Source organism: Paenibacillus sp. OK060 (assembly GCF_900101205.1).
In the GTDB taxonomy this organism is placed as follows: Bacteria; Bacillota; Bacilli; order Paenibacillales; family Paenibacillaceae; genus Paenibacillus; species Paenibacillus marchantiae.
The window spans coordinates 57,672-115,342 of sequence record NZ_FNFR01000012.1 but is presented as its reverse complement, the minus strand read 5'-3'; the positions used below and the strand labels follow the sequence as shown (position 1 = coordinate 115,342).

The following is a 57,671-nucleotide window of genomic DNA, read 5'->3' as shown; positions in this document are numbered from 1 at the left end:
GAAAAAGAACAATGTATATATTGTTCGGATTCCAACCATGGTACAGGTGATTTTAAAAGATCTGTACATTGTTTCCGAAGGATTTCTGTTTACTCCTGGGATCAGTGGAGAGCTGTTCAAAAATAACTGCTGTAAACGTGCTTATCTTCGAGGAGCATTTATGGCAGGAGGCTCAGTCAACAATCCTGAAGGTTCATCCTACCACCTGGAGATTGCATCCATGTACGAGGAGCACTGTCAGGCCCTGGTGGACCTGGCGAATGAATTTCATCTCAATGCCCGGTGTATAGAACGCAAAAAAGGATTCATCCTATACATTAAGGAAGGCGAGAAAATCATTGAACTGCTCAGTATCATTGGTGCACATCAGGCCCTTTTCAAGTTCGAGGATGTGCGTATCATGCGAGATATGCGTAATTCCGTCAACCGAATCGTCAATTGTGAGACGGCGAACCTGAACAAAACGATTGGAGCAGCCGTCAGACAGATCGATAACATCAGATTGTTGCAAAAGGAAGTTGGTCTGGAGTCGTTGCCCGAAAAGCTTCGTGAAGTGGCTGAAGTCAGACTTGCCCATCCGGATATCAACTTGAAGGAAGTAGGCGAACTGCTTAAGGGTACAGTAAGTAAGTCCGGGGTGAATCACCGGCTTCGCAAGATTGATGAGTTGGCAGAGAAGGTTCGTACCGAGCGTTATGGTTAAATGAAGGGTAGGGCTGCTAGCAAAACTGACTGCTTTGGTTTTCGCCTAAAGGTCAACTTAAAGTCAGCCTGTAAAGATCTTGGAGAGCTGCTCAGGTGTAATGAGGTGATGTAAAAAGGCTAAAATGGGTCATAATAATGACATCCAATCACCCTGAGTTTTTTCTTCTAGTGTCCTGCTCTGGTTATATGGTATAATGTTATAAATATAATTGTGTATTTAATGTCCAGATTTCATAATAGGGGGTAAGTTTCCATGACAAAGCACCCGGTAGTTGTCCGTTTGAAAACGGGTCTCCATGCCAGACCTGCGGCACTGTTCGTTCAAGAAGCGAATAAGTACTCATCTGAAGTGTTCGTCGAGAAGGACGACAAAAAAGTAAATGCAAAAAGTATCATGGGGATCATGAGCCTTGCAATCAGTACTGGTACGGAAATCCAGATTAGTGCAGAAGGCGCGGATGCCGAACAGGCTGTAAACGCTTTAGTTAGTCTGGTAAGCAAGGAAGAGCTTGAGAACCAATAAGATATGATTTGAACTCAATGAAGAAGTCCCGAAAGGGGCTTTTTTGCGTTTTATGACTGTCAAGTGCAACATTATGGAATTAAGCCCGTCTGTTAGGTATCAAATCGATTTGAGTTTGAGATGTTAAAACTTAAGGAGGCTAACGTGATGGGTAAATTATGGATGAAACCGCTGGGCGCGGTGATGGTCGCAGGTACATTGCTAGTAGGAGGTACTGCGTGGGTGGCACCAAGTAACTACGCATATGCTGCTGAGGTACAGGGGGTACAGCAAAACGTGATTAACGTTGTGGGTACAGGTGAGATTCAGGTGAAGCCTGACATCGCTTATCTTTCCATTGGAGTGAACAGTACGGCAGATACCGCAGCCTCTGCGCAAAAAGCGAATGCAGCGAAAATTCAAAAGGTTAGCAATCTGCTGAAAAGTACGTGGAAAATCAGTGCGGATGATATTCAAACCAGCCAGTTCTACGTACAGCCTGACTACACGTATAGTGAAAAAGACGGACAGAAGATCAAAGGGTACACAGCTCATCACACATTGACTGTAACTTACCGGGAGATGGACAAGATTGGTGAACTCCTGGATGCTGCATCCCAAGCTGGTGCCAACAATATTGAAAATGTACGTTTTACGGTAGAAAAACCAGAGAGCTTTGAAGCTCAAGTGATTGAAAAAGCTGTTGCCAATGCTGATGTGAAAGCTGGAGCTATTGCAAAAGCGGTTAAACGTCAACTGGGTGCTGTTCTGTCTGTGAGCCAAGGTGACGCGAATGTACCTGTATTCTATGCAAGTGAGGCTTTGATGTCCAAGTCGTTAGCTGATTCTGCTGGTAGCACACAAATTGAAACAGGACAGGTTAAAGTAAGTACTACGTTGAATATTACTTATGAAATGAAATAAGTGAAATAAATAAGGCTGGATGTCCGTTAAAGATATGCTTGAGCGGGCGAAAGGCAATAATGACAAAGACGTTGTCCATCGGACAGCGTCTTTTTTGTTATAAAGGCGCACTTTGATGAAGTTTGGAAAGAAGAGGTGAAATATGACGAAATGAATTGCTGGTTTTTGGTATCTTTTTTGTCCATTTGTTCGTAACAAAACCTTCATTATAGACATCTGGATCGAACAACATTGTAACTGGAGCTGTAAACCTTTCCGCAATTGGGTTAATTATAATAAAGAGGTGAGCGTATGAGGCATACGATCAAATCAGGATACATACGCAATGACACTCAAATTTGAATTCGAGAGAGGAGTTTTATATATGACATCATGGAAAAAATGGACTAGTGCACTACTGGCGGCAGGAATTATTGTGGGGAGCGGGGCTGTATGGCAGGATAGTTCTGTACAGGCAGCTTCAGTATCCACGAAAGTGACAACACCTACTGAGGTAACTCTGAAGTCGGGAGGCAAAACTCTTACTCAAAAAGGGCTCCTTCAAGGTGGCTCCACTTGGGTATCGCTTACCGCAGTGAAAGATGTTGCAGGTGGAAGCTTGAAATATGATGCAAAGGCTAAGGAGTACTCCTTAACGGCAGCTAATAATACGATGACCATCAGCCTGATTGATGGGGCACCGAGTGTTAGAATTAATAACTACTATCCACAAGTGGAAGCGAAGCTGATCAATGGCCGATTGTATATTCCGTTTTCTGCAATGAGAGATTATTTGGGTGTTCAGGGCAACTGGGATGGCAAAGCCAAGACACTGACGCTGAGCAAAGTGAAGCAAAATAGCGTGACAGTCAAAGCGGCAACAGTGAAAGTCAGCATCAAGAACGCTGAAGTCGATATTCAATATCCTCAGGTTAGCGGACTGGCTAACGATAAAGCAGAAGCAGCTATCAACAAGGTGCTGAAAGATGAAGTCGATGCTTTTGTAGCAGATTTCAAAAAACAAACTAAGGAATTTGGTGACGCAGCAGCGAACCGTCCATATGCATTTGAGAGTTCTTATGTCGTGACATACAACGAAAATGGTGTGCTTGGACTCATTACGCAAAGTTATCAGGACTATGCAGGTGCACATGGCATGACGTTCCGTTCAGGTCACACCTTTGCTCTGGATTCCGGCAAGGAATTGAGTCTGGATGATGTAATTCAAAATAACAAAACTGTGCGTCAGACAGTAAGCAAAAAAGTTGGAGATCAGCTTAAAGCTAGCGGTGGTTACCTTGAAGGCTATAAAGGTCTGAATAAAGATCAGGATTTCTATGTAACACCAACAGGTGTAGTTGTATTCTTCCAGTTGTATGAGTATACAGCTTATGCGGAAGGCTTCCCAGAATTCCCGTTCACATACAAAGAGTTGCTTCCTAAAGGCACAGAGCCGTTCAGTGGCTTAACAGCAGACAAGTAAAGTATTAGAATTTCATTTCGTTGAAATGATGGCTAATAGCGTATGCGTAGCTCGGTTCGTAAATGTAACTTTAGTATTAGTCTTGGGCTTATTGCAAACGTAACGCTAAGAGAGTTAAAGTGAATCAATTAAATATGTATCATGCACTTTTAAATTATCTTCAAAAAAAGGACGCCCTCGTCATATTGACGAGAGCGTCCTTTTTTCATATAGCCCACTCAACTGGGCGTTGCCGTTTGAGTGGGCTATATGGTATATCCGTTTAATTGGCGATTCGCCTCGGCTTAGATGCCTTGGGAACCTACGTTTTCAATAACTTTATCGATGATACCGTAATCGGCAGCTTCAGCAGCGCTCATAAAGTAGTCACGATCTGTATCTTTCTCAATACGCTCCAGCGGTTGGCCTGAGCGCTCAGCGATGATGCGGTTCAACGTATCACGCATTTTCAGGATGCGGCGGGCACGAATTTCGATGTCCGAAGCTTGACCTTGCGCACCACCAAGTGGTTGGTGAATCATGATTTCGCTGTTAGGCAATGCAAAACGTTTACCTTTGGCACCTGCATTCAACAGGAATGCACCCATCGAAGCCGCCATACCTACACAGATGGTAGATACATCCGGTTTGATGAATTGCATAGTATCGTAAATCGCCATACCGGCTGTAATGGAGCCGCCGGGGCTATTGATGTATAAGTGAATGTCTTTCTCCGGATCTTCCGCAGTAAGGAACAACATCTGTGCCATGATGGAATTCGCCACAACGTCATTTACATCACTGCCAAGGAAGATGATACGATCCTTCAGCAATCTGGAATAGATGTCATAGGCGCGCTCACCGCGGTTGCTCTGTTCAACGACCATTGGAATATAACTCACGTGAAAAACCTCCTCAGAAATGTAAATGTTAATTGGTGTTATATATAAACTGTTACCGTATTACCCACATCATAAACAATTCCAAACAAAAAGTCAAAGAAAGTCAAACTAAGTTTGAAAAAAAAGAAACCTATTCGGTTTCATTGGTTAAGAGTGTTATGAGCTAATAATTAAGAATGGCGCGCCCGCCAAGAATCGAACTTGGATCTCAGGCTTCGGAGGCCTACGTCATATCCATTGGACCACGGGCGCACATTGATTATTGCTGCAAACATAGTTGCATAAAAGCAGTTTTGTAATAGAAGCTTCAAATATGTGACAGCAATAATGATTATAGCTCATGAGTAATTTAATTGCAAGCTGATGTTCGCTGTTTTGGTTTGGAATACCCTGAAATTGATCATGATGAAAATAAGTGGATAAAGAGCGCAAATAGGTAAATGCTAAAAGAGGTTTTGGACATGCCATATGAAAAACCATAGCAAGCAATATGTAGATGAGAATTTTACTTTGCTTCTATATATGGTGTCGAACAGGTTGTTCTCGATCATAGTAGATTGACATTGTGAAAATAGGCGCGTACAAACGCCTGAAACGTGTCGATTTAACGCTTCGAAACACTTGCATGTCACGTCAGTTTTAGGTAGAATAGACGTGGGACTTAAAAAGTTAACCCGGGACGTTTTGGGGCCATGAAAGAAAGCTTGGAACGAGAAGCTTGCGGGAGTGGAAAGCATGCGAACGATTTTAGAAGTGCAAAAGCAGCTTCTGCCTGATCTCATGGATGTCTTGAAGAAGAGGTATACGATTCTGCACCAGATCATGTTATCGGATGTGATCGGACGAAGAACGTTAGCTAATTCCATGCAGATGACCGAGCGGGTTCTGAGGGCTGAGACCGATTTGTTAAAGGCTCAGGGACTTATTGAAATTGACAGTGCAGGCATGAAGATCAGTGAGGCAGGGCATGAATTGCTGCAGCAGTTGGAACCCGTCGCCAAAGAGCTGTTCGGATTATCCGAACTGGAAGAGCGCATCAAGCAAGCCTACGGTCTGCAAAAGGTAGTTGTGGTTCCTGGTGATTCGGACATTTCTCCATTTGCCAAACGGGAACTGGGTAGAGCCGGAGCGAAGGCTCTGGGTAATATTATGACTGATAACGATGTTGTCGCCGTAACTGGCGGTTCAACAACGGCTGGAGTCGCAGAGCAACTGACTCCGCCAACATCGCTGAAAGGTGTCTGGTTTGTACCGGCACGCGGTGGGCTGGGAGAAAGCCTTGAAATTCAGGCCAATACGATTGCATCCACGATGGCAAAACGGGTAGGGGCCCAATACAAACTCCTGCATGTACCGGATTTGCTTAGTGATCATGCTTACGAATCACTAATCCAGGACCCAAGTGTTCAGGAGATTCTGCAGCTGATTCGAAAATCGCGGATCGTCATTCATGGAATCGGTGATGCCGTAGAGATGGCACGGCGCCGTAAACTTGCGACAGAGATCATAGATGAACTTCAGGCGCAAGGGGCCGTATCTGAATCCTTCGGTTATTACTTTAATGATCAGGGTGAGGTGGTACACACCATGCTTACGCTGGGCATGCGACTCCAGGATATTGAACGAACCGATGTCGTGATCGGAATTGCAGGTGGCAAAAGCAAAGCTGCTGCTATTCACTCCGTGCTGCGATTTGGCCAGGAAGATATTCTGATTATTGACGAGGCTGCTGCCGAAGTCATCGTTGCCGAAATGGAATAAGAGTTTACTTTTCACCACAACCATTGTTGTCTTGACGGACTTCACGGTCTGTCTTGAATATATAAGTTTCATAAAAAAAATTAATCAAAACTTGGGAGGAACTTACTCATGATTAAAGTAGGTATTAACGGTTTTGGACGTATTGGACGCTTGGCATTCCGCCGTATTCAAAATGTAGAGGGCATTGAAGTAGTAGCAATCAACGACTTGACTGATGCTAAAATGCTGGCTCATTTGCTCAAATATGATACAACTCAAGGTCGCTTCGATGGCGATGTTGAAGTACACGATGGCTTCTTCAAAGTGAACGGTAAAGAAGTTAAAGTATTGGCTAACCGTAACCCAGAAGAACTTCCTTGGGGCGACCTGGGCGTAGATATCGTTCTGGAATGTACTGGTTTCTTCACAACTAAAGAAGCAGCTGAGAAACACCTGAAAGGTGGAGCTAAGAAAGTTGTTATCTCCGCACCAGCTACTGGCGACATGAAAACCATCGTTTACAACGTAAACCATGAAATCCTCGACGGTACTGAAACTGTAATCTCCGGCGCATCTTGCACAACAAACTGCCTGGCACCTATGGCAAAAACACTGCAAGACAAATTCGGAATCGTTCAAGGTTTGATGACTACAATTCACGCTTACACTGGCGACCAAAACACTTTGGATGCTCCACACCCTAAAGGTGACTTCCGTCGTGCTCGCGCAGCAGCTGAAAACATCATCCCTAACACAACTGGTGCTGCTAAAGCAATCGGTCTGGTTATTCCAGAACTGCAAGGTATCCTCGACGGTGCAGCTCAACGTGTGCCAGTAGCTACTGGTTCCCTGACTGAGCTCGTAACTGTTTTGAACAAAAAAGTAACTGCTGAAGAAGTTAACGCAGCTATGAAAGAAGCTTCCGATCCACAAACTTTCGGATACACTGAAGACGAAATCGTATCTTCCGATATCCAAGGTATCACTTTCGGTTCCCTGTTTGATGCAACTCAAACTAAAGTTCTGACTGTTGGCGACCAACAATTGGTTAAAACTGTAGCTTGGTATGACAATGAAATGTCCTACACTGCTCAACTGGTTCGCACTTTGGAGCACTTTGCAAAAATGATTAAGTAATATCTGCAATAACATAGAGCGGAAACAGATGCTATTGTTTCCGCTCTTTATATATCAACATTTTGCAAATTTCTCAAAAACACCAGGATTGACAAGGGATTTCAGCTCTTGATTGGTCCACCAAATACATGGGTGCGGAGGAAATACAGATGAACAAAAAAAGTGTACGCGATATCGAATTGACAGGAAAACGGGCTTTTGTCCGTGTAGATTTTAATGTGCCGCTCGAAGATGGTAAAATTACAGATGACAAACGTATTCGTGCCACGCTTCCTACGATCAACTACTTGATCGAAAAAGGCGCTAAAGTTATTTTGGCAAGCCACATGGGCCGTCCAAAAGGCGAAGTGGTTGAATCCATGCGTTTGACTCCAGCTGCTGAGCGTTTGTCCGAATTGCTCGGTAAAAAAGTCGTTAAAGCGGATGATTCCGTTGGCGAAACAGTAAAAGCTCAAATCGCTGAACTGAACAATGGCGACGTATTGTTGCTTGAGAACGTTCGTTTCCACGCAGGCGAAGAGAAAAACGATCCTGAATTGGCAAAACAATTTGCTGAACTGGCTGACGTATTCGTTAACGATGCATTCGGCGCAGCTCACAGAGCACACGCTTCGACAGAAGGTATCGCTCATTTGTTGCCAGCAGTATCCGGTCTATTGATGGAGAAAGAACTTGAAGTGTTGGGCAAAGCAATCTCCAACCCTGAGCGTCCTTTCACAGCAATCATCGGTGGTTCCAAAGTTAAAGACAAAATCGATGTGATCGACAACCTGTTGAACATTGCAGACAACGTAATCATCGGTGGCGGCCTGACTTACACGTTCTTCAAAGCACAAGGACATGAAATCGGACAATCTCTGTTGGATGATTCCAAACTGGACGTTGCTCTTGGTTTCATTGAAAAAGCGAAAAAATTGGGCAAAAACTTCTACCTGCCGGTAGATATCGTTGTATCTGACGACTTCAGTGCAAGTGCAAACACACAAATCGTTGGTATCGACGGCATCCCTGCAGACTGGGAAGGCGTGGACATCGGACCGAAAACTCGTGCAATCTATGCTGAAGTGATCAAAAACTCCAAGCTGGTTGTATGGAACGGACCAATGGGCGTATTCGAAATTGAGCCTTTCTCTAACGGTACACGTGAGGTTGCCGAAGCTTGTGCAGAGACAGAAGCATACACCATCATTGGTGGTGGTGACTCCGCAGCAGCAGCTGAGAAGTTCAAATTGGCTGACAAAATGGACCACATCTCTACAGGTGGCGGTGCATCGCTCGAGTTCATGGAAGGCAAAGTGCTTCCTGGCGTAGTTGCATTGAACGACAAGTAAGCTTTAAGCTATAGCATGAAGGAGTTGAAAACCATGAGAACACCGATTATCGCAGGTAACTGGAAAATGTTCAAAACGGTTTCCGAATCCAATGACTTCATTCAGGAAGTTAAAGGAAAAGCGGAAGTTGAAGGCGTAGAGACTGTTATTTGCGCACCGTTTACGAATCTGCCATCCCTGGTAGAAGCCGTTAAAGGCACAAACATCAAAATTGGTGCACAAAATCTTCATTTTGAAGACAACGGTGCATTCACAGGTGAAATCAGCGGCGTGATGCTGAAAGACCTGGGTGTGGATTACGTCATTATTGGTCACTCGGAGCGCCGTCAATATTTTGCGGAAACCGATGAGACTGTCAATAAAAAGTTGCATGCAGCATTCCGTCACGGATTGACTCCAATCTTTTGTCTTGGTGAGACGCTTGAAGAGCGCGAAGCTGATCAAACGAAAGACGTGTGCAAAGTGCAAACGGAAGCTGCTTTTGCAGGTCTGTCCGCAGATCAGGCAGCACAAGTGGTTATCGCTTATGAGCCAATCTGGGCGATTGGTACAGGCAAATCCTCCACTTCCCAAGATGCGAATGAAGTTATTGCTTACATTCGTACGCTGGTGAAGGATCTGTACGACCAAAAGGTAGCAGATGCAGTTCGTATTCAATACGGCGGCAGTGTTAAACCTGAGAACGTAACAGAATACCTCGGACAAAGCGACATCGACGGCGCGCTTGTTGGCGGTGCCAGCTTGCAGCCGGCTTCGTTCATCGCGCTTGTTGAGGGGGCGAAGTAATGACAGCTCCAAAACCTGTAGCACTGATCATTATGGACGGCTTTGGTCTTCGTAACACGGTGGAAGGCAACGCGGTAGCGCAAGCCAAGAAACCGAACTATGACCGTTTTATGAGCCAATTCCCACACACAACTCTCACTGCTTGCGGTGAAGCGGTAGGTTTGCCTGAAGGGCAAATGGGGAACTCCGAGGTAGGTCACCTGAATATTGGTGCCGGCCGGATCGTATACCAGGATTTGACTCGTATCTCCAAATCGATTCGTGACGGTGAATTTTACGACAATGAGACACTCGTTAAAGCTGTTCGCGAAGCGAAACAAAGCGGTAAAAAGCTTCACTTGTATGGTTTGTTGTCCGATGGCGGCGTACATAGTCACATCGACCACTTGTTCGCTATGCTGGATCTCGCCAAAAAAGAAGGAATGAATGACGTATACATTCATGCTTTCATGGATGGCCGTGATGTTATGCCAGATAGCGGTAAAGAGTTCATGCAGAAGCTGATTGCCAAAATCGAGGAAGTCGGTGTAGGACAAATCGCAACGGTTCAAGGTCGCTACTATGCGATGGACCGTGACAAACGTTGGGAACGTGTTGAGAAATCATATCGTGCCATCGTTTATGGTGATGGACCAAAATACACTGATCCACTCAAAGCAGTTGAAGAATCGTATGAAAAATCCGTATTTGACGAATTCGTTGAACCAACGGTTATCGTTAAAGCGGATGGCCAGCCGGTAGGTTTGGTGGAGAGCGGCGATTCCGTCATTTTCCTCAACTTCCGTCCTGACCGTGCGATCCAACTGTCGCAAGTATTCACGAACCAGGATTTCCGTGGTTTCGACCGCGGTCCGAAGTTCCCTGTGGGCTTGCACTTCGTGTGCCTGACCTTGTTCAGCGAGACCGTTGAAGGTTACGTGGCTTACTCGCCTAAAAACCTCGACAACACGCTGGGTGAAGTTCTGGTACAGAACAACAAGAAACAATTGCGTATTGCAGAAACCGAGAAATACCCGCACGTAACCTTCTTCTTCAGCGGCGGCCGTGATGTTGAGCTTCCGGGCGAAACACGCGTGCTGATCAACTCACCAAAAGTTGCAACGTACGACTTGCAGCCGGAGATGAGCGCGTATGAAGTAGCTGACGCATGTGTTCGTGAGATTGAAGCAGACAAACATGACGCCATCATTCTGAACTTCGCTAACCCTGATATGGTTGGACACTCCGGCATGCTGGAGCCTACCATTAAGGCAGTAGAAGTAACAGACGAATGCATGGGCCGTGTTGTGGATGCAGTTCTCGCTAAAGGCGGCGTTGTGCTGATTACTGCGGATCATGGTAACGCGGATATGGTGTTCGATGAGCAAGGACGTCCGTTCACTGCTCACACAACGAACCCGGTTCCACTCATCGTTACAGATGCTAACGTTACCCTGCGTGAAGGCGGAATCCTCGCGGATATCGCTCCAACGATTCTTGACCTGATGCAATTGCCTAAACCGGCTGAAATGACTGGTACATCTGTCATCGCTACCCGTAAATAATATAATTTTAATAGGTTATTGAATAAGGCCTAAGTTGAACCTTAACGAAGCGGGCAGAACCGATCTGTAGAAGCGAAGCGTTCGCCTTTATCACATGATTTCAACTTATAAAAACAAGTTCAAAGAAATCAGGGGATAACAGCGATCGGAAGACGGTACTGCATGCGGAGTGGCCTGGTGAAACTCAACTATTCTGAACGTATTAAAATAAAATTCCAAATTAAAAGGAGATTATCACTCATGACTATTATTTCTGACGTGTACGCTCGCGAAGTCCTTGACTCCCGCGGTAACCCTACAGTTGAAGTTGAAGTATACCTGGAGTCCGGCGCAATCGGACGCGCAATCGTTCCATCTGGTGCATCTACTGGTGCCCACGAAGCTGTTGAGCTTCGCGATGGCGACAAATCCCGTTACCTGGGTAAAGGCGTTCTGCAAGCTGTTAAGAACGTAAACGAAACAATCGCTCCAGAAGTAATCGGTATGGATGCATTGGATCAACTGGGTATCGACAAATTGATGATTACTTTGGATGGTACGCCAAACAAAGGTAAACTGGGTGCTAACGCAATCCTGGCTGTATCCATGGCTGTAGCTCGCGCAGCTGCTGACGCTTTGGATCTGCCATTGTACGTTTACCTGGGCGGATTCAACGCTAAAGTACTGCCAGTACCAATGATGAACATCATCAACGGTGGTGAGCATGCTGACAACAACATCGACGTTCAAGAGTTCATGGTTCTTCCAGTTGGAGCACCAAGCTTCAAAGAAGCTCTTCGCGTAGGAGCGGAAATCTTCCACAACCTGAAATCCGTACTGAGCTCCAAAGGTCTGAACACAGCTGTAGGTGACGAAGGCGGCTTCGCACCGAACCTTGGTTCGAACGAAGAAGCAATCACTACAATCATTGAAGCTATTGAAAAAGCAGGTTACAAACCAGGCGTTGACGTATTCCTGGGTATGGACGTAGCTTCCACTGAGTTCTACAAAGATGGTAAGTACACACTTGCTGGCGAAGGTAAATCTTACACTTCCGCTGAGTATGTTGACCTTTTGGCTTCATGGGTTGAGAAATACCCAATCATCACAATCGAAGACGGTATGTCCGAAGATGACTGGGATGGTTGGAAATTGCTCACTGAGAAATTGGGAGACAAAGTACAACTCGTTGGTGATGACCTGTTCGTAACGAACACAGAGCGTCTGGGTAGAGGTATCGAACAAGGTATCGGTAACTCCATCCTGATCAAAGTTAACCAAATCGGTACATTGACTGAAACATTCGATGCAATCGAAATGGCTAAACGTGCAGGATACACTGCTGTAATCTCCCACCGTTCCGGTGAGTCCGAAGACAGCACAATCGCTGACATCGCTGTTGCAACAAACGCGGGTCAAATTAAAACGGGTGCTCCTTCCCGTACAGACCGTATCGCGAAGTACAACCAATTGCTCCGCATCGAGGATCAACTGGGCGAACTGGCTCAATACAATGGTCTCAAAGGTTTCTACAACCTCAAAAAATAAGTTGTCTTACGACAACTCATGGGCAAGCCGGGTAACCGGCTTGTCTTTTTTATTAAGTTGATTTTAATTACTAAAGAAGATTAAAAGGGTTGAAAATGTTGGCTATATCTCAGTAATTGAGGAAATGCCACTACTTGTATCACGTTAATAGCTGTGTTACAATTAAAGTAACTGTTTTTATGGTGAGATGTTATGCCCACATGGGTAGGAGGTGGAAAGAATGGATATTGCTTTGAAATTGCTGCTCGTGGTGTTTTCGATCGGTCTAATCACTGTAGTATTGCTGCAGCACGGGAAAAGCGCTGGTTTGGCGGGTGCCATCTCCGGTGGTGCGGAACATCTTTTCGGTAAAACGAAAGCGCGCGGACTGGATCTTTTCCTGCAACGTGCAACAGTTGTACTGGGTGCAGGATTCTTCATTTTGTCTATCATCGTTACGGTTGTCTCCAAGTAAGAGTTGGAGTGCCTTATGTAACGCGATAGTTTCGAGCAGGAACGCTTGAATGATTAACCTTCGTTTCGAGAAGAAACGGAGGTTTTTTAATAAATTCATTCATGACCAGTCTTTTCCAATGAACTACATGATTCTGATCTTCGATTTCTTCTCACTTCCGTTCGGTAACCTTCCTACATATTCGCCCTGTTCTGGGCCGATTCTTTTCTGTCTTTTCGAGAGCAAAACACATGTAGCATAAATGCTGTTATGATGCATGAAAGCGCGGTTATGCAAGGGGCCATGCATGCTTGGTTTATTTTGCAGGGTACGGATGCGCCGGATTGAATTCGTGTATACTAGGGTATGAGATAGTGAGGCCTGAGTTAATTGGTTTTTCTATTTGTAAGGTTTCTGATACATAGAGAGATGAGACAAGATTACACTTTTATGTTTCCCGAGGTGAATATTAATGATAACAGAACAACAATTGCTCGACTTTATGCGGGATACCGCTTATAAACCGATGACTTATCAGGAACTGGAACAGCACTTCGAGATTGAAGACGCGGCTGATTTCAAAGCCTTTTTAATTATGCTTAATACGTTGGAGGAATCCGGCAAAGTCTTGCTGACTCGCAATAACCGCTACGGCATGCCAGAACGTATGGATTTGGTGCGCGGACGTTTGCAGGCTCATGCGAAGGGGTTTGCTTTCCTCATCCCTGAGGATCGGGAACACCCGGATGTGTACATCCATGCCAATGATATGAAAAGCGCGATGAACGGAGATACGGTATTTGTTAAAGTGACTTCTCAAGGTCCTTCCGGTGGGCGTTTGGAGGGCGAGATTGTCCGTATTGTTACCCGTGCGGTCACGCAAGTGGTCGGTGTATTCCAAAGCCACGAGGTTTATGGCTTCGTCATTCCGGACGATAAGCGGATTAACCGGGATATCTTCATCCCACGGACGAACTTTAATGGAGCTGTTGATGGGCAAAAAGTTGTTGCGAAAATCGTCAGCTATCCAGAGGGCCGGGCAGCAGCAGAAGGTGAAGTGATCGAGATTCTCGGTCATAAGGATGAACCGGGCATTGATATTTTGTCAGTGATCCGTAAACATCAGCTGCCTGAAGCTTTCCCGGATGAAGTGGTGGAAGAATCCGAAAAAGCACCGGATGCCATTACGGAAGAAGAAATTATCCAGCAAGGTCGCCGCGATCTGCGTGGGTTGAATATCGTTACGATTGATGGCGAAGACGCGAAGGATCTCGATGACGCTGTCAATGTGGAGAAACTACCTAACGGTAACTATCGTCTGGGCGTTCATATTGCCGATGTAGGCTATTATGTGCAGGAGAACTCCAAGCTGGACCAGGAAGCGTACAATCGGGGATGCAGCGTGTATCTGGTGGACCGTGTTATTCCGATGCTTCCGCAACGGTTGTCCAACGGGATCTGTAGTTTGAACCCGCAGGTAGACCGCTTGACCCTGTCTTGTGAGATGGAGTTCAACGACCAGATGAAGGTTGTGAAACACGACATTTTCACAAGTGTTATCAAGACCAAAGAGCGGATGACGTATTCCAACGTTCGTAAAATTCTTGAAGGTGAAGAGCCTGAATTGTTGGAGCGTTACAAGGACCTAGTGGATGATTTCCACTTGATGAAAGAGATTGCTTTGAAGCTTCGTGCGATGCGTATGCGCCGCGGTGCGGTTGACTTTGATTTTGAAGAATCCAAAATCATCGTGGATGAAGAATGCAAACCAGTCGATATCGTGAAACGGGAGCGTTCGATTGCGGAGCAAATCATTGAGGAATTCATGCTGGCAGCCAATGAAACGGTAGCAGAGCATTTCCACTGGTTGAAGGTTCCGTTCATTTATCGTGTGCATGAAGATCCAGATCAGGAAAAACTGCAAAATTTTCTCGCCTTTGCGGCGAATTTCGGACACCACGTCAAAGGACGTGGCAACGCGATTCATCCACGGGCTCTTCAATCCCTGCTTGAGGATATTAATGGAACGAAGGAACAAACGGTTATCAGTACAATGATGCTGCGTTCCATGAAACAGGCCAAGTATGATTCCGAGATGTCCGGTCACTTTGGTCTGGCAGCAGAGTTCTACAGTCACTTCACATCACCGATCCGTCGTTATCCCGACCTCGTCATTCACCGTGTTATTCGGGAAGTGATTGAGAACAATGGGGCTTTGCCTGAGAACCGTCAGGAGTATTTGGCGGGACGTATGGCAGATATTGCTCAACAGTCTTCGGAACGTGAGCGTGTGGCGGTTGAAGCTGAGCGCGATACAGAGAAAATGAAGAAAGCAGAGTACATGCTCGATAAAGTCGGCGAAGAGTTCGAAGGCATGATCAGCAGTGTAACCAGCTTCGGTATGTTCATTGAACTGGAAAATACGGTAGAGGGTCTGATTCGCCTGAGTGCGCTCACAGACGACTATTACCATTTTGACGACCAACATATGGCTCTGATTGGCGAACGCACCTCCAAGGTCTTCCGCATCGGTGATGAGGTGAAGATTCGTGTAGCGCGTGTGAGCATGGAAGAGTACACGATTGACTTTGAAATGGTTGACATGAAACCTCGCGGCGAACGTCCAGGTGGCTTCAGCGGTGGACGTGGCGGTAAAGGTGGACGTCCTGCTGGTGGCGGAGCACGCGGCGGCGCGAAGAGTGGTTCTGGTGGATTCAGTGGCTCGCGTGGTGGTAAAGGCGCGCCAATCGGTGCTGGAGGCAGCCGTGGCGGCAGATCAGCCGATGAAAGCAGCAAAGGCGGACGTGGCGGTCGTAGCGGAGCTTCGAACACAGTAGGAAGCTCGGGTGGCAAAGGTGGCGGCAAACCGAGAGGTGAGCGTCGTGCTGGAGATGCCGGCGGATCAGCAGGCCGGAGTAAGGGGGCGGTAAGCTTTGGTTTTGGTTCGGGCAAAGGTGGTTATAGCTCTACCGCAGGTGGCCAGGAAGGCACTTCAGCTAGTGGACAAGGGAATGCTCTGAACAGCGGCAGCAGTCGTGGTGAAGGAAGCTTCAAATCCGGTAAAGGCGGAGGTAAAGGTGGCAAAGGCGGTAGTGGACGCAAAAACACCTCACCTAGCGGTGTGTTTATCGGAGAAGGAGCTACACCGGGCGGTGTTCAGGAAGGCGGAGCACCACGCCGTAAGCGCAAGAAGAGTAAAGGCGCACCAGCCAACGGAACGGCGGCTTTTGTACGGAAGAAGAAAAAGTAATCGCGTTTCGCTGAGCATGAAATGAGTGTAATGGGAAGGGGCGGCGCAGACCGCCTCTTTCTTGATTTTAACAGCGGTCCTTGCTACAATTAAGGTCTGGCATGTGGTACCTGAGGAAATGTATGGTGCGCTGCTGTAGAGCATAGGTACCGGCTTATTTTACGGAGAAGGAGTGAGGACATGGGCAAGAATGATGGACAGAGTAAAGTGCTTGCACAGAATAAAAAGGCTTCCCATGACTACTTCATTGAAGATACGTATGAAGCGGGCATGGTGCTTACCGGAACGGAGATTAAATCTCTTCGTAACGGCCGTGCGAATATTGGAGATGCATTTGCCACGATTCGGAACGGTGAGATTCATATTCACAATATGCATATTAGTCCTTTTGAACAAGGGAACCGTCATAATCCAATTGATCCAACACGTACACGCAAACTGCTGATGCATAAAGTGCAGATTCACAAGCTGCTTGGGCTGTCGAAGCAGGATGGATACAGCATTGTACCGCTGAAGATCTATATTCGTAACGGGTATGCGAAGCTATTGCTCGGACTGGGTAAAGGTAAGAAGCAGTATGATAAACGGGAGTCTGCTGCAAAACGCGATGCACAACGTGATATTCAACGGGTACTGCGCGAGAAGCAGAAAGTTGCTCGTTGATTGGGTTGCTATGTGTTGAATGACGCATGGTAAGTTAGTTAGTGATAAGCAGGTTATGCTAGAAATTAGGATCTCAGGTTTTACCCGTAGTTGGGTAGAGCTTGGGATTTTTGTTTTGATTAGAGGTCCCAGTTACGGTGGTCTGTCAGATTTTTGTGCCAGGTCTGATAGGAGATACAACACTTTGCCATGTAACCTGTCTATTAAGATGTTAGGTTAGTAAAAGTTAAAACTGTATGGTTTATTGGCAAGGTTGATGGAGTAAGTTTGCAGATGGCTGCGTAGTTTGTTCGGATCGTGGGTAAGATAGTTAAGTGGAACTGTTTGTGAATCGTTGGCATTCGGTACTCAACTTTACTTCCCTTGAGGGACGCGGTATAATATGTAGACGCTTGAGCATCATATGTGTGTTGGTTAAACTTGCACAGTTGCTCAGTCTGCTGGAACGTCTTCCAGCACTCTGTACTATATCGGTGATTGTTCCTGTGTTATGATGTTCTTGTAGCAGACAGGAATGCCGAGTTTGAAAGAAGCATCTTTTTACCTTGGAGGAAAAAGATGTGCAGCACCTTTGCTCCGTATTCACGGATTAATCCTGGAGCCCTTCTTATATGAGGGGGCGTTTATGGATTCGACGGGGATAGTTCGAGCATGGGTAGCGGGTAGTGGGGACGCGTCCGCTTCATCAACGCTAAAGCCTATTAAACGGCAAACAACAAACAAACTACGCTTTCGCAGCCTAAGAAACTGTGTGCGTGCTTCTAACCTGCATCGCCCATGTGACAGGATTAGGGGCTAACAAGTAGTGGGATACGCTGTCACATCTCCGCCTGGGGTGTGCTGAAGAAGACAATCAGGCTGACCCAACGTATAGCCGGTTACAGGGCGATACTCGGGTGACATCAAAACTGTGACTACACCCGTAGAAGCTTATGTGTCGTTATCTTCGGACAGGGGTTCGACTCCCCTCGCCTCCATTAGAGTCAAGTCAAAAGCCATCAACCAGTGTTCTGGTTGGTGGTTTTTCTGTTTATGATATAATAAGCATAAATTTAAATTGGTTTTTTTAAATAAATTTATAGTACATACCTACGCAAAGAGATGGATGATAAAGTCATATCAATCGGGTTAATTCTGATGGGATTCTATAAGAAGTTAATTTTATTGAAGGGAATGTTAAATAAGTGAAAAAAAAGTTTTAGTCATTACTGGCACCATTATATTGTTTATATCACTTATTATTGGAGTATCTATTGCTTGGAAAAGTAATATGGATTTAAAATTTGAAGAGGAAAATGAAATTACTGAAATCAGTCCTAATACATCTAAGGAAACACAAACACTAACTTGGGATTTGATGGGTGATCAAGTAGACCCTGTGAAAGATTATTTTGTTTCAATAGGGTATCCACACATTAAACTTAATGTAAAAAATACAGGAGTACACTCTTTTAGAGTAGAGGTAAAGCACAACATTAAGAATACAGTTATTTTTGATGAGAACGTTACAGCAGGAGCAACAGTAGAATTAGTAAATAATGATCATATGCCGCTCGTTCCTTCAGGTGCCTATACAGTAACTATTTATGGTGGATTAGGATTACCCAAAGGACAAGTTCTTCTTACACAATCAAAGGAACCACTCTAAAAGATTGTGATCCTGTATTTTTAACATACAGATTAATATGTGGATATCCTATCTGTATTGTCCAATCACCATTAGGGTCAGCAGTAGTGTTTTTTAATAAATCCAATTCGAAGTTTTTATTTTGGATTGCATAAGGAGTAAATACATTATCCTCAGTCCCTACCTCAGATAATGCATTTTCATTTGCTGTTTGATGGCATTAGCTTTAAAAGTTCTGTATCTAATGGATATAACCTTGTATTGTTTGATGCTAATGTTTGTAAATATACAAGTGAAGAATCAGATGTTTTGTTATGTGAAGAGGTGAAGTACAGTATTCGCGGAATTAATGAGGATGTGGTATTTGACGAACAAGATTTTGAGGAGTATTAATTGTATTACGGGGCGATACTCGGGTGACATCAAAACTGTGACTACACCCGTAGAAGCTTATGTGTGTCGTTATCTTCGGACAGGGGTTCGACTCCCCTCGCCTCCATTAGAGTAAGTAAAAACCATCAACCAGTTGTTCTGGTTGGTGGTTTTTCAGTTTTTAATATAATAACCTTAACAATAATAAAAACGGAGGTGGTCAAGACGTTTGGAGATCGAAAACAGCTCCAGGAAATTTTAAAAAAAGTAAATCAACATGCACGAAGCAAACCAAAGGTGCTATCACTAGATTCTAGTATTTTTTAAGTGCGTCAATCATTAGTTTCCAAAAACCGTCTACATCAAGTTCTAAACCAAACTTAGCATTAACTTTTCTACCAGTAACCCCGTGCAGATCAACTAGGGTTGTTCCCGCGGTATACTCACCTTTCGTTTCCACGACAATATTCACATCTTTAGTCTTGAACAATTCTGGTGCCACACAATAGGCCACAGTTAAGACATCGTGTACCGGTGCCCCATCAAAATCGAACATTTCTTTATAGGTCGATGCAAAAAATACTAGTAGTTCGCCCACTATTTTAGCGACATGGTTATCGATTTTATTTACTTCGTCGATGACTTCTTTGGTCGCCAAGGCTTGATGTGTAATATCCAGTCCCATTACTACGGTTGGAATACCGCTATCAAAAACTTTTTTTGCGGCTTCTGGATCAGCCCAAATATTAAACTCAGCAGTTGGTGTCCAGTTGCCGATAGTTCCGCCGCCCATGAGTACAATTTCATCAATATTGCTTTTTATTTCCGGTGCTTTTGTTAATGCTAACGCAATATTGGTTAACGGTCCTGTTGGAAGAAGGGTAACTGGCTCTGTCGACTCTTTTACAAGTCTAATAATGGTATCAACGCCATGTTCTTCGCTCCAGCTGCGGGAAGGTTCAGGAAACTTAGGACCATCCAAGCCTGACTCCCCATGAATGCCAGGAGCATTTTCACGTAATCGGACCAAAGGCTCACTGGCACCTTTTGAAACCACAACATCATTTAACGAAATCAAATCACAAATTTGTAAAGCATTTTGAGTCGTTTTTTCAATTTCTGCATTTCCGGAAACTGTTGTAATCGCTAGAATTTCCAATTCCGGTTGTGCAGCAGCTAAAATAATCGCAATGGCGTCATCATGTCCTGGATCACAATCCATAATCACTTTTCTTGTTGTCATTATATTTCACCTCTACATTTTATTTACATGACAAGTCCCATCATTGTGCCTGAAATAACAGATGCTAATGTTGAACCTAACAGCAATTTAAGAGCAAACTTCGCAACATGGTCTCCTTGCTTGTCGCTGATCGATTTGATTGATCCGGAGATGATGCCTAGCGTTCCGAAATTTGCGAAACTAACTAAATAAACAGATATAATAGCGACCGTTTTCGAGGAGAATTGGTTCGACATATCACCAAAGCTCAACATAGCAACAAATTCATTCGTAATCAGTTTGGTAGCCATAATTCCGCCTGCTTGTACAGCTTCTGTCCACGGAACTCCCATTAAGAAGGCGATTGGCGCAAAAATATAACCAATTACCGTAACGAATGAAACGTGTAATGCGCTTTGGAAAATCACATTGACCAGCTCCATCAGGGAGATAAATCCGAGCAGCATGGCACCAACAATAATGGCGATTTTAAAACCATCGATTACGCTTTCCCCAACCATTCGGAAGAATGGTAGCCGTTCTTTTTCCTCAATTTCAACTAAGTCCTCATCCTCATCCAGATCATATGGATTAATTATATTGGCAACGATAAGAGCGCTGAAAATATTCAATACAACAGCCGTTACAACAAACTTGGGCTCCAGCATATTGGCGTATGCTCCAACCATCGCCATGCTTATTGCACTCATTGCAGATGTACAAATCGTATATAATCTTTCTTTGGACAGATGAGGGATTTGTTTGAGAATGGTTAAAAATACTTCCGGTTGTCCAAGTGCAGATGTAGATATGGCAAAATAACTTTCAAGTCTGCCCATTCCCGTTATTTTGCTTAGAAACAGACCTAAATATTTAATGAGGAAAGGCAATACTTTGATATAATTCAGAATTCCAATTAATACAGACATGAATACAAGAGGCATTAACACGCCAAGGAAAAACGGGACTTGACCTTCATTCGCCAAGCCGCCAAATACAAACTGTATTCCCGCATTGGCAATCCCCATTAGCTTTTCAAACAACAAGCCCACTTTTGTAATCGCAATGATCCCTATACTCGTGTTCATCATAGAGTAAACCAAAAGGATCTGTATGACCAACATGATCAGAACACGGTTGTATTTTATTTTTTTGCGATTGTTGCTTACTGCAAAACCAATAATAAAAACAAGAAGAAGGCCAGTTAGTAAGAAAACAAAATTCATGTATATCTCCTCCATGTTAATGCCAATGTCTCATGCAAGATTGACTTGTCTGTCCACAAGATAATTAACAGCCAATGTACACCTCCTAATAGTTATAAACAAGTGTTTATATATAAAACATATGTTTAGTATACGCTTTCATATTATTGTGTCAATACACAAAATTAAATCATGATGCTAGAGATCCATAACAATCCATAACAAATGGCTAAATTTCGCATGGCACGACTGCATGAATTCATTTGAAGGTAATTTTAGTTGTATAATGAATACGACAGACAAACACGCGGTTGTATTGAGGAATATAAGAAGAAATGAGGTTACTTCGTGGATAAAGAAAAACAAATTTTAGACTATATAAAAATGAATCCTTATATATCTCAACAAGAGTTATCCGCTAAGGTTGGTTTATCCCGTCCGACGGTTGCCAATTATATTGCCAGCTTGACCAGACGCGGTGAAATCAAGGGACGGGCTTATATTTTACGGGAAGACTCGTCGGTTGTTTGTATTGGAGGGGCCAACATAGACAAGAAAGCGCGATCCAATCAGATGATCAGTTATTCTTCATCCAATCCGGTAAAAATCAATGAATCCTGCGGCGGCGCAGCACGCAACGTTGCTGAAAATTTAAGCCGGCTCAATTGTAATACTTCCATTATGACTTGTGTTGGAGACGATAAAGAAGGCGACTGGATCCTAAATGAAATAAAGAGCCAAGGTGTTGATGTTAGTCAAGTTTGGGTGTTGCCAACTGAGCGGACTGGGATTTTCATCACTCTTCTGGATCCAACCGGTGAGAGCGTGGTCTCGATGGATGATATGCAAATATATGAAAAAATGACGACGTCCATGTTTGAGGAGAAGTGGTCCTACATCGTTTCCTCGCAAGCCGTTTTTATGGATACGAATATTCCTAAGGAATGTATCAGCTATATCATTAAACGTTGTGCCGATGAACATATTCCTTTGTACATAGATCCTACATCTGCAGCCAAGGCGCAAAAACTTCCATTTCGTCTCGACGGAGTAGAACTGTTGCTCCCCAACCGAGTTGAAGCAGAGGTGCTTGCCGACATGAGAATTGACTCAATTGAGGATTGCCAGATCGCGTGTGAAAAAATTAGAGAACGTGGCGTTAAACAAGTAATGATTACGCTTGGCGATCAGGGGGCGTATTATTCTTCCTCGGAGGAATCTGGACATTTACCTGCTATCCAGACGGATATTGTGGATACCACAGGGGTTGGTGACGCGTTTTCTTCTTGTGCCATATATGGAATCATGAACAATGAATCGCTTCATAGCGCGTGCCAGCTGGGACTTGCCGGTGCTGTTCTTACCCTTCAAACGGAAGAATCGATTTGCACATCTTTAAAACCTGAAAAAATACATGAAGTCGTACAGGTATATTCACGATAACATTTACTTGTTCGCTACATTAAATGCGCGATGTCTATGGCGAGTCAAATAGGACCATGCTTTTAACCATAACTATGTAGGCGATCCCCATGCCTCCACCAAACTTTGAAAAAAGCGACCGTATTAGGTCGCTTTTTTGCTTTTCCGTAATCTGTCGGGGATGGTGAAATCGTGTGGTTGAGGCAACATCAAATAAACTGGCATCTATAAGGTCAAAAAAGGGCGCATCCAAAGTGACCTCTTGCACAGGTATGAGGTGAACGAGTGCGGCAGTGCAATCTACGCAACGATTACATCGTCAATAACAGTGAATCTTTTAATTCATATTAATTATTGAAAAGTGGCTCCGTGCGAAGCAAATAGTTACCCCTTACCTCTGCGGCCCAATAAGCAAATACTTCTCTCCATTGGACACTGTTAAAGAAATCGTCTACGGATTGGTTGTCGGAATCCCAGTCAACAAATATGTTGAGAGGTGTGATTCCTCCGGCCCAAATTCCATTACTGACGTCCGTTCCTTTCTCCCTCACTAATAAGATTGGAATGCCGAATTGAAAGGCCATGGCAGGCTCAATTTGAGAAAAGGTCGATCCTTCCCAGAACGGAGTGGTCGTTGGTGGCTCCCCTACATTGGATTCAAGAATTTGAACAAAAAATCTGCGGAAGTTGATTGCGAGCAATCCATAGCTTGAAAAAACCAGGCGCCGTATATTCGTTAGAATGTTTTCCGGGTATTGTTCACTAACGGGTAATGTGCGGGGAAAGAGCAATGCATCTTCGATTTCCCTAATCAGACGGTTCAAAAATTGCTCTTGCGGGCCATTTACCGTGTTGGTTGTACTCAAAAATATAGGAATACGAAAAGCACGGTCTACACATGCATCGATAGCGGATGTTGTGTCCTTTTCATTATGAATGGCCTTATTTGGATTTGAGGAAGAGGTTCTTAAATTACCGCGTACGGGTGGAAGCTCCGTTACCATGCTTACGGGGGAAAGCTTTTTCATGGCAATAGGCTGAGTCTTAGCTTTATTTTTTGGATTACTCAAGGTTCACATCTCCAATGCAAGAGTCTGGTTTATATTTAGCCCAGTCTATGCACATTAGCCCATTTATGTGACGTGATACTCATGAGAGGAGCTTACCCTTTACCCCATCAACCGATTACTGTATTATTTTGAAATTTTACTTCGTACTAGAATGTAATTTATAATAATAAGTTAATATAAACCGCGTCAGGAGGATACAATGGACTTTATCAAAAATCAACTAGACGGAACTGGCATGAGTGAACAAACCATTGGATATCTTTCGAATTTGATCATGGTGGTATTTATAGCTGTGGTCTCAATACTGGCCAATTTTATAGCCAAAAAAATCGTACTGAAGATTATTATCCAAATCATCAACAACAATCGGTACACGTGGGATAAAATCATTGTGGAGAAAAAAGTGTTCCACAACCTCTCGCATCTGGTACCGGCTATTATCATTTATTATTCTGCGTATGTCTTCCCGTCCTATCAAGCTTTGATTGAAAAAGCAGCTTTAACTTATATGATCGTCATAACCATCACGGTATTAAATGCGCTGCTTAATGCCTTTGATACCATATATCGTTCCTATGAAGTCTCCAAGATCAGACCCATTAAGGGATACATTCAGGTAGCCAAGATTATTCTTTTCATCATTGGAGGCATTATCGTCATCTCGAGCCTCATTGGTCAGAATCCGTTGATTATTCTCAGTGGACTCGGCGCTTTATCTGCTGTTCTGATGCTCGTCTTCAAGGATTCCATATTGGGACTGGTGGCAGGCGTGCAATTATCATCGAATGACATGGTGCGTGTTGGTGACTGGATTGAAATGCCCAAATATAATGCCGACGGCGACGTCATCGATATTACATTAAACACGGTAAAGGTTATGAATTTCGATAAAACGATCACCATGATTCCGAGCTACGCGCTCATCTCGGATTCTTTCAAAAATTGGAGAGGCATGCAGGTATCCGGTGGCAGAAGGATTAAACGAAGCGTCTATATCGATACAAGCAGCATAAGCTTCTGCACCAAGGAAATGATTGGGGAATTTCAGAAGATCCACTATCTTACGGACTATCTCGAGACAAAATTAAATGAAATTAACGAATACAATATGGAACATCAAATTAATACGGAAAGTATTGTGAATGGTAGACAGCTTACGAATGTGGGTGTATTCAGAGAATATATCCATCAATATCTGAGGAATCATCCGAAAATTCATAAGGACATGACGTTGATTGTGAGACAGTTAGCACCGGGAGATAACGGACTACCACTTGAAATCTATGCATTCAGCAATGATATTACCTGGGGTGTGTATGAATCGGTTCAAGCGGATATTTTTGACCACATCTTCGCCGTTGCGCCGACCTTTGGCCTTCGTGCTTTCCAAAATCCAACAGGACATGATATCGTGCAACTAAAAGAAAGCCCCCAATATTCGAGAGGATATTGAGATCTGTTATTTACCTGATCCAAAATGAATATGAACAGAGAGAGCACCGTAAAGGTGCTTTTTTTGTTCAAAAAGTGACATATACACTATTTACAAAATTGGAAATAATTAATAGTATATTCATATGGGCATGATTTCCACATTTTATTTTACACGTATCGTATCTTGAAGCTAGAAATAAAATGTCCCGCTTTGACGATTGGAAAATTTAATGGAGGTGAATTTCGTGGCACGTGTATTAGTTGTAATGATGCCTGCAGAAGGGCATATCAATCCGACGCTCGGAATAATCAAGGAACTGATAGAGAACGGAGATGAAGTCGTCTACTGTTGTACGGAAAAATATCGGACGAAGATTGAAGCGTTAGGCGCACAATTTAAAGCATACTCCTTCAACGAGGCAAGCCTGCTCAACAACCCAGATATGAAGCCATTTGAAATCAAGCACCCTTACCAATTTTTATATATGGTTTTGAAAAAAATTATTCAGCGGTTTATTCCGGATGTTCTGAATCTGATCGAAAATGAAACCTACGATTATTTGATTTTTGACTCCATAATAGGCTGGGGAGGGCAAATTTTAGGCGAAAAGCTGGGTATTCCAGCGGTATGCTCAACCACCACTTTTGTTTTTGTGGAGCCTCTCGGATCAGGTAATCAAAATCAACTGAAGGATGACGATGAGGAGGTTAAGGAGCTATATAACAGCATCATCGAGATGTCCCAGCAATTAGCTTCTCAGTTCAATGTAGCTGTTCCTTCTCTAGCGGAACTTTCAGGGCATCCAGGACAACTGAAGATTGTTTATACAAGCCGTTATTTTCAACCCATGGGGGACAAGCTGGACGATAGCTTTGTATTCACTGGCCCATCTATTACACCCCGCAAGGATGCGCCATCCTTTGCCAAGGAATCTCTGCATGCCCTTTATAAACAGGCAGTTTATATTTCGATGGGAACCATTTTGAATAAGAATCTTGATTTTTATAAGCTGTGCTTTACAGCTTTCCGTGATTTGCCTGTACAGTTTATACTGTCTTCAGGGAAGGATACCGATTTGGAGCCGATTGCTGATCTCATTCCTGACAACTTCATCATCAGACCCTATCTTCCTCAACTGGAAGTTTTGCAGGGTGTAGATGCTTTTCTGACACATGCAGGCATGAACAGTGCAAGTGAAGCTTTGTATTATAATGTACCGTTGGTCATGCTTCCGTTAACCTCGGATCAGCCACGTGTAGCAGGTCGGGTGCAGGAGCTCGGAGCAGGTGTCATCGTGGATAAAAATAACCTTACACCCGACGTACTGAGAACCGCGGTACTAGAAGTGCTCGGTAATGCCTCCTACAAGGAACATGCTGAGGTTATTGGGAAAACGTTACGCGATGCTGGTGGGTACAAGCAGGCTGCTAGCGCCATTCAGAACTTTATGGGCAAGCGGTCGTTATCGGCCACGCCCATCTCTTCGCTTGAATAAAGAGGCGACTTGACTCTATTAAAATTAGACGAGAAAGCCACCACCCTGTTAACGGGGTGGTGGCTTATATTTGATTCATCCGCGTATGGAGGGGTAGAATAAACGGAGAGGGCATATCACCTTTTCCATATCGTTTTAATATATCTTTCGCAAAGGAGAGTTTACAGATGAATCATACAATTCCGGAATATACGTTGAATGATGGCTTAAAAGTACCTGCCATTGGCTTTGGTACCTATAGCTTAAAAGGAGAAAAAGGCGTTAAATCCATAGCGTCCGCGATGGATGCAGGTTACCGACTAATTGATACAGCGTATAACTATGAGAACGAGGCGACTGTTGGGAAGGCCATTAAACAGAGCTCCGTTTCCCGAGAAGACTTGCTCATTTCATCTAAACTGCCAGGGCGTTACCATGCTTTTGAAAAGGCGATTGTAGCCATCCAAGAATCTCTATACAGAGCAGATCTTGATTATTATGATCTGTATCTGATTCACTGGCCAAATCCCAAGCAGGATATGTATGTGGAAGCGTGGCAAGCACTCATTGAGGCGAAGAAACGCGGATATATCCGTTCCATCGGAGTTAGCAATTTCCTTCCGGAACACAATGAACGCCTGATTAAGGAGACCGGAGTAGCGCCAAGTCTGAATCAAATTGAGCTGCATCCCTTCTTTGACCAAGCGGATCAGCGGGAGAAGGATTCGCAGCATGGCATTGTTAACGAATCGTGGAGTCCGATTGGTCGTGGCAATGATGCTGTACAAGATATCGTAAAAGATGAGCAGATCCTTCGTATTGCCGAGGCTCATGGCAAAACGGGTACGCAGGTTATTTTGCGCTGGCATACCCAGCTTGGTTCAATTCCTATCCCTAAAGCAGGCTCGCTTCAACACCAGCAAGAGAATATCAATATTTTCGATTTCGAGCTGAGCGAGAAGGAAATGGAAGTCATTTCTTCTTACAATCGTAAAGATGGACGGTTGTGGAATCAGGACCCGAGTGAATACGAAGAATTTTAAATGCTTATTATAAAAAGTTCGGTTCACCTTACGGTGAGTTGAATGGTTATAAAATAAATATAGCCTCCTAACCTACAGAGATGTAGACTAGGAGGCTTTTTGATGTATGTTTTTACAAACGTTCATCACTTATTTACTCACCGTTCAATCTGGATATATGATCTTGATCTCTTGCATTCATGTGCAAATCCTGCGCTGCGCATGGAAATATCAAATTTTGGATATGTCGGCAAGAATGGAGGATAGCCAATATAGCGGGCAAACGGTAACTTTATGGAGAGAGATGACAGGGCTGCTTATCCACGATACAAATTCAATGGGGGGACGTGAAGTGATGAAAAGGTCATGGAGAAAACGACTGACAATTGGAATTTGCCTAATGATGAGCATTGCTGCTCTTGGGGGCTGTTCAGGAGACAACGGAAGTGCAGGTGAAGCAGGAGGAGATGGACCTACCCCCATTTCAATCTGGATGTCGATGAATACCAATGCTTCCATCACACTCAAAAGCATGAATGAAATCACGGCTATTAAGGAATGGGAGAAGAAAACCAATACCAAAATCGAATTCCAGCATCCCGCTGTGGGTGCCGAGACTGAACAGTTCAATGTCATGATTGCCTCGAATCAGCTGCCTGATGCCATGTTTGTCAATGGAGATTACGCCAAGCTATTCAATGATGGTATCATCATTCGACTTAACGATCTCATTGATGAATACGCTCCCAATTTGAAAAAGATCCTGGACGAGAATCCCGAGGTTGCCAAACAGTTAAAAGCCGACAACGGAGATATCTATGCGATACCGCATCTGCGGCTGGGGGAATACAAAACCTTCGGCGGTACGTTCATCCGTCAGGATTGGTTGGATGAGCTGAAGCTGGAGAAACCGGAAACGATTGAGGAATGGGAGACGGTACTCAAGGCCTTCAAGGAGAAAAAAGGTGTAGCAGCGCCCCTGTTGTTTGGTGCACCACCCAAAATGAGCACGATGGGACCAGCCGCACCGACATATCTGGAGGCTTACGGCATCACTAATAATACGTTTATGAAAGATGGCAAGGTGGTCTATGGACCAATCGAGCCGGGATATAAGGAATTTCTAACGATGTTCCATCGCTGGTATCAGGAGGGATTGATTGATTCCGATTTTGCTACCAATGATCAGAAAACATACGACGCCAAAATTTTGAGCAGTCAAGCTGGTGCGTTTTTCACCTTCATCGGTGGAGGTGTAGGCCGCTACCTGCCCGCTCTGCAGGAAACCGATCCGAACGCCAACCTGACAGCCACTCAATATCCAGTGCTGAATAAGGGTGATGAACCACTGTTTACCGGACGTTCCTGGGAGTGGAGCAGTAGCGGCGTTGTGCTCACCAATAGCAACAAACATCCGGAGGAAACGGTCAAAGCACTCGATTATTTCTTCAGTGAAGAAGGACATATGCTGAAAAATTTCGGTATGGAGGGCCTCACCTATACGATGAAGGACGGTTACCCGACCTATACTGATGAGATTTTGAAAAATCCAGACGGTCTGTCGGTTGCTCAGGCCATGGCCAAACATTTTATTGCGAACTATCCCTTCGTGGGGGAGGATGACGATCGGTACAACGAGCAATATTATCAGCTCCAACAGCAGAAGGATGCGGCGGTTCTGTTCTCCAAATACAGCGAGAATACACTGAAGGTGGGCCTTCCTCCAACCAGTCTGACAACAGAAGAATCTACGGAGTACAGCAAGATCATGAGTGATATTGGAACCTACCGGGACGAGATGTTCGTCAAATTTGTCATTGGGGTTGAGCCGATTGAGAACTTTGACAAGTTTGTGGATCAGATCAACAAGTTTAACGTGAAACGGGCTATTGAAATTCAGCAAGCTGCCCTGGACCGTTATAAAGCCAGATAAGGAAGAGATGTCCACGGTGGTGTAGCCGTTTTACGACTTTGCTGCCGTGGATGCCCTCTTTGGAATGAAAAAGGAAGGGGATGAAGGAGTTGTCGCACAAGTTTTCCTTGTTATGGCTCAATTACAAAAAGAATAAAGCCATCTATTGGATGGCTCTCCCCGTCGTTTTATATTTTCTCGTCTTCAAATACCTGCCGATGTACGGAGCCATCATTGCGTTCAAAGACTACTCGGTGGGCAAAGGCATATGGGGCAGTGATTGGGTCGGATTGCAGCATTTTCGTGATTTCTTTCAGAGCTATTATTTCTGGCGAATTCTGAAGAATACTCTTTTGCTAAGCTTTTATCAGCTGTTGTTCGGTTTTCCGGCTCCCATTCTTCTTGCTCTTCTGCTTAACGAGCTCAGACATGAAATCTTCAAACGTACGGTGCAGACGATCTCGTATATTCCTCACTTTATTTCCATTGTTGTCATCTGTGGCATGATTGTTGATTTCTCATCTCGTGATGGACTGTTTAACACCATCATTGGCTATTTTGGCGGTCAGAGCAGCGCGCTTCTCAGCGATCCGGCCAATTTCCGTACCATTTATACCGCCTCATCGATCTGGCAGGAGCTCGGCTTCTCCAGCATCATTTATTTGGCTGCGCTTAGCGGCATTAACCCCGAGCTCTACGATGCTGCCAACGTGGACGGAGCGAGTCGGCTTCGCCAGGTGTGGCATATCACGCTTCCCGGCATCATTCCGATGATTATGATTCTCCTCATACTCCGCATTGGAGGATTGATGGAGATTGGGTTCGAGAAAATTATTCTGCTCTATAATCCGAATGTGTATGATACAGCAGATGTAATCTCGACGTTTGTCTACCGCAAAGGGATTAGTGAAAGTGCTGAATTCAGCTATACAACCGCGGTGGGTCTCTTCCAGTCGGTCATTAACTTTGCGCTGCTAATCGGTGCCAATCGCCTGTCCAAGGCGATATCCAATACCAAGCTGTTCTAGCCAAGAACGAGGTGAAGGGAGGGAGTTTCTTTGCGAATGAAAAGGTCCATGGGAGAGCGTCTGTTTGGCGGTGCCAACGCGATTCTGATGACAGGGCTAATTATCGTAACCTTGTATCCACTGCTGCATGTGCTAAATGCATCGCTTAGCGACTCAGGTCAACTCATGGCCCATAGAGGCCTGCTGCTTTTCCCCAAAGGGATTACGATGGAGAGCTACAAGCTGGTACTGAGCAACCCCAACATCCTATCCGGATACAGGAATACGATATTCATTGTGTTGGTGGGCACGGCGCTTAATCTGCTGTTTACTATTCTGGGGGCGTACACATTGTCCCGCAAAAGCTTTATGCTCCGCAATCCGATTATGTTGGCGATTGTATTTACGATGTTTTTTAACGGCGGAATCATACCATCTTATCTGTTGATCAATAACACGCTTCATATGGGCAACAGCCTCTGGGCTCTGATTGTACCCGGTCTGATCAGCAGCTATAATCTGATTATTATGCGAACTTCCTTTGCGGAAATCTCGGAAAGTTTACTAGAGTCGGCCCGTATAGACGGGGCAGGAGAGATGCTCATTCTGTGGCGGATCGTCGTACCATTGTCTATGCCCGTTATTGCGGTGATGATTCTCTTTTACGGCGTCGGTCACTGGAATTCATGGTTCAGTGCGATCCTGTATATTCGGGACCGTAACCTGTTTCCACTTCAACTGGTGCTGCGAGAAATTCTGATTCAGAACAGTACAGACTCGATGACGACAGGAGCGACCGCTATGGACAAAGAGGCCATCGGGGAAAGTGTAAAATACGCAACCGTTATGGTAGCCACCCTTCCTATATTATTCATCTATCCGTTTCTGCAGAAATACTTTGTTAAAGGTGTTATGATCGGAGCAATCAAAGAATAGAGTTGCCTTATCATGCCATACCAAATAACAAACGGTGAGGAGGAGACGCATGAAGAGAAAAAGCATCCTGTTATCCTGGGGCATTTCTTACATGGTCATTCTGCTCATACCGATTGTGATCGGTGCTGCTGTTTTTGCCGAGTCTCGGATGTTGCTTGAGGAAGAAGTTAATCGTTCCAACATGGTGCTGTTATCTCAGGTACAGGAAACCATTGATAACCAGATTGGTGATATTGGCAGCATTAGCAATCAATTAATGGCTGACTCTCAACTCATGAGCTTCATTAATCATGCATCTGAACAGGATGCCCGCTGGAGAGTCATGGGGATTGATCTGATCAAAAACCTGAAATCTACACGCGTCGGAAACGGCTTGATTAGTGAACTATACATTTATATCAAACAACCCGATATCGCGTTGTCCTCGTCTTCACTTATTCAAAAAAATTATCTATACGACATGTTCTATCAGGGCACCAATGTAACCGAGGAAGCTTGGACCCGGCTTATGCATGATTCCGGTAAGAGCATGTACCGAAAGATGGAGGTTCGGAGTGAAGATCGACGGATTGAAGACACGCTTGTCTATATTCAGCCGTTTCCTATTCAGAATGGCGCTGACAGCCCTGCGACCTTCGTTGTTAGCCTGGACCCTAACCGATTCCAGCAAGCCATTGATAACGTACGTTTGGAAAAAGAGAGCACCGTGTTCATTCTGGATCACGACGGTCAAACGTTATTTTCTACCGGATCACTTGAAACCCCTTACATAAGTGGGGAAGGTCTTAACCTTTTCAATGATGCTGGGAAAAGAACGGAAACGATCGATTGGAACGGAGAATCCGTGACCATATCGCAGATTTCTTCTAAGATCCAGGACTGGAAGTATGTATCCATCATACCTACCCGAATCTATGCCAAGAAGCTGACGGTTATCCGCGATATTACGCTTGGAGGCGTTGCTGCAGGGCTTATCCTTGGCGGGGTGGCAGCCTGGTGGTTCACTAGACGGAATTACCGTCCGCTGGGACGGATCATGAACATTATCTCGGATAAGGTCAAATGGAAACTGGAACAGCCGGACGATGAATATGGTATTTTGCAATCTGTTCTGATGCAAGCCTGGGAAGAGCAGGATCAATTTGCCAACAGGCTTAAGGATCAGCAAAGCGTTATACGGAGCAGTCTGCTCTCCAAGTTGATGAAGGGTAGGGTACAGGTGGGTGAGGAGTTTGCTTCGACCTTGGAACGTTCAGGTATTCGATTCGAGACGGAGTCGTTTGCTGTATTGCTCCTGCACATTGAGGATGTTGAAGGGCTGTTCCGTTCCAGAGTACGTGAGCAGGACCAGGAGGAGAAGCATCAATTTGTGCATCTGATTCTGACCAATGTGCTGGAGGAGATGATCGGCTCAATCGGTCATGTATACTCTGCGGACATTGATGGAAGAATTGCGTTCCTGATCAATATTCGGGAGTGTGAGGAGGATACCAGTCATCGGTTAATTCGTGCAGTCGAAGAAGCCCAGCGTTTCATCGGCTCCCGATTCTGCGTGTACTTCACTGTTGGCGTTAGCCATGTTCATCACCGTATTGGGGAAATCGCGGATTGTTTCCGGGAATCGGAAGAAGCGCTGGAATACAGGCTGATTCTGGGGATCGGTCAAATTATTGATCCGAACCGGATTCGTAGGCCTAAGGAGGAGCTGTATTACCCTCTTGATCTGGAGAGACAGCTCATCAATTATATTGCTACTGGAAATTATGCCCGTTCCACGGAAGTGATGAATGAGATTCTCATGACTAATTTTGCGGGAGAGCCCTTGTCTGTTGAACTGGCTCGCTGTCTGATGTTTGAGTTGATCGGTACCTTTCTGAAAGCTACGGAGCAGATCAAGACGGACGACCAGAACGAGATGACGCAGCGCAACGACCTGATTCGGCAATTGTTTGCATGTGAGACATTTGAGGAGATCGAGTCCGAATTGCTGCGGATACTGGAGACGGTATGCCAGACGGTGCATGAGCGCAAGCGGTCCCGCAGTGAGGAATTGAGGGATCAACTGGTGGAATTCATTCATGAGAGTTATGCAGATGTCAATCTGGGCTTGACCCATTTATCGGAGCGCTTTCGTTTTCATCCAACCTATGTCTCCAAGTACTTCAAGGAACAGACTGGAGTCAACGTGATCGATTACATCAACCAATATCGAATTGAGCAATCCAAGAAAATTCTACAGGCAGAGGAACTGACGATCCAGGACGTATCCGAGCGGGTGGGTTTCCTGAACAGCAATTCGTTCATTCGTGTTTTCAAGAAATATGAGGGGATCACTCCCGGTCAATATAAGCAAAATAGCAGACTTGTCCAGCAAGAGGCTTGAAGAATATGACTTGTCTAGAGGAGGAACTGTTCCATGTGGAAAAAAGCTATTGAAGATGCACTCCATGTCACTCGGCATAATATAGATCGATTCGAAGGACGCTTTCCCCATGTTAGTAATGGGGATGAGCATTATGTGCTTAACGATAATACGGAGTGGACGGCAGGGTTCTGGTCAGGCATCCTGTGGTTATGCACGGAGTATACTCAGGACCCGAGGTTTCGTGAGGCTGCCGTGAATAGCGTCGATAACTTCCGTCGGCGAATGGAACAGAAAATTATTTTCGATCATCATGATATTGGCTTCCTTTATTCGTTGTCTTCTAAGGCACAATGGATTGTGGAGCATGACGTCGCTGCAAGGGAACTCACGCTGGAGGCAGCCGATATGCTGATGAAACGCTGGCGGGAGGATGCTGGACTGATTCAGGCCTGGGGGCGGAAAGGTGATGTGAATAACGGAGGGCGAATTATTATCGATTGCCTGCTCAATCTTCCACTGCTGTTCTGGGCGTATGAGCAGACCAATAACGAGGAGTATCGCCGCGTTGCCGAACTGCATGCACTGAAAAGCCGCCGCTTCCTCGTTCGTGGAGACGACTCAAGTTATCATACCTTTTATTTTGACCAGGCTACCGGAGAGGCTATTCGAGGCGGTACGCATCAAGGCTACAATGATGGCTCTACCTGGACTCGCGGACAGGCATGGGGAATATACGGATTTGCACTGTGCAGCCGCTATCTGCAAAGTACAGAGATGCTGGAGACAGCCAAACGTCTTGCCCGTTATTTCCTTGCCCATCTTCCGGAGGACGAAGTAGCGTATTGGGATTTTGATGCCCCGCAGACGCCTGAACCGAAACGGGACAGTTCTGCATCGGCTATTGTTGCCTGTGGTCTGCTAGAAATTGCCGGACGGCTTGATGAAGCTGATCCTGAGCGGGAGGCTTTTCGGAAAGCAGCGGAATCGTCCATGAAATCCTTATTTAATCATTATTCCACGCAGGGCTCGGATACAGCGGAGGGTCTGCTGAAGCATGGTTCTTACTCCGTAAGAGGTGGAGATTCACCTGATGATTACACGATCTGGGGCGATTATTTTTATCTTGAGGCGCTGATGCGTCTGGAAAGAGGTATTCCTGGATATTGGTACGATCGATAAGGTGACCCCTTATATACATTAGTTTTTTTGTTGTATCAACTTGTGAAGTAAGATTAAGGGTCAGTATAATGTTATCTATTGAGAGTATTGGGCCAAACATTTATATTCTGGTGGGTTTCATCGTCCATGCTCCAGAAGGGGGATGTTTTCTTGAAAGTTCTTGAAACAGATCGGTTAAACCTTCGTTGGCTGTCACCGGATGATGGGGAGTTTATGCTTGAGCTTTTGAATGATCCTTCCTGGCTGGAGTTCATTGGCGACAGAGGTGTGAGAACCGTGGAAGGCGCACGTGAATATATCCTGAATGGCCCAGTCGAGATGTACAACCGCTTAGGGTTCGGGCTGTTCTTGACGGAGCGGAAAGCGGATGGTGTTCCGGTCGGGATTTGTGGGCTGATCAAACGAGATTCTTTGGAAGATGTGGACATCGGGTATGCTTTTCTTCCACAGTTCTGGGGGAATGGATATGCGTACGAGTCCGCTGCGGCAACATTGGACCATGGAAGAACGGTGCTGGGCTTCGATCGGATCGTGGCGATCACTTCATCAAATAATCAAAAATCTGCAAAGCTTCTTGAAAAACTGGGATTAAAATTTGAAAAAATGATCCGGTTTTCGGATGATGCAGAAGAGCTAAGATTGTATGGTTCAGATAAATAAAGAAATTGGGCTTGGATGATGAGTCTTCATTTCAATATAAATATACAAAGGGGATGTCCCATAAGTCATGAACATGACGAGGACATCCTTTTTAGCTTATTACTATTTAACGAACCGAGCACATGTTAATAGCTGCAATTTCCATAAGTCTACGATTTGGTTTAACGAATTATAGGGATGTTATTTCTCCAAATCTCTATATCGTAGATTGATGAGGATACAAACGTTTTTGTTTCCGTTGTTCCTCCAGAAGTTGCATCATCCATTGCTGAATGTTCATCGTCTGCGGAGTGGCATAGGCAGAATGGGCCAGATTGCAGGTCTCCAGCGGGTCGCCCGTCAAGTTGTACAATTCATATTCATCAGGTACCGGCTGTGTTTTCGTTAACGTTACACATTCTCCTGATGCGGGCTTTCCAACGGGCTGTGTGATGACATCTATTACCCCAGGCTGACTCCAAAATTGAGTATTGTCAAAGTACCGGGAAAACTTCCAGATTTCCGGTTTGTTGTTTTTATAAAGGGTGGTAATTACGGTTTCGATATGGTTGGGTTGTACAACAGACGAATAGGATATGCCTAATGGATTGGTTTGGTGCTGACCACGTGTGACATCATCGTCCGTCATAAAATAGACGGGTTGCTGTGTCAGAGCCGGATTATCCTCTCCATAAATTAGAGGTGTGAGATTCCGTCCTACCAAATGGCGGGCTTCACTGAAATTCTTTTGCAATCGTCCATGGATTTCGGAAACGTTAATATTGGCCAGACCTAGCAAAGTTGGCAGCAGATCGACATGACTTGTCAGGCTATGCACATGTTGTTGCTCGGGAAACAGTTGTTTATTGTGAATCAAAAAAGGAACATGAAGGTATTCCTCATAGGCACAGTACCATTTTTGATGAAGATTGCCGTGAGCGCCCAACAGATCGCCATGATCCGATGTGAAAATAACAATGGTATTGTCATAGAAGGAGGAGCGCGTAAGAGCTTCATACACTTTGAGCATTTGGCGATCCGCATTTTTTTGCAATTGGTAATATAGCTGGCGATAGAAGCTCTGATCGGTGATAGGCTGTAAAGCTCTTGGATACAAGTCTCGGTAATTTGCCTGACAACGTGGTTTGGTACCCAGCCACTCGTGTATTGTCGGAGGAGCGTTGACTGCGGGCATCGGATCTACCTCGAATTTGAAATCGGGTAGGCGCGCGGCGAGATCACCATATAACGTAATATCATGGGGGTTCACAAAGGAAGAGACAATGAGCCAGGGCTCGACTTGTTGGTGTTCATTCTTCCTGCGATCAAGGGACTCAATGAGATGAACTGTTTCGGCGGCGTATACCTCATCACGTCCACTTAAGCCAAAAGCGGCGGAGGAAGCGGAGTTTCGGGGGTTTCTGCCTATGGGATCAGGGCCGATCCAATCGGAGAATCCGAAGTCCTCCAAACGACTCGCGTGAAGGTACAGGCTTTCCAACTGGGGTTCAGGAACCCCGGTCAGGGGGTGGTAACTGGGAACGCTTTGGTGGGTGCCGGGAGAGATGATATCCGCATTGGATATATGCCATTTTCCCTTATAGTAAGTCTGGTATCCTGCTGCTCGGAAGTAATTGCCCATCGTAGGCACCGTATTAGGATTCAGCCAGAACATGTCAGAGTCATACGATTCCTTGGCAATGCCGACAGTCTGACTGACACCGTGCAGTGATGGATACTGACCTGTGAAAATGGTAGCCCGGCTGGGACAGCAGGCGGTTGTTCCGATATAATGCCGATGGAATTCCATACTATGAGACTTTAAACGTTCCTGGGTAATCAGATTTTCTCTACGCCATGCCTGTATTTCTTTGCTCTCATATACAGGAGGATAACGCTCTTCATCTACAAGAATGACGAGAAAGTTGGGTTTCTCCATAGTAGAAGATGGCAGGGAGGTATTGTTCACGGAGTTCATACACCCTCAATCGTTTTTTACTTTAAGGTATGTGATGATGATTACGAAAAGTCCATATCCACTGACTGCGCTTGTACACAAAACGACCGTTTCCCAGTAGAAGAATGGGAAACGGTCGTTACTGTATATATCTCTTGGATTACTTTAAATTTGCGTTTTTGGCGCAAGTTCAATGGCGGAACGGATGGCGGCCAGCATGCTTTTGTCATCGGCGATGTTTTTGCCTGCGATATCAAAGGCTGTTCCATGGTCTACAGAAGTACGGATAATGCCGCCTTTGAGACCCACCGTAATGTTCACGCCTTCTTCAATGCCCATGACCTTAATTGGTGCATGTCCTTGGTCGTGATAACAAGCCACAACGATATCAAAATCGCCACGGCCAGCGCGGAAGAATAACGTGTCCGCCGGAAGTGGACCAACGACGTTAATGCCTTCCTTTTGCGCACGTTCGATGCCGGGCTGCAGTTTTTCTTCCTCTTCACCATTACCGAACAGTCCGTTCTCACCTGCATGCGGGTTAATACCGCAAACAGCTACACGCGGATTTTCGAAGCCAGCTTTTTTCAAAGTATCATGAGCCAGTTTAACCACAGTGTATGTTCTTTCCGGGTTGATGCTGGCAATGGCATCAATCAGACCCATATGCGTCGTAAGGTGAATCACTCGCAGATTGGGTGTAGTCAGCATCATGGAGAAATCCTCGGTATCGGTCAAATCAGCCAAAATCTCGGTGTGACCTGGATACAAGTGCCCACCTAGGTGCAGGGCTTCCTTGTTCAGAGGCGCTGTGCAGATGGAGTGAATTTGCTGTTTTTTCGCTAGATCAATAGCCTTCGCCAGAAACTGAAATGCTGCATCTCCCGCAACGGCAGATACTTTTCCATATTCCAGATCTGCAGGAATGAGATCCAAATCAATAATGTCCACAGTACCGAATTCATACTTGGCTTCGGATGGTTCATGAATAGCATTTACCTTCAGGCTCGATCCGATGACAGGCAGGACACGCTCCAATATTTTTGCATCGCCAATGACGAGTGGATTGCAATTGTTGTAGACCTCCTGATGGCCCAATGCTTTCATAATGATCTCGGGTCCAATACCTGCTGCATCGCCCATTGTAATTCCTACGGTTGGTTTCATACGGTAACTCCTCCTTTTAATTTTTCTATTGCATGGATGAAGACGTCGGGCTTGCCGAACCCGCCCGCTTTGGTAATTACGTGCAAATCCTCAATTCCAATAAATTTCGATATCGGTACACCAATTTCAAGCTCATCAAGCAGCTCAAAACCGCTGATATTCCACTTCATACAGATTTGCTTAGCTGTATCTCCGCCCGTCATGGATACACCTTTGAAATACCCATTCTCCAGCAGCTTGGCGCAGATTTCACCTATGGCCCGTACAATTTCATTGCTGACCTCGGTGTGATTAAGTCCTCTGACTTCACCCTTAGCACGTGCTAGCTCAATATCTACCTGTTCGGCGGTTGAATAGAGGACAACGTCATTGCCCTCTACGGCTTTGGCCATCACTTCCTCATACACACGATCGATTTCTTGCTCACGATCTGCTGCACCCGATACGGCTTTGAACGAGTGGAACGGGATGGATGATACGTCGGTTTTCTGTAGCAACAGCTTGAGCTGCTCACGAGAGTTTTTGTTCACACTCCCTACAACGGTGAGGATCGGACCTGGGTTTGCCGGAATGGTCAATTCCGCAGATTTGGCTCCCAAGCCGTAATGAGTGGGAAGGTAGTTCGCAATTCCCGCCGATCCTGCCCAGGCAAATGAATAATCAAGCTTGCTGGTGATGCTTAGAACCTGCTCCAAATGCTGTTCATCTGTCGAGTCGACGAGGATATAGGGAATGCCGTTTGCCTTAAAGGTTTCCAGTTGCGTCTTCATATGATCTGTACCCGATTCAAGATCACTCACCGTAATCTCGCCCACTTCATACTTGGTCTGAAGCTTGAGCAAATCCGGAAGATATGAAAGAGTGACAGGTGTCTTCGGATCATTCGCAATCTCGGTATCGGCCAGTGGAACCCCGTTCAGATAATGCGTGCCATTAAGAATGGTGCGATTGTTCTTGGGATAGCCTGGGGCGATCATCATAAAATCGGGCTTGACCACATCATACAAAGCGTCGATCTCGATCCCGATGTTTCCGCGCATGGTTGAATCCATTTTTTTGAAAATGGTGCCAAATCCGTTCTTTAACAGCAGTTCGGCTGCTCGACTAACCCGCTGATACGCATCCTCCGGTGTGATGGAACGGCTGTCGGTATCAAACACGACCGCATCGTAATTACGAATGTTATCTTCGTCCATGTTGAATAGTACGCTTGTCTTTAATCCATGGCGGGCAAGCTGCACCCCGCTGTCATTGGCGCCGGTCAAATCATCTGCAATAATGGCTAATTTCATGCAGTCATCCCTCCTTGAAAATCAAAATTAAATATAAGTCCGGTCAGCTAAATTCAATGCATTTATGTGGACGGTCTTTGATTGTATTTCTCGACACCGCCTGATTTCTCCAGCCTTTTGGAGAGGAATCCGATGAAGATCGGCAGTAGAATGGCAGTCGTCACAACACTCGCAGCAATTTGTACTGTAGCAATCTCGGCAATCGGGGCAAATGAAGCATTGGCAGCCACGATGGCAGCAGGTGTACCTACAGCGTTACCGGCTGTGGAACCTTCCGAAGCTCCGACAATGGGATTCCAGCCAATGGCTTTGAAGAGCAGGTAGCCGACGCCGCCAGTAATCAATACAGTAATTACACCCAGCATGATGCCGCTAAGTCCGCCTTGAATGATGGACGAGAAGTTGATGCCCATACCGAGTGAAAAGGCGAAGAATGGAACGAGCTTATCGCTGCCTTTGTGCAGCCATTCAGCAAGGTTGCGATCCAGGTTACCGATAACAACACCGACGATCAGTGGAAGCAGTACGGCTACAAAAGCCATCGGGGAGAACATGCCGTTGGCAAAGCCCATCGCACCGAAAATGGAAAGAGCAACCATGGTGAGGAACGGTCCATCGCTGAGCGCGAGGAACGGATAAGCCGCTTTGTCATCTTCTTTGCCGTATTGTCCGGCCAGGGCGATGTACAGTCCACCATTGGAATTCGTCATTGCAGCGATAATGGCAAGCGGTGCCAAACCAAGGAATAAACCATTGGAATCCGCAAAATAGATGGCGATCAAACCTAATATTGCACCAACTGCCCACTTGAACACAAGCAATGTAACGCCTTTACCAACCGAAGAACCGGCCGTCTTGAACGTAATTTGCGTACCAGCAATCAACAGGAACAGGGCGATCAATGTGCTTGAGCTATTTACGAACAGGGCTTCCGTGAAACCCCCGATTCGCAAAGCATTCGGAAAGAATGTGTTAATGGTTGCACCGAGCAACAGGGGAACAACCATCATACCGCCAGGAATACGATCTAATGTTGCTTTAATGTTCATAGTAGTGGCTCCTTATGAAGTAATCGTTTTTATAAAGCGTTTGCAGGGATTATGTTATCTCATATTGTTTATTTTAGCAACACTTAATTATTGTAAATTTTAAGTAATAGTTATAAGTGTTTAATTATGCAACACATATAATCGTAAAAAAAGCGTAAACCTAAAGTTACTCTTTAAGTTTACGCCATAACGTGGCACGGTTAATCCCTAAGCGTTCGGCCGCCTTGGATTGATTATTGTTTTCCTCATGTAGAACGAGTTGAATAATCTCTTTTTCGATTTCTTTCAGCGTACCACTAAGCTTCATCGTATTGGGTGAGGGTTGTTCACCGAGCAGGTGTGATAAGGTTTCGGCTGAGATCACGTAATCCTGCTCATTCAGTGCAGCCTGTTTGATAAGATGCCTCAACTGGTTCACAGTCATATGCGGGACTTGATCCCTAATTAGCTGCAACGCGTCCTCTTTCATCTTCACCGCAACTGTCCCATACTTCTGGTAGTAATCGCTGAGGAAGTGCTGGATCAGTGGCGCAAGATCCTCCTGCCTGTCCACAAGGCTCGGCATAATGATCGTATTCAGCTCGACATCCAGCGTTCTATTAGGATTCAATCCCTGTTCCCCCAGGATGAATACCCCGATCTGCCTCTGTAGACAGGTCTGAATGAATGAGATCAATTCCTCATCATTCGAACCATTTTCCAAAAGATTAATTTCTACGTTTCGCACCTTGGAAAGTGGAATTTTGTGCAAATGTCCTGGAGGAACCTGGGCAAGATCGATTTGGAGCATCAGCCCACCGCTGGAGTACATTTGATGAATATGTTTTACCAGAAAAGACTTGCCCGAATCCGCTTCGCCTAGCAGATAAATGGGTTCATGGTTTTCGTAAAGCGCCCGGATATTCTTCAATACGGCCTGCATGGCAGGGGATTCGGCAACAATCGGCTCCATGGATATATCGGTATATGCCGTTATGCCGAATTGTGCAAAAGCATAGGGCTGTCCTTTTTCAAGGGAGTATACTTTATAGGTTTTTTTACTTAACGTCGTTTCGTAGGCCGTCACCGTAAGCTGGTAATCATCCACGATGAACACATTTTGAACTTGGGATTGATGGAAATCCAGGTTGGTATTGGTGAGGTAAATCTGATTATCGGTAAGCGGATTCTGCTCAAAATCAGTTAAATTCTCGAATACAACTTCGTTCTGGTCGTCCAAGATCATGAGATTTGGATGCTCCTGGGTAACCAGGTTGTTCAGTATGATGGATATCGCGTGATTTTTGCTCAAGTACCGATATACCAACTGTGCATCTTCAAGCGCTCTGAGAATGGATTCCTTGCCAGACTGGATCAGCAATCCTTCCATTCCATAGGTTTTGGCTGTATTCACGGTGATAACATCGCCAACAATCTGACGATACCCTGACGCTTTCAGCTCCAGCAGCAGCCTTGCCACATCCTCCGAGCTGCGTATGGTATATACCTTTAAAGGCAGTTCCATCAGATCGATAATCGACTGTGCCCCTGAAGTAATATTGGCAAAGCCAACGATAGCGGTTTGGCCGTTGAACTGGCTCGCCAGCGTTAGCGAACGAATCATGTCATATCCGGATAACTGCACATCAATGACGGGAATGGTTACGGCTTCCTTGATTAGTTGTGCAGTACCGCCGCGGCTAATCATAATCTCCGCTCCGTTTCGTTCAGCCTGGGCCGCCAATTCGGCGCCTTTCATCAGGTCGCCCACCTCATATTGAATGGCTAACTGGGGAAATAGCGGAATGCATTCTTCTATAATCGTAGTCATGGATTCGTAAGGAGCGATAATATGAACTCGTGTACGCATAATTTTCCTGCCTTTTATAAAAATCATTCATGGTTCCTGCCGGTACATCAGACCAGAGGGCATTCCTTATTATAGCCAACTTGCAGAGGAATGGCATCCCTGGCTCCTGACGGACAGGGAATATCCCTTAACCATCAGCAATGGGCTGGTGGTTTTTCTTTTGTAACGTAAGGGGATTATGTCACGCTTGGATTACTTCAAATTTATTGTTGCAGTGGCAGTAAATGAAACCTTCAACCTCATATTCATGTATTATAGTACATATGAACTGATCGAAGGAGGAACGAATGATGGGAATCTTATCGAGGTTTAGGGACGTGATGAAAGCGAATATGAACCATGTGCTGGCTCGGGCGCAAGATCCGGAGAAGACGGTGAATGAATATATGCGGAGCTTGAGCAGTGATTTGGGTCAGGTGAAGGCAGAGACGGCTGCGGTTCTCTCGGATGAGAGCCGGGCGAAGAGGGCTTTGGACGAATGCAGTGCAGAGATTAAGAAATTACAGCGGTATGCAGAGAAATCTGCGGAGTCTGGTGATGAAGCCAAGGCACGTGGTTTTTTGGAAAAGAAGGCAGCGCAGACTGAGAAACGGAATGAATTACAAGCTGTCTATGATCGGGCTTCAGCCAAAGCCGAAATGATGAAGCATATGCACGAGAAGCTGGTGGCGGATATGGAGCAATTGGAAGCTCGGCATACGGAGCTGAAGGGCAGAATGGCGGCTGCCAATGCGCAACAACAGGCCAATGAACGGAACGCCTCCGCCGCCAATGCGAATGCTGCTTTGAAGGCGATGGAAGACAAAGCGAATCAGGCACTTAATGAAGCTGAGGCTTTGGCTGAACTGCGTGCTGGGGCACAGGAAGATGATCTGGATGTGCTAATTGCGCAGTTGGAGCAGCAAATGAACGCCGATGCGGGTAATAATGCACAGGTGACGCCGAGTCCAGAGGAAGAGCTTGCAGCAATTCAGAAGAAATTGGAAGATAAATAACGATATATGATGTAATACATTTCGTTAAACATTGAGGTGAGCAAATGCCGGTAATCGAGTACAAGTGTCCCAACTGCGGCAGTGGAATGCTTTTTGATAGTGCAACTGGAGCGTTATCCTGCCCCAGCTGCGGACGACAGGATAACATCGAACAGATCCCCGATCCGCTGAAGAAACAGGTGTTCACGGAGAATGAGGTCAAGGAGTATCACTGTAACAGCTGCGGCGCCGATATTGTGACTGAGCCGGAGACAAGTGCAACGACATGCAGCTTCTGTGGAGCTGCCGTTGTTCTGAGTGATCGACTGACGGGAGATCTGGCACCGGCCATGGTCTTACCCTTTTCGATCAGTAAGGATGAGGCCAAGCAGGCGTTCAAAAAGTGGTGCAGAAACGGCTTGCTGACACCTAGCGGATTCATGACGGCTGACCGAGTCAAGAGCATTACCGGGATATATGTGCCTTTCTGGTTATATGAGTTACATAACAAAATCGAAGTTCATGGCCGTGGCACAAAGATCAGAACTTACACGCAGGGTGATTACCATTACACGGAAACGCAGCATTTCGATATTTACCGGAGAATCCGGCTGAATTATGTGAATCTGCCCATTGATGCATCGGAGAAAATGAAAGATGAACTGATGGATAAGCTGGAGCCATTTCCTTATAACCAGTTAAAGCTTTTCAAAACACCGTATCTCGCCGGGTATATTGCGGAAAAATATAGTTATACCGATGAGGAACTATACCCGCGCGCCAAGGAAAAAACGAGCTCTTATATCGATTCTTATATTGCATCAACGGTTTCTGGTTATAACAGTGTTAGTTACACGGACAAACAGATTGATACTACGTTAAAAAATGCAGACTATGTGCTGCTCCCAGTATGGATGGTTTACTATGACTACAATCGTTCGCAGTATACCTTTGCCATGAATGGACAGACGGGTAAAGTGGTTGGTAAACCGCCTATTAGCAAAGCTAAAGTTGCCGGATGGTTCGCAGGTATTTCAGCCGTTTCTTTGTTGTCATTGAAACTGGTCTCCTGGATGATGGGAGGTGGATTCCTGTGAGGGAAAGAAAACATCTGGCATGGATGGCAACGCTCATTTTATTTGTGATTACCCTCGTGTCTCCATTGATTCCAATGTCAGTTGTATCGGCAGCAGACAGCAAGAACCTGATTTACGATGAAGCTAATCTGCTGAACGAGCAGGAGAAAAGTGAACTGAACGCATTGGCGAATGAGTATGGGGCGGAGAGGCAGACGGATTTTGTTATTTATACCTCAAATAATGAGGAGCAAAAGAGTGAAATACTGCTGACTGAGGATTTCTATGATGATCAGGGGCTTGGTTACGATAAGGCTCATGGCAATGCAGTTATTTTGACAATTGATATGTATAACCGGAAGATGTATCTTGCTGGTTTTTATAAAGGGAAAGAGTATATCGACAACGGCAGAGCAGATAAAATCACAGCTAAGATTGCACCAGATGTAACGGACGGTAATTATAAACTGGCTTTTGAAAAGTATATCAAGCTGTCCTACGAATATATGGGAATTAGACCGGGAGTAAATCCTGATAATATTCTCTTCAATATTTGGTTCCAACTTGCTGCGTCAGTAGCGATTGGAGGTATTGCTGTTGGGGTAATGGCCTATCGTTCCGGTGGGCGAGTTACAGTCAATCGTGCTACTTATGAGGATTCAAGTACTTCCAGTGTGATCGATCGTCAGGATCGGTATATCCGTACTACCGTAACCAAACGCAAAATTGAGAAGAACAACAATAACGGTGGCGGAGGAGGAGGCGGGGGCGGAGGTACCAGCCGAGGCGGTCATTCACACAGTGGTAGCAGCAGATCTTTCTAAGATACGAAGTAAGACCAAATAGAAGGGATGGGAACGAGTATGGGATTTTTCAAAAATCAATTTTCGAATGTGGTGGAATGGGAAGAGTTCAGAGATGATATGATTTTCTGGAAGTGGAGTAACCGTGAGATCAAGAAGGGAAGTAAATTGATTATCCGTTCGGGGCAGGATGCGATCTTCCTGAATAACGGCAAGGTGGAAGGGATTTTTGAGGACGAAGGGTCGTTTAATATCGATTCCGAGATCATTCCGTTTCTGTCTACCTTAAAAGGCTTCAAGTTCGGATTCAACAGCGGCATGCGGGTCGAAGTGCTGTTTGTGAATACGAAGGAGTTTACGGTTCGATGGGGTACGCAAAGTCCGGTATTGATTCCAACTCCTCAACTTCCAGGTGGAATGCCGGTTCGTGCGAATGGTACGTTTAATTTTAAAGTGAGTGACTATGTTACATTGATCGATAAAATCGCGGGTATCAAGCAGAGCTATCTGGTCGAGGATGTTAAAATCCGAATTACGTCTGTGCTGGATCAGTTGCTAATGAAATGGATTAGCCGTGAGGGTAAGGACATGTTCAACCTGCAGGCGAATGCCTCGGATATTGCCAAAGGTATTCAGGAAGATCTGGATATGCAAATGATGGACATCGGGATCGGAATCACAGGCTTCCAGGTGATGAGCTTCAATTATCCGCAGGAGATCCAGGATATGATTACGAAGACTGCTTCACATGAAATGATCGGCAATTTGCAAAAATATCAGCAGGTCAGCATGACTGATGGCATCTCATCCGGTAAAGTTAAGGGTGGCGGCGCTGCTTCGGATATGGCGGGCATGATGATGGGCATGAACATGGCGAATGAAATGATGAAGAACATGAATCAGAACCAGAACAACCAGAATCAGAATTCGGATCAAAAACCTGCGGCTAATCAAAACAGCGATGCAGGTGCATCTTCTTCGTCTGGAGACAATAAAAAGCCGAATTTCTGTCCGAACTGTGGCGCTAAGAATGAAGGAGCAAATTTCTGTCCAAACTGTGGTCAGAAGTTGGGTTAACCTATATCTAAATATAAGAAGGGCTTACTCCAAGGTCAAACTTTGGAGTAGGCCCTTTTTTTCATTCTATTTTAAATGGTAGAAAACGGTTGACAACGGAGCATAAATCATTTATCTTTAAATTAAGATATTTAATTTGAATATAAATTACACCGAGAAAAGCAAATATCTTAATTCCGATTTACAAGGAGAGATCAAGATGATGATTCCAACATTGACCAGAATAAATGAACTTTCAAGAAAAGCCAACGCGGCAGGATTGACGGAGATGGAGAAAGCAGAACAAATTCGTCTGCGCCAGGAATATCTGCAAACCTTTCGCGGTTCGATCAATGATATTCTGCTGAATGTAACCATCTATGATCCGAACGGCGATAACGTCACTCCGGATAAACTGAAACAGGAACAGGCCCAACAAAATAATAACTGAATCAGTTCGGTTTAATATCTTAATATTAAGATAATATAAATGATCTATAAACCTAGGAGGAAATGATGATGACCATTCAAACTGCAGGTATTCACCATATTACAGCTTTTGCGGGAGATCCGCAGGCCAATGTCGACTTTTATGCTGGAGTTCTGGGACTTCGGCTTGTGAAAAAAACAATCAACTTCGATGCACCGGATGTGTACCATCTGTACTTTGGGGATGAGAACGGAAGTCCAGGTACCATTATCACGTTCTTCCCATCAGCCGGATCACCACGAGGCAAAATTGGTGGCGGTCAGGTCGGCATCACCTCATATGTGATTCCACCTGGGACTATTGGCTTCTGGCAGGATCGGCTGGAGCAGTATAACATTGAGGTAACCAAAACAAGTCGTTTTAACGAAGAGCTGCTGCAATTCGAAGACAGTGAGGGCTTGCGTCTGGAACTGGTTGAACGTGAAGAGGGCCCAGCCAGCACCTGGGTGCATGAAGGCATTCCAGCGGACAAAGCCATCAAAGGATTTGGAGGTGCCGTGCTATTCAGCGTCAATCCGCAGAGAACGATGGATGCGCTGGACAAAATACTCGGATTCACCAAAGTAGATGAAGATGAGGAGTATGTACGATTCCGGTCCTTCGGAGATATCGGTAATATCGTGGATGTTCCTGTCACCCGGATGGCTTTGGGGGCAGGCGGAGCAGGGACGGTCCACCATATTGCGTGGCGGGCCAAAGATTTTGCAGAACACGAGCAGTGGAGAGAAGCTGTACAACAGTACGGCTATCAGCCAACCCCAGTTCGGGACCGTCAATATTTTAACGCAATCTATTTCAGAGAAACTGGCGGAATCTTGTTCGAAATTGCTACCGATCCTCCTGGATTCGCGAAAGATGAGCCAGCGGAGTCGCTCGGACAGAAACTCATGCTGCCTGAGTGGTTTGAGCCATATCGTGCCCAAATTGAAGGCAATTTGCAGCCGATCCAAGTAAGAACGTTAGAGCCTTCGCATTCTATGATGGCACGTTAAACAAGAGGCAAGAATAAGCAATCTTTTTGATAAGAGTTTAACCAAAAGGAGCATTGAAGGATGATGGAGAAAAAGGTTACCTGGCTGGAGTTGTTCTATGATTTGCTTTTTGTAGCAGCGGTCTCCAAAGCGGGGCATGTCCTGCTGCATGCCGAACACGGCGTGATTTCGTTTGAATATCTGATGAAATTCGTTTTGATTTTTATTCCTGTCTGGTGGGCATGGGTCGGTCAGACCCTATTCATTAACCGTTATGGTCAGGATATCTTCATCCATCGAGTCTTTCTTATCCTTCAACTCCTGTCTGTTCTGGTGATGACGGCGAGTCTCTCGGTTGATTTTGATCAATACTATCTTCCTTTCTTTGCGGGTTATATCGGTTCGAGGGCATTGACAGCCATTCAATATTTTATGATTCATAATTCCAAAAGCGAACATCAACAAAAAGCCGCTCGTTATCTGGGCGTATGCTTCATCATCGGCATATTGATCTCAACAGGTTCCCTGTTCTTTGATTCATGGCTGCGATATGCGATTTTGTACGTGGGAATTGCCGTGGATATCATTCTCCCGCTCATCGGACGCAAAAATCTGGTGAAGGTTCCGATACACACGCATCATTTATTGGAACGTTTCGCTCTGTTCACTCTCATCCTGCTGGGTGAGTCGGTCGTCAGTATCATTGCCGTGCTGCAAATGGATCACTGGGATGTACGATCTGTTCTGTTCGCGGCGTTTACATCCATATTCGTGATTGCGATGTGGTGGCAGTATTTTGATAATGTTGAGAAAAAGGTCAGCAAAGAAATTCAGACCGCCGGGCAAGCGATCATATACGGCCATCTGTTCATCTATATATCCATGAGCATGATTGCCGCTTCTATTCAACTTTTATACCTGAATGAACTACATTATGGTTTCATGTTGGCCTTTGTTTTTGGTTCAGTTCTGCTGTATTTTCTGTCCACCTCGCTGGTATTCCACCGATACAGGCATGCTCATCTGCGGTTACGTCCGCGTCACTTGGTGTTTATGCTGGGGATAATGGCCGCGTTTATCGTTGTGGATCTGATCTATCGGGTGCCTAATTATGCAATCGTGGGAGAGAACATGGTGTTCTTCCTTGTCTACGCCAAATTAACGACCTAATGCATAGGTCGCACAAGAATAAAAGTCACGAACGAATGACGTTCGTGGCTTTTTTAGTTGGATAATCGTAAAATCATGTCCACTGTGAGAAAAAACGTTTAACCTGATTTATTTTCTACTATAGAATCTGTTAATATGAGACTAGATACAAGTGAATCTACCAGATTAACGAATATATATAGTGATTCGTGGGTATGGAGATGACAATCAGGAGGGAAATCATTGAGCACACATCAAATCGGAGTTCCATTGGAAGGGTTTGCAGAGTTTAGCCGCACGGTTGCCGCTGAAGGCGCAGTGCTTTTGAAGAATGAAGGACAGGCTCTTCCGATTCGTAAAGACGAAAACGTTTCAGTGTTTGGACGGATTCAAGTCAACTATTATCGCAGTGGTACAGGCTCAGGCGGCAGCGTTCATGTGGCGTATACAACCAATTTGCTGGATGGTCTGCGTAGCAAAAAAGGACTTACAGTTAATGAAGAATTGGCAGCTGTCTATGAAAAATGGATTGAAGAAAACCCGTTTGATGACGGTGGAAAAGTATGGGCAGCAGAGCCTTGGAATCAGAAAGAAATGCCTTTAACGGATGAAGTGGTATCCCAAGCCAGAAGTAAATCCAGCAAAGCAATCGTGGTGATTGGACGAACAGCAGGCGAAGATCAGGATAATGTGGATGCACCAGGCAGCTACCGGTTGACGGAAGATGAGAAAGCGATGCTGAAGCAGGTCACGAATCATTTTGAACAAACGATCGTCGTGTTGAATGTATCGAACATCATGGACATGAGCTGGTTGAATGATGAAAGTTACGTTCATCCGATCCAAAGTGTCATTTACTCGTGGCATGGCGGTATGGAGGGTGGTAATGCGATCGCCGATGTACTGGCCGGAGACGTTACACCAAGTGGTAAATTGACCGATACGATTGCGTATTCCATTGAAGATTATCCTTCCACAAGCAATTACGGGAATGAGTTTAAGAACCTTTATCAAGAAGATATCTACGTAGGCTACCGTTATTTCGAAACGTTTCGACCTGAAAAAGTACAATTTGAATTTGGATACGGCTTGTCCTATACCACGTTCACAACCAAGGCAGAAGACGCAAAATTGATCTCCCAAGACGGAGAAAATAGCATTAAGGTGAATGTAACCGTAACCAATACGGGCACGACCTATGCCGGTAAAGAAGTAGTGCAGATCTATTATGAAGCCCCACAAGGTCAATTAGGGAAACCTGCAAAAGCTCTGGTGGCATTCGGCAAAACGAATCTGCTTCAGCCAGGTGAGTCTCAGCGCCTGACCGTGAGCTTCCCTGTGGATTCCATGGCTTCCTATGATGATGCTGGCGTAACAGGACATGCATCGGCGTATGTACTTGAGCCAGGAACATATCGTTTGTACGTAGGAACCAGTGTCAAAAATGTGGAGCATGTCAGCATTGATGGCCAAGATGGCTACGTCGTAGAAACGATTCAACTCGTGGAACAGCTCCAGGAGGCAATGGCACCGACTGAAGGCTTTACGAGAATGAAGCCGGGAGCGCGCAAAGAAGACGGATCTTACGAGCTGATTTTTGCAGATGTACCGACGCGCCAAGTATCCATGGCTGAACGAATTGAACAATGCTTACCGCAAACGCTGGAGCAAACGGGCAATCAGGGCTACAAGCTGAGAGATGTGAAGGATGGCAAAGTCAGCCTGGAAGCATTTATTGCCCAACTGAGTGATCAGGATCTGGCAGCCATTGTAAGAGGCGAAGGTATGAGCAGCCCGCTCGTTACATCGGGTACAGCTTCCGCATTTGGCGGCGTGAGTGACAGTCTGTTCAATTACGGAATCCCTGTTGCATGTACTGCAGATGGTCCATCCGGTATTCGTATGGATAGCGGGGAGAAGGCTACACAAGTTTCCATTGGAACTTTGCTGGCCGCAACATGGAATGCAGAACTCGTCGAAGAGCTGTATGTGATGGAAGGTCAGGAATTGCTGAGAAATCAGGTGGATGCATTGCTCGGGCCTGGATTGAATATTCGCCGGAGTCCGATGAATGGACGTAACTTTGAGTATTTCTCAGAAGATCCGTTGATTTCTGGTGTATTTGCTGCTGCTTGCACAAAAGGAATCATGAAGGGTGGCTCTAATGCTACACTGAAACATTTCGCCTGCAACAATCAGGAGAAACATCGCAGTAAAGTGGATGCTGTTGTATCTGAACGTGCATTGCGTGAGATCTATCTGAAAGGGTTCGAGATTGCCGTGAAAGAAGGCGGTGCGAACTCGATCATGACCTCCTACAATCCGATTAATGGACATTGGGCGGCTTCGAACTACGATCTGAACACGACCATTCTTCGTGGGGAGTGGGGCTTCCAAGGTATCGTGATGACCGACTGGTGGGCTATTATGAACGATGGCATTGAAGGTGGACCAGCAGATCGGAAAAACACCAACTGGATGGTTCGCGCTCAAAACGATCTGTACATGGTTGTACCTAACTATGGCGCAGAAATCAACGGCTGGGATGATAACACGATCGAATCTCTGGAAAATGGGACGTTGACACGCGGAGAGCTTCAGCGCTCGGCTATGAATATTTGTGAGTTCATCATGAATGCACCTGTCTTCTCCAGAAAACATGAGATTGTAGAGAATGTCGCTTCATTCCAAGCGAATGCTTCACTTTCCTCAGAGCAGGCACAAGTGCTGGCTAATGATGCACAGGTCAAACCCGTTGTGGGCGAACCTGTCTACATGAAAGTGGATGAAGCAGGTCAATATCGGATTATTGTACAGATTATGTCTCCTGAGCCGGAACTGGCTCAAAGTGCATGTAATGTGATTCTCAATGATCAATTGATGACGACCATTCAGACCAATGGTACTGAAGGTAAGTGGATCAGACAGAAACTTGTTAAAGTGGAGCTGGAAGCAGGCTTGTACGAATTGAAGCTGGACTTCACCAAACCAGGTCTGCAGATCGACTGGATCGAATTCAAACAAGTGTAACGCAGGATCGTCTGATCTGTTGTAACTGAACATGACGACTGTTATGATTGTGTTATGAGATCCGGAATTTCTGAACAATCTGGTCAGGAGTGTTGCGAAGGATGAGAAGGTATAATTTTTGGAGCCCCATTCTGCTGATTGCGGTTGCGCTGATTGTCAGAGGCCTGGTTACCAATCTGGGCGTTCTGTTCGGCATGTCGCATGATGCAGCAAGTAATATCGCAATTGTTGCCATGTTGATTGCTGCACTGATCATGTTTAATCGAATGACAAAGGCAAAGCGAAAATGAACATAATAATATTCGATATTGATCAAGAGAGAGGCACCCTTAGGGGTGTCTTTTTTGTGTATTGACGTTTCATTCATAACGTCTTAGACTGTTTATGAATAAAAAAATAACATTTTTATGATAACGAAAATAACAAATGTGATTACTCCAATGGCTAACCCATCATTTTCCGAAAGGAGACCCATTCATGAAGGTTATGGCGGCATGGTTTGCAGGCAAGCATGAAAAGGCAATGGATGTGGTGAGCAGGATGTGGGGACAGCAGGAGGGTTCGTGGATCGTTCCGCTGAGATTGGTAGAGTCTTCGTGGCACAGGGATCAAATTGCAATCAGGCAGCTGACTTTCAACGACAGATGAACATAATTAAGGACCGCTGGAGATGCTCTGCTCTGTCGGTCCTTTATGGCATTTGACGGAAAGCGGACAGAGAACCGGCATGAGAGGAGAGGAATCCAGTAAATACAACCGATTGGGTGAAGGCAGCAGCACAGGTCGTGCCATCAGAACGTCAGCTGAAATGGCAGGAGATGGAGTTCTATGCATTTATTCATTTTACCATGAATACGTTTACAGATCAGGAGTGGGGAACGGGGAATGAAGATCCCGATATCTTTAACCCTTCTCATCTGAGTGCCCGGCAATGGGTTCAGGCGTGCAAATCTGCCGGTATGACCGGATTAATTCTCACATGCAAGCATCACGACGGGTTTTGTTTGTGGCCAAGCCAGTACACGAAACATACGGTAGCCGCCAGCCCTTGGCGAAATGGTACGGGTGATCTGGTGAAAGAAGTTGCCGATGCCTGCCGTGAAGGCGGGTTGAAGTTCGGTATCTATCTGTCTCCTTGGGACCGTCATGAAGCATCCTACGGAGATTCAGAGCGATACAACGAATTTTTCAAAAATCAGCTACGTGAGCTGTTAACCCAATATGGTGAACTTTTCTGCGTGTGGTTCGACGGAGCTTGCGGAGAGGGGCCGAATGGGAAAAGGCAGGTCTACGATTGGGATTCCTATTATGCGCTGATCCGGGAGTTGCAGCCAGAGACTGTAATCTCGGTATGTGGACCGGATGTTCGCTGGTGCGGCAATGAGGCAGGTCATACCCGGACTTCGGAATGGAGCGTCGTACCTGCCTACTTGCAAGATAATGAGAAGATCCAGGAGCAATCGCAGCAGGTGGATGATGGTGAGTTTGCCAGCAGAATTAATACACAGGATGCCGATTTGGGGAGTCGGGAAGTGATCCGGCAACATGAGGGCAAGCTCATCTGGTATCCCGCAGAAGTGAATACATCCATCCGTCCGGGTTGGTTCTATCATGCAAGCGAGGACGATCAAGTCAAATCGCTGGAGGAACTGCTTGGCATCTATGATGGAGCGGTTGGCGGCAACGCCAATTTTCTACTAAACCTTCCACCAGATCGACGCGGCCTTATTCACGAACAGGATATTGAGCGGCTGCAGCAACTCGGAGACTTTTTGCGCAGTACTTATCGACAAAGTCTAGCTGTTGGGGCGAGAATTCAGGCATCGGATACCATGGGTGATGAACATGTGGCTACCCAGGTATTGCTTGAGGAATCTGATACGTTCTGGTGCCCATCTGAAGGAACTGAACTGGCTTGGCTGGAAGTAGAGCTGCCGGAGGAAAAGCGGTTCGACCGAGTTGTTCTCATGGAGCATATCCGTTCAGGCCAACGAATTGAGCGGTTTACGCTGGAGGCAAAGGGTGAGGGTGGGGATTGGCAGGAGCTGTATCGCGGCACGATTGTTGGTCATAAACGAATCTGTAGTTTCGAACCTTTTACCGCCAGAACTATTCGTCTGACCATTCATGAATCCAGATGGTATCCAACGTTGTCCTGGCTGGGTGTATATCTGAGCAAACAAGAGGTGCATGAAGCTGGCGATTGAGCCGTAACATTTGTAGATAAGCCGATTTTGGATTCATCCCATGGAAAATAGAGTAGCAAACGATTATTGGTAATTGTATGATCTTATGGAAAAAGGTATATGTGAGGTAGAGCCACACACCAGCAGGAGAGGATGAGAGGATATGAAAGTAGGACTCAGCACATACAGTTTGCAACAGGCATTGGATGCCAAGGAACTGACTGTACCCGACGCCATCCGTTACATCGCCGAGCAGGGCGGAGAACATGTGGAGATTGTTCCGATCGGGTACAGCCTGATCGACCAACCGGAATTAATTGACCAGATTCGAGAGGCTGCGCAAGACGTGGGAATTGATATTTCCAATTACGCAATAGGTGCCAACTTCGTTACTAGAGAAGGCCCGGATGCACTTGAAAATGAGATTGCTACTGTCATGAAGCATGTGGATGTCGCTGCCGCACTTGGCGTTACTAGAATGCGCCATGATGTTGCGTTTCGTCCTGCACAGGAGGGCACTGTCGCTCAGTTTGAGGCGGATCTGCCTGTTCTGGTGAAGGCCTGTCAGCGAATTGCCGATTACGCAGCGAGTCACGGCATTACCACAAGTGTGGAGAATCATGGTTACTATGTGCAGTCCAGTGAGCGAGTCCGGCGGTTGGTGCATGAGACGGCACGTGAGAACTTCAAGACAACGCTGGATATCGGCAACTTCCTGTGTGTGGATGAAGACCCGGTTAGCGCTGTTAAAAACAACATTCCTTATGCATCCATGGTGCACGCCAAAGATTTCTATCGGAGACCTTCCTACCGTAATCCCGGAGAGGGCTGGTTCCAGACCGCACACGGCAATTACCTGCGCGGAGCGATTGTGGGTCACGGGGATATCGACATGCCGGAAGTATTCCGTGTGTTGAAGCAGTCCGGTTACGACGGATACATCTCTGTAGAATTTGAAGGTATGGAAAATTGCAAAACAGCATCCCGAATCGCGATGGATAACGTCCGCCGCTTCTGGGAGGAAGTATAAGCAGCTACTTACTACTATATAAGTGGAATCAATTTTTATATGTAAGGCTGAAGTAACAGAGGTGAAGTTTGGAACTGTAGGAGCGGTAGCGTCCGCCTTTGTCTGCGGATTTCAACTGCTGAGAGCAGTTGATACAAGAAATCTGTAGACAACAGCGGCCGAAAGTCCAAACATTCACCGTAGTTACGTTAAGCCGATTATCATATGTTTTGAATCAACTGATATGACCATCATTCAACTTATTATGGAGGGAAAATCCATGTCCAAACTTAAAATTGCCGTTATCGGTGCAGGTTCAATTTCCGATTTTCATTTACAAGCGTATGACAGTAATCCCGAAGTTGAAATATACGCTATATGCGACCTGAATGAAGCACGTGCCCAGGAAGCGGCGAAAAAATATAACGCTACCCATGTATTCACCGATTATAAGGAACTCCTGGCACTACCTGAAATCCATTCGGTCAGCATCTGTACCTGGAATGATACACATGCCGAGATCAGCATTGCTGCTCTGGATGCTGGTAAAAACGTACTTTGCGAGAAGCCGCTCTGTCAGACGGTAGAAGATGCGTTGGAAGTGGAGAAGGCTGTTCATCGCAGTGGAAAGCTGCTTCAAGTTGGCTTTGTACGCCGTTATAGCGACAATGCGCAGATCCTGAAGAAGTTCATTGATGAAGGTGAGCTGGGAGAGATCTACTATGCCAAGGCATCCTGTCTGCGGCGTTTGGGCAATCCGGGTGGATGGTTTGCAGATGTGGAGCGTTCTGGCGGGGGCCCGTTGATCGATATTGGCGTGCACATTATTGATATCTCCTGGTACCTGATGGGCAAACCGAAAGTGAAAACCGTTTCTGCGAATGTCTCCAATCGATTGGGTAACCGTGCCAATATCCGTAATTTGTCATTTTACCAGGCTGCGGATTATGATGCGAACAAAAACACCGTGGAGGATATGGCTAATGCGTTGATTCGTTTCGAGAACGGGGCAAGCCTGCTGGTGGATGTAAGCTTCACACTGCACGCGAAGCAGGATGAAACTTCGGTCAGACTCTATGGCGATAAAGGTGGCGCTGAACTGGAACCGGAAATTTCACTGATCGGTGAGAAATTCGATACCATTTTGAACATGACGCCGCAGGTGGATTTCAAATCCCTTGATTTCGCAGGTTCATTCCGTAATGAAGTCAATCATTTTATCGACAGTGCCCAAGGGCGCAAAGAGACACTAAGCCCCGTTGAGGATGGCGTTGAAATCATGAAAATCCTTTGTGCCATCTACGAGTCCGCACGTGAAGGACGCGAAATTTCACTGTAGATATGGTGTTGCGATCCGAAAATGGCAACGCCACTCGAAGTAGTGAGGTCTAACAAGTCTATACTTGTTGAACCAAACATTTCGCCAAAACGGAGTTAGAACCAATCTGAAGAATGCACTGCAATCGAAATGACTGGGCTTATAGGTCTTTATAAGTTGAAACTGAACGTTTAAGCCAAAACGGAGAGTGCAGAACCAATCTGAAGAATGCACTGCTATCGAAATGACTGGGCTTAATATGTCTTTCTTAGTTGAACGAAACATTTACACAATAACGGAGAGGGCAGAACGAATCTGAAGAAGCGAAGCGCTCGCCTTTATCCCCGGATTTTCCCCTTAGGAAAGGGAATCGAAAAAATCTGGGGATAACAGCGATCGGAAGATTGTTTTGACCGCGCAGTGACCTGTGTAAAGCTACCTTTTCAACGTATGACATCCAATCCGAAGGAGATGAACGGGATGAGCGAAACCAAAGATACGGTGCTGGAACAGGAAGAACAGG

General features: G+C 45.5%; 48 protein-coding genes, 1 tRNA gene and 1 other RNA gene (2 of these 50 cut by a window edge). 40 read left to right on the top strand and 10 right to left on the bottom strand.

Translation table 11 applies throughout. The features are described 5' to 3' along the window. The 4 genes from whiA to BLS14_RS29680 form a co-directional block, all read left to right on the top strand. Window positions 1-703 carry the 3' portion of a DNA-binding protein WhiA gene (gene whiA, locus BLS14_RS29695; protein ID WP_063566495.1) on the top strand. It extends 236 nt beyond the left edge of the window, so 703 of the gene's 939 nt are visible here — the last part of the coding sequence; its start codon lies off the left edge, out of view; the stop codon is at window positions 701-703. A 255-nt stretch (window positions 704-958) separates the two neighbouring features. Continuing rightward, window positions 959-1,228, top strand: a complete 270-nt coding sequence (locus BLS14_RS29690) for an HPr family phosphocarrier protein (protein ID WP_017691248.1) — start codon at window positions 959-961, stop codon at window positions 1,226-1,228. A gap of 147 nt (window positions 1,229-1,375) precedes the next feature. Then, window positions 1,376-2,131, top strand: coding sequence for an SIMPL domain-containing protein (locus BLS14_RS29685; protein WP_072735758.1), 756 nt, complete (start codon window positions 1,376-1,378; stop codon window positions 2,129-2,131). A 364-nt stretch (window positions 2,132-2,495) separates the two neighbouring features. Continuing rightward, complete coding sequence (locus BLS14_RS29680) at window positions 2,496-3,593, top strand: stalk domain-containing protein (protein ID WP_072735759.1); 1,098 nt, start codon at window positions 2,496-2,498, stop codon at window positions 3,591-3,593. 284 nt (window positions 3,594-3,877) lie between these two features. Here BLS14_RS29680 and clpP read toward each other — a convergent pair whose 3' ends face one another. Further along, window positions 3,878-4,474: an ATP-dependent Clp endopeptidase proteolytic subunit ClpP gene (clpP, locus tag BLS14_RS29675; RefSeq protein ID WP_063566492.1), complete on the bottom strand. Its 597-nt coding sequence runs from the start codon at window positions 4,472-4,474 to the stop codon at window positions 3,878-3,880. Window positions 4,475-4,651: 177 nt separating this feature from the next. Then, window positions 4,652-4,726: transfer RNA gene (locus BLS14_RS29670), tRNA-Arg, on the bottom strand. A gap of 483 nt (window positions 4,727-5,209) precedes the next feature. Here BLS14_RS29670 and BLS14_RS29665 point away from each other — a divergent pair. The 12 genes from BLS14_RS29665 (at window position 5,210) to BLS14_RS32845 (ending at window position 18,905) form a co-directional block, all read left to right on the top strand. Next, the gene (locus BLS14_RS29665; RefSeq protein ID WP_063566491.1) at window positions 5,210-6,235 is read left to right on the top strand and encodes a sugar-binding transcriptional regulator; all 1,026 of its coding nucleotides are present in this window, start codon (window positions 5,210-5,212) and stop codon (window positions 6,233-6,235) included. Between the two features lie 108 nt (window positions 6,236-6,343). Next, window positions 6,344-7,351: a type I glyceraldehyde-3-phosphate dehydrogenase gene (gap, locus tag BLS14_RS29660; protein WP_024629503.1), complete on the top strand. Its 1,008-nt coding sequence runs from the start codon at window positions 6,344-6,346 to the stop codon at window positions 7,349-7,351. A 149-nt stretch (window positions 7,352-7,500) separates the two neighbouring features. Continuing rightward, complete coding sequence (gene pgk, locus BLS14_RS29655) at window positions 7,501-8,682, top strand: phosphoglycerate kinase (protein WP_024629502.1); 1,182 nt, start codon at window positions 7,501-7,503, stop codon at window positions 8,680-8,682. Window positions 8,683-8,715: 33 nt separating this feature from the next. Beyond that, entirely contained in the window at window positions 8,716-9,468 is a 753-nt protein-coding gene (tpiA, locus tag BLS14_RS29650) for a triose-phosphate isomerase (protein WP_063566490.1), read from the top strand. Next, a complete protein-coding gene (gene gpmI, locus BLS14_RS29645) occupies window positions 9,468-11,012 on the top strand; it encodes a 2,3-bisphosphoglycerate-independent phosphoglycerate mutase (protein ID WP_063566489.1) in 1,545 nt (514 codons plus the stop codon). The genes tpiA and gpmI overlap by 1 nt, the downstream gene beginning before the upstream one ends. Before the next feature lie 240 nt (window positions 11,013-11,252). Further along, entirely contained in the window at window positions 11,253-12,539 is a 1,287-nt protein-coding gene (gene eno / locus BLS14_RS29640) for a phosphopyruvate hydratase (protein ID WP_063566488.1), read from the top strand. A gap of 220 nt (window positions 12,540-12,759) precedes the next feature. Then, window positions 12,760-12,993: a preprotein translocase subunit SecG gene (secG, locus tag BLS14_RS29635; protein ID WP_024629498.1), complete on the top strand. Its 234-nt coding sequence runs from the start codon at window positions 12,760-12,762 to the stop codon at window positions 12,991-12,993. A 451-nt stretch (window positions 12,994-13,444) separates the two neighbouring features. Further along, a complete protein-coding gene (gene rnr / locus BLS14_RS29630; RefSeq protein ID WP_090811665.1) occupies window positions 13,445-16,222 on the top strand; it encodes a ribonuclease R in 2,778 nt (925 codons plus the stop codon). A 180-nt stretch (window positions 16,223-16,402) separates the two neighbouring features. After that, a complete protein-coding gene (smpB, locus tag BLS14_RS29625; protein ID WP_024629496.1) occupies window positions 16,403-16,885 on the top strand; it encodes an SsrA-binding protein SmpB in 483 nt (160 codons plus the stop codon). A 615-nt stretch (window positions 16,886-17,500) separates the two neighbouring features. Further along, window positions 17,501-17,865, top strand: a transfer-messenger RNA (tmRNA) gene (gene ssrA / locus BLS14_RS29620). A gap of 290 nt (window positions 17,866-18,155) precedes the next feature. Next, a complete protein-coding gene (locus BLS14_RS29615; protein ID WP_244552246.1) occupies window positions 18,156-18,533 on the top strand; it encodes a hypothetical protein in 378 nt (125 codons plus the stop codon). A gap of 171 nt (window positions 18,534-18,704) precedes the next feature. Further along, on the top strand, window positions 18,705-18,905 hold the full coding sequence (locus BLS14_RS32845) for a hypothetical protein (protein WP_072735765.1): 201 nt from the start codon (window positions 18,705-18,707) through the stop codon (window positions 18,903-18,905). A 292-nt stretch (window positions 18,906-19,197) separates the two neighbouring features. Here the strand turns inward: BLS14_RS32845 and BLS14_RS29605 are convergent, their stop codons facing one another. Beyond that, complete coding sequence (locus BLS14_RS29605) at window positions 19,198-20,127, bottom strand: nucleoside hydrolase (protein WP_072735766.1); 930 nt, start codon at window positions 20,125-20,127, stop codon at window positions 19,198-19,200. A 23-nt stretch (window positions 20,128-20,150) separates the two neighbouring features. Next, window positions 20,151-21,332: a NupC/NupG family nucleoside CNT transporter gene (locus BLS14_RS29600; RefSeq protein WP_064641207.1), complete on the bottom strand. Its 1,182-nt coding sequence runs from the start codon at window positions 21,330-21,332 to the stop codon at window positions 20,151-20,153. Between the two features lie 327 nt (window positions 21,333-21,659). Here BLS14_RS29600 and BLS14_RS29595 point away from each other — a divergent pair, with 327 nt between their 5' ends. Continuing rightward, window positions 21,660-22,754 (top strand): carbohydrate kinase, encoded by a 1,095-nt coding sequence (locus BLS14_RS29595; protein WP_072735768.1) that lies wholly within the window; start codon window positions 21,660-21,662, stop codon window positions 22,752-22,754. Window positions 22,755-23,080: 326 nt separating this feature from the next. Here BLS14_RS29595 and BLS14_RS29585 read toward each other — a convergent pair whose 3' ends face one another. After that, on the bottom strand, window positions 23,081-23,803 hold the full coding sequence (locus BLS14_RS29585; RefSeq protein ID WP_090955385.1) for a hypothetical protein: 723 nt from the start codon (window positions 23,801-23,803) through the stop codon (window positions 23,081-23,083). A 199-nt stretch (window positions 23,804-24,002) separates the two neighbouring features. Between BLS14_RS29585 and BLS14_RS29580 the strand changes: the two genes are divergently transcribed. From BLS14_RS29580 to BLS14_RS29540, 9 genes are all read left to right on the top strand, one after another. After that, window positions 24,003-25,256, top strand: coding sequence for a mechanosensitive ion channel family protein (locus BLS14_RS29580; RefSeq protein ID WP_090955383.1), 1,254 nt, complete (start codon window positions 24,003-24,005; stop codon window positions 25,254-25,256). 226 nt (window positions 25,257-25,482) lie between these two features. Further along, window positions 25,483-26,733 carry a macrolide family glycosyltransferase gene (locus BLS14_RS29575; RefSeq protein WP_090955381.1) on the top strand — a complete coding sequence of 417 codons (1,251 nt, stop codon included), beginning with the start codon at window positions 25,483-25,485 and terminating at the stop codon, window positions 26,731-26,733. 167 nt (window positions 26,734-26,900) lie between these two features. Further along, on the top strand, window positions 26,901-27,755 hold the full coding sequence (locus tag BLS14_RS29570; protein WP_090955379.1) for an aldo/keto reductase: 855 nt from the start codon (window positions 26,901-26,903) through the stop codon (window positions 27,753-27,755). A 106-nt stretch (window positions 27,756-27,861) separates the two neighbouring features. Then, entirely contained in the window at window positions 27,862-29,667 is a 1,806-nt protein-coding gene (locus tag BLS14_RS29565) for an extracellular solute-binding protein (RefSeq protein WP_090955377.1), read from the top strand. Between the two features lie 80 nt (window positions 29,668-29,747). Next, window positions 29,748-30,674 carry an ABC transporter permease gene (locus BLS14_RS29560; RefSeq protein WP_090955376.1) on the top strand — a complete coding sequence of 309 codons (927 nt, stop codon included), beginning with the start codon at window positions 29,748-29,750 and terminating at the stop codon, window positions 30,672-30,674. 36 nt (window positions 30,675-30,710) lie between these two features. Continuing rightward, window positions 30,711-31,589, top strand: coding sequence for a carbohydrate ABC transporter permease (locus tag BLS14_RS29555; protein WP_176854843.1), 879 nt, complete (start codon window positions 30,711-30,713; stop codon window positions 31,587-31,589). Between the two features lie 49 nt (window positions 31,590-31,638). Beyond that, a complete protein-coding gene (locus tag BLS14_RS29550) occupies window positions 31,639-33,972 on the top strand; it encodes a helix-turn-helix domain-containing protein (RefSeq protein ID WP_072735775.1) in 2,334 nt (777 codons plus the stop codon). 33 nt (window positions 33,973-34,005) lie between these two features. Next, window positions 34,006-35,133, top strand: coding sequence for a glycoside hydrolase family 88 protein (locus tag BLS14_RS29545; protein WP_072735776.1), 1,128 nt, complete (start codon window positions 34,006-34,008; stop codon window positions 35,131-35,133). A gap of 150 nt (window positions 35,134-35,283) precedes the next feature. After that, the gene (locus tag BLS14_RS29540) at window positions 35,284-35,793 is read left to right on the top strand and encodes a GNAT family N-acetyltransferase (RefSeq protein ID WP_090955372.1); all 510 of its coding nucleotides are present in this window, start codon (window positions 35,284-35,286) and stop codon (window positions 35,791-35,793) included. A 196-nt stretch (window positions 35,794-35,989) separates the two neighbouring features. Here the strand turns inward: BLS14_RS29540 and BLS14_RS29535 are convergent, their stop codons facing one another. From BLS14_RS29535 to BLS14_RS29515, 5 genes are all read right to left on the bottom strand, one after another. Further along, window positions 35,990-37,711: a sulfatase family protein gene (locus tag BLS14_RS29535; RefSeq protein WP_090955418.1), complete on the bottom strand. Its 1,722-nt coding sequence runs from the start codon at window positions 37,709-37,711 to the stop codon at window positions 35,990-35,992. Between the two features lie 183 nt (window positions 37,712-37,894). After that, on the bottom strand, window positions 37,895-38,896 hold the full coding sequence (gene pdxA, locus BLS14_RS29530) for a 4-hydroxythreonine-4-phosphate dehydrogenase PdxA (protein WP_090811499.1): 1,002 nt from the start codon (window positions 38,894-38,896) through the stop codon (window positions 37,895-37,897). Next, window positions 38,893-40,188, bottom strand: a complete 1,296-nt coding sequence (locus BLS14_RS29525; protein ID WP_090955370.1) for a four-carbon acid sugar kinase family protein — start codon at window positions 40,186-40,188, stop codon at window positions 38,893-38,895. The genes pdxA and BLS14_RS29525 overlap by 4 nt, the downstream gene beginning before the upstream one ends. Window positions 40,189-40,250: 62 nt before the next feature. After that, window positions 40,251-41,237 (bottom strand): 2-keto-3-deoxygluconate permease, encoded by a 987-nt coding sequence (locus tag BLS14_RS29520; RefSeq protein ID WP_064641229.1) that lies wholly within the window; start codon window positions 41,235-41,237, stop codon window positions 40,251-40,253. Between the two features lie 166 nt (window positions 41,238-41,403). Next, window positions 41,404-43,086: a sigma-54-dependent transcriptional regulator gene (locus tag BLS14_RS29515; RefSeq protein WP_090955416.1), complete on the bottom strand. Its 1,683-nt coding sequence runs from the start codon at window positions 43,084-43,086 to the stop codon at window positions 41,404-41,406. Window positions 43,087-43,376: 290 nt separating this feature from the next. Here BLS14_RS29515 and BLS14_RS29510 point away from each other — a divergent pair, with 290 nt between their 5' ends. The 14 genes from BLS14_RS29510 to BLS14_RS29450 all read left to right on the top strand — a co-directional run. Continuing rightward, complete coding sequence (locus BLS14_RS29510; RefSeq protein WP_176854839.1) at window positions 43,377-44,081, top strand: PspA/IM30 family protein; 705 nt, start codon at window positions 43,377-43,379, stop codon at window positions 44,079-44,081. 44 nt (window positions 44,082-44,125) lie between these two features. Next, window positions 44,126-45,157: a TFIIB-type zinc ribbon-containing protein gene (locus BLS14_RS29505; protein WP_063566469.1), complete on the top strand. Its 1,032-nt coding sequence runs from the start codon at window positions 44,126-44,128 to the stop codon at window positions 45,155-45,157. A 23-nt stretch (window positions 45,158-45,180) separates the two neighbouring features. After that, window positions 45,181-45,960: a TPM domain-containing protein gene (locus tag BLS14_RS29500; RefSeq protein ID WP_090955414.1), complete on the top strand. Its 780-nt coding sequence runs from the start codon at window positions 45,181-45,183 to the stop codon at window positions 45,958-45,960. 39 nt (window positions 45,961-45,999) lie between these two features. After that, a complete protein-coding gene (locus BLS14_RS29495) occupies window positions 46,000-47,016 on the top strand; it encodes an SPFH domain-containing protein (RefSeq protein WP_063566468.1) in 1,017 nt (338 codons plus the stop codon). Window positions 47,017-47,218: 202 nt separating this feature from the next. Further along, window positions 47,219-47,446, top strand: coding sequence for a DUF896 domain-containing protein (locus BLS14_RS29490; RefSeq protein WP_090955413.1), 228 nt, complete (start codon window positions 47,219-47,221; stop codon window positions 47,444-47,446). Window positions 47,447-47,514: 68 nt separating this feature from the next. Further along, window positions 47,515-48,477, top strand: coding sequence for a ring-cleaving dioxygenase (locus tag BLS14_RS29485; protein WP_090955367.1), 963 nt, complete (start codon window positions 47,515-47,517; stop codon window positions 48,475-48,477). 60 nt (window positions 48,478-48,537) lie between these two features. Continuing rightward, entirely contained in the window at window positions 48,538-49,626 is a 1,089-nt protein-coding gene (locus tag BLS14_RS29480; protein ID WP_090955365.1) for a low temperature requirement protein A, read from the top strand. A 222-nt stretch (window positions 49,627-49,848) separates the two neighbouring features. Further along, entirely contained in the window at window positions 49,849-52,635 is a 2,787-nt protein-coding gene (locus tag BLS14_RS29475; RefSeq protein ID WP_090955363.1) for a glycoside hydrolase family 3 C-terminal domain-containing protein, read from the top strand. Between the two features lie 101 nt (window positions 52,636-52,736). After that, window positions 52,737-52,925, top strand: a complete 189-nt coding sequence (locus BLS14_RS29470; protein WP_024629467.1) for a hypothetical protein — start codon at window positions 52,737-52,739, stop codon at window positions 52,923-52,925. Window positions 52,926-53,112: 187 nt separating this feature from the next. Then, entirely contained in the window at window positions 53,113-53,283 is a 171-nt protein-coding gene (locus BLS14_RS32840; RefSeq protein ID WP_157258557.1) for a hypothetical protein, read from the top strand. 116 nt (window positions 53,284-53,399) lie between these two features. Further along, window positions 53,400-54,842, top strand: a complete 1,443-nt coding sequence (locus BLS14_RS29465) for an alpha-L-fucosidase (protein WP_256336745.1) — start codon at window positions 53,400-53,402, stop codon at window positions 54,840-54,842. Window positions 54,843-54,984: 142 nt separating this feature from the next. Next, window positions 54,985-55,851: a sugar phosphate isomerase/epimerase family protein gene (locus tag BLS14_RS29460; protein ID WP_090955361.1), complete on the top strand. Its 867-nt coding sequence runs from the start codon at window positions 54,985-54,987 to the stop codon at window positions 55,849-55,851. A gap of 259 nt (window positions 55,852-56,110) precedes the next feature. Continuing rightward, a complete protein-coding gene (locus BLS14_RS29455) occupies window positions 56,111-57,169 on the top strand; it encodes a Gfo/Idh/MocA family protein (RefSeq protein ID WP_090955360.1) in 1,059 nt (352 codons plus the stop codon). A 459-nt stretch (window positions 57,170-57,628) separates the two neighbouring features. Continuing rightward, on the top strand, window positions 57,629-57,671 hold the start of the coding sequence (locus BLS14_RS29450; protein ID WP_090955358.1) for an alpha-L-fucosidase. It continues 1,370 nt past the right edge of the window; 43 of the gene's 1,413 nt are visible here — the first part of the coding sequence; the start codon lies at window positions 57,629-57,631; its stop codon lies off the right edge, out of view.

Excerpts from the sequence above, each read along its gene's own strand:
- BLS14_RS29690 (WP_017691248.1), top strand. The coding sequence starts at position 959 with ATGACAAAGCACCCGGTAGTTGTCCGTTTGAAAACGGGTCTCCATGCC.
- BLS14_RS29685 (WP_072735758.1), top strand. The coding sequence starts at position 1,376 with ATGGGTAAATTATGGATGAAACCGCTGGGCGCGGTGATGGTCGCAGGT.
- BLS14_RS29680 (WP_072735759.1), top strand. The coding sequence starts at position 2,496 with ATGACATCATGGAAAAAATGGACTAGTGCACTACTGGCGGCAGGAATT.
- BLS14_RS29665 (WP_063566491.1), top strand. The coding sequence starts at position 5,210 with ATGCGAACGATTTTAGAAGTGCAAAAGCAGCTTCTGCCTGATCTCATG.
- gap (WP_024629503.1), top strand. The coding sequence starts at position 6,344 with ATGATTAAAGTAGGTATTAACGGTTTTGGACGTATTGGACGCTTGGCA.
- pgk (WP_024629502.1), top strand. The coding sequence starts at position 7,501 with ATGAACAAAAAAAGTGTACGCGATATCGAATTGACAGGAAAACGGGCT.
- tpiA (WP_063566490.1), top strand. The coding sequence starts at position 8,716 with ATGAGAACACCGATTATCGCAGGTAACTGGAAAATGTTCAAAACGGTT.
- gpmI (WP_063566489.1), top strand. The coding sequence starts at position 9,468 with ATGACAGCTCCAAAACCTGTAGCACTGATCATTATGGACGGCTTTGGT.
- eno (WP_063566488.1), top strand. The coding sequence starts at position 11,253 with ATGACTATTATTTCTGACGTGTACGCTCGCGAAGTCCTTGACTCCCGC.
- secG (WP_024629498.1), top strand. The coding sequence starts at position 12,760 with ATGGATATTGCTTTGAAATTGCTGCTCGTGGTGTTTTCGATCGGTCTA.
- rnr (WP_090811665.1), top strand. The coding sequence starts at position 13,445 with ATGATAACAGAACAACAATTGCTCGACTTTATGCGGGATACCGCTTAT.
- smpB (WP_024629496.1), top strand. The coding sequence starts at position 16,403 with ATGGGCAAGAATGATGGACAGAGTAAAGTGCTTGCACAGAATAAAAAG.
- BLS14_RS29615 (WP_244552246.1), top strand. The coding sequence starts at position 18,156 with ATGGATTTAAAATTTGAAGAGGAAAATGAAATTACTGAAATCAGTCCT.
- BLS14_RS32845 (WP_072735765.1), top strand. The coding sequence starts at position 18,705 with ATGCATTTTCATTTGCTGTTTGATGGCATTAGCTTTAAAAGTTCTGTA.
- BLS14_RS29605 (WP_072735766.1), bottom strand. The coding sequence starts at position 20,127 with ATGACAACAAGAAAAGTGATTATGGATTGTGATCCAGGACATGATGAC.
- BLS14_RS29600 (WP_064641207.1), bottom strand. The coding sequence starts at position 21,332 with ATGAATTTTGTTTTCTTACTAACTGGCCTTCTTCTTGTTTTTATTATT.
- BLS14_RS29580 (WP_090955383.1), top strand. The coding sequence starts at position 24,003 with ATGGACTTTATCAAAAATCAACTAGACGGAACTGGCATGAGTGAACAA.
- BLS14_RS29570 (WP_090955379.1), top strand. The coding sequence starts at position 26,901 with ATGAATCATACAATTCCGGAATATACGTTGAATGATGGCTTAAAAGTA.
- BLS14_RS29565 (WP_090955377.1), top strand. The coding sequence starts at position 27,862 with ATGTTTTTACAAACGTTCATCACTTATTTACTCACCGTTCAATCTGGA.
- BLS14_RS29560 (WP_090955376.1), top strand. The coding sequence starts at position 29,748 with ATGAAGGAGTTGTCGCACAAGTTTTCCTTGTTATGGCTCAATTACAAA.
- BLS14_RS29555 (WP_176854843.1), top strand. The coding sequence starts at position 30,711 with ATGAAAAGGTCCATGGGAGAGCGTCTGTTTGGCGGTGCCAACGCGATT.
- BLS14_RS29550 (WP_072735775.1), top strand. The coding sequence starts at position 31,639 with ATGAAGAGAAAAAGCATCCTGTTATCCTGGGGCATTTCTTACATGGTC.
- BLS14_RS29545 (WP_072735776.1), top strand. The coding sequence starts at position 34,006 with ATGTGGAAAAAAGCTATTGAAGATGCACTCCATGTCACTCGGCATAAT.
- BLS14_RS29535 (WP_090955418.1), bottom strand. The coding sequence starts at position 37,711 with ATGGAGAAACCCAACTTTCTCGTCATTCTTGTAGATGAAGAGCGTTAT.
- pdxA (WP_090811499.1), bottom strand. The coding sequence starts at position 38,896 with ATGAAACCAACCGTAGGAATTACAATGGGCGATGCAGCAGGTATTGGA.
- BLS14_RS29525 (WP_090955370.1), bottom strand. The coding sequence starts at position 40,188 with ATGAAATTAGCCATTATTGCAGATGATTTGACCGGCGCCAATGACAGC.
- BLS14_RS29520 (WP_064641229.1), bottom strand. The coding sequence starts at position 41,237 with ATGAACATTAAAGCAACATTAGATCGTATTCCTGGCGGTATGATGGTT.
- BLS14_RS29515 (WP_090955416.1), bottom strand. The coding sequence starts at position 43,086 with ATGCGTACACGAGTTCATATTATCGCTCCTTACGAATCCATGACTACG.
- BLS14_RS29510 (WP_176854839.1), top strand. The coding sequence starts at position 43,377 with ATGGGAATCTTATCGAGGTTTAGGGACGTGATGAAAGCGAATATGAAC.
- BLS14_RS29505 (WP_063566469.1), top strand. The coding sequence starts at position 44,126 with ATGCCGGTAATCGAGTACAAGTGTCCCAACTGCGGCAGTGGAATGCTT.
- BLS14_RS29500 (WP_090955414.1), top strand. The coding sequence starts at position 45,181 with ATGGCAACGCTCATTTTATTTGTGATTACCCTCGTGTCTCCATTGATT.
- BLS14_RS29495 (WP_063566468.1), top strand. The coding sequence starts at position 46,000 with ATGGGATTTTTCAAAAATCAATTTTCGAATGTGGTGGAATGGGAAGAG.
- BLS14_RS29490 (WP_090955413.1), top strand. The coding sequence starts at position 47,219 with ATGATTCCAACATTGACCAGAATAAATGAACTTTCAAGAAAAGCCAAC.
- BLS14_RS29485 (WP_090955367.1), top strand. The coding sequence starts at position 47,515 with ATGACCATTCAAACTGCAGGTATTCACCATATTACAGCTTTTGCGGGA.
- BLS14_RS29480 (WP_090955365.1), top strand. The coding sequence starts at position 48,538 with ATGATGGAGAAAAAGGTTACCTGGCTGGAGTTGTTCTATGATTTGCTT.
- BLS14_RS29470 (WP_024629467.1), top strand. The coding sequence starts at position 52,737 with ATGAGAAGGTATAATTTTTGGAGCCCCATTCTGCTGATTGCGGTTGCG.
- BLS14_RS32840 (WP_157258557.1), top strand. The coding sequence starts at position 53,113 with ATGAAGGTTATGGCGGCATGGTTTGCAGGCAAGCATGAAAAGGCAATG.
- BLS14_RS29460 (WP_090955361.1), top strand. The coding sequence starts at position 54,985 with ATGAAAGTAGGACTCAGCACATACAGTTTGCAACAGGCATTGGATGCC.
- BLS14_RS29455 (WP_090955360.1), top strand. The coding sequence starts at position 56,111 with ATGTCCAAACTTAAAATTGCCGTTATCGGTGCAGGTTCAATTTCCGAT.